General features: G+C 66.5%; 52 protein-coding genes, 9 tRNA genes and 1 riboswitch (1 of these 62 only partly in view). Of the genes, 38 read left to right on the top strand and 23 right to left on the bottom strand.

Annotated elements, in window-relative coordinates:
- Window positions 1–188: 188 nt before the first annotated feature.
- Both ABE473_RS13140 and ABE473_RS13145 read left to right on the top strand, forming a co-directional pair.
- Entirely contained in the window at window positions 189–698 is a 510-nt protein-coding gene (locus ABE473_RS13140) for a DUF1249 domain-containing protein (protein ID WP_346489770.1), read from the top strand.
- Window positions 699–757: 59 nt separating this feature from the next.
- Complete coding sequence (locus tag ABE473_RS13145) at window positions 758–1,246, top strand: 8-oxo-dGTP diphosphatase (protein ID WP_179458667.1); 489 nt, start codon at window positions 758–760, stop codon at window positions 1,244–1,246.
- Window positions 1,247–1,314: 68 nt separating this feature from the next.
- Here ABE473_RS13145 and ABE473_RS13150 read toward each other — a convergent pair whose 3' ends face one another.
- The gene (locus tag ABE473_RS13150) at window positions 1,315–1,965 is read right to left on the bottom strand and encodes a class I SAM-dependent methyltransferase (protein WP_346489771.1); all 651 of its coding nucleotides are present in this window, start codon (window positions 1,963–1,965) and stop codon (window positions 1,315–1,317) included.
- A gap of 376 nt (window positions 1,966–2,341) precedes the next feature.
- Between ABE473_RS13150 and ABE473_RS13155 the strand changes: the two genes are divergently transcribed.
- The 10 genes from ABE473_RS13155 to ABE473_RS13200 all read left to right on the top strand — a co-directional run bounded on the left by ABE473_RS13155 (window position 2,342) and on the right by ABE473_RS13200 (window position 13,772).
- Complete coding sequence (locus ABE473_RS13155) at window positions 2,342–2,956, top strand: CDP-alcohol phosphatidyltransferase family protein (protein WP_070474651.1); 615 nt, start codon at window positions 2,342–2,344, stop codon at window positions 2,954–2,956.
- 52 nt (window positions 2,957–3,008) lie between these two features.
- The gene (gene phaE / locus ABE473_RS13160; protein ID WP_346489772.1) at window positions 3,009–4,172 is read left to right on the top strand and encodes a class III poly(R)-hydroxyalkanoic acid synthase subunit PhaE; all 1,164 of its coding nucleotides are present in this window, start codon (window positions 3,009–3,011) and stop codon (window positions 4,170–4,172) included.
- Window positions 4,169–5,239 (top strand): class III poly(R)-hydroxyalkanoic acid synthase subunit PhaC, encoded by a 1,071-nt coding sequence (locus ABE473_RS13165; protein ID WP_346489773.1) that lies wholly within the window; start codon window positions 4,169–4,171, stop codon window positions 5,237–5,239. Before phaE ends, ABE473_RS13165 begins: the two co-directional genes overlap by 4 nt.
- Complete coding sequence (locus ABE473_RS13170; protein WP_346489774.1) at window positions 5,236–5,607, top strand: YfeK family protein; 372 nt, start codon at window positions 5,236–5,238, stop codon at window positions 5,605–5,607. Before ABE473_RS13165 ends, ABE473_RS13170 begins: the two co-directional genes overlap by 4 nt.
- Window positions 5,608–5,654: 47 nt before the next feature.
- Window positions 5,655–5,858 carry a PspC domain-containing protein gene (locus tag ABE473_RS13175; RefSeq protein ID WP_123729552.1) on the top strand — a complete coding sequence of 68 codons (204 nt, stop codon included), beginning with the start codon at window positions 5,655–5,657 and terminating at the stop codon, window positions 5,856–5,858.
- A complete protein-coding gene (locus ABE473_RS13180) occupies window positions 5,855–6,319 on the top strand; it encodes a hypothetical protein (RefSeq protein WP_346489775.1) in 465 nt (154 codons plus the stop codon). The genes ABE473_RS13175 and ABE473_RS13180 overlap by 4 nt, the downstream gene beginning before the upstream one ends.
- Before the next feature lie 134 nt (window positions 6,320–6,453).
- Entirely contained in the window at window positions 6,454–6,669 is a 216-nt protein-coding gene (locus tag ABE473_RS13185) for a hypothetical protein (protein WP_176988654.1), read from the top strand.
- A gap of 206 nt (window positions 6,670–6,875) precedes the next feature.
- Window positions 6,876–9,251, top strand: coding sequence for a Tex family protein (locus ABE473_RS13190; protein ID WP_346489776.1), 2,376 nt, complete (start codon window positions 6,876–6,878; stop codon window positions 9,249–9,251).
- 229 nt (window positions 9,252–9,480) lie between these two features.
- Complete coding sequence (locus ABE473_RS13195) at window positions 9,481–11,628, top strand: PAS domain S-box protein (RefSeq protein ID WP_346489825.1); 2,148 nt, start codon at window positions 9,481–9,483, stop codon at window positions 11,626–11,628.
- Between the two features lie 281 nt (window positions 11,629–11,909).
- Window positions 11,910–13,772, top strand: a complete 1,863-nt coding sequence (locus ABE473_RS13200) for a methyl-accepting chemotaxis protein (RefSeq protein WP_346489777.1) — start codon at window positions 11,910–11,912, stop codon at window positions 13,770–13,772.
- 62 nt (window positions 13,773–13,834) lie between these two features.
- Here the strand turns inward: ABE473_RS13200 and ABE473_RS13205 are convergent, their stop codons facing one another.
- From ABE473_RS13205 to ABE473_RS13215, 3 genes are all read right to left on the bottom strand, one after another.
- A complete protein-coding gene (locus ABE473_RS13205; RefSeq protein ID WP_346477523.1) occupies window positions 13,835–14,194 on the bottom strand; it encodes a transcriptional regulator in 360 nt (119 codons plus the stop codon).
- Entirely contained in the window at window positions 14,191–14,496 is a 306-nt protein-coding gene (locus ABE473_RS13210; protein ID WP_346489778.1) for a type II toxin-antitoxin system HigB family toxin, read from the bottom strand. Before ABE473_RS13210 ends, ABE473_RS13205 begins: the two co-directional genes overlap by 4 nt.
- A gap of 113 nt (window positions 14,497–14,609) precedes the next feature.
- Window positions 14,610–14,696, bottom strand: a tRNA-Leu gene (locus ABE473_RS13215).
- Between the two features lie 124 nt (window positions 14,697–14,820).
- On the opposite strand from ABE473_RS13215, the gene ABE473_RS13220 reads away from it, so the two are divergent.
- Window positions 14,821–15,201, top strand: coding sequence for a response regulator (locus tag ABE473_RS13220; protein ID WP_346489779.1), 381 nt, complete (start codon window positions 14,821–14,823; stop codon window positions 15,199–15,201).
- Window positions 15,202–15,210: 9 nt separating this feature from the next.
- On the opposite strand, the gene ABE473_RS13225 is transcribed toward ABE473_RS13220, so the two are convergent.
- Window positions 15,211–16,167, bottom strand: coding sequence for an SOS response-associated peptidase family protein (locus ABE473_RS13225; RefSeq protein ID WP_346489780.1), 957 nt, complete (start codon window positions 16,165–16,167; stop codon window positions 15,211–15,213).
- A gap of 105 nt (window positions 16,168–16,272) precedes the next feature.
- Between ABE473_RS13225 and ABE473_RS13230 the strand changes: the two genes are divergently transcribed.
- Window positions 16,273–16,689, top strand: a complete 417-nt coding sequence (locus tag ABE473_RS13230) for a GNAT family N-acetyltransferase (protein WP_346489781.1) — start codon at window positions 16,273–16,275, stop codon at window positions 16,687–16,689.
- A gap of 49 nt (window positions 16,690–16,738) precedes the next feature.
- On the opposite strand, the gene ABE473_RS13235 is transcribed toward ABE473_RS13230, so the two are convergent.
- The 9 genes from ABE473_RS13235 to ABE473_RS13275 form a co-directional block, all read right to left on the bottom strand.
- A tRNA-Glu gene (locus ABE473_RS13235) sits at window positions 16,739–16,814 on the bottom strand.
- A 50-nt stretch (window positions 16,815–16,864) separates the two neighbouring features.
- A tRNA-Ala gene (locus ABE473_RS13240) sits at window positions 16,865–16,940 on the bottom strand.
- Between the two features lie 103 nt (window positions 16,941–17,043).
- Window positions 17,044–17,119 (bottom strand) — tRNA-Glu (locus ABE473_RS13245).
- Between the two features lie 49 nt (window positions 17,120–17,168).
- Window positions 17,169–17,244: transfer RNA gene (locus ABE473_RS13250), tRNA-Ala, on the bottom strand.
- Between the two features lie 135 nt (window positions 17,245–17,379).
- Window positions 17,380–17,455, bottom strand: a tRNA-Glu gene (locus ABE473_RS13255).
- Window positions 17,456–17,507: 52 nt separating this feature from the next.
- Window positions 17,508–17,583 (bottom strand) — tRNA-Ala (locus ABE473_RS13260).
- A gap of 189 nt (window positions 17,584–17,772) precedes the next feature.
- Window positions 17,773–17,848: transfer RNA gene (locus ABE473_RS13265), tRNA-Glu, on the bottom strand.
- Window positions 17,849–17,901: 53 nt separating this feature from the next.
- Window positions 17,902–17,977 (bottom strand) — tRNA-Ala (locus ABE473_RS13270).
- 300 nt (window positions 17,978–18,277) lie between these two features.
- A complete protein-coding gene (locus ABE473_RS13275; protein ID WP_346477520.1) occupies window positions 18,278–18,676 on the bottom strand; it encodes a heavy metal-responsive transcriptional regulator in 399 nt (132 codons plus the stop codon).
- 210 nt (window positions 18,677–18,886) lie between these two features.
- Between ABE473_RS13275 and ABE473_RS13280 the strand changes: the two genes are divergently transcribed.
- From ABE473_RS13280 to map, 9 genes are all read left to right on the top strand, one after another.
- The gene (locus ABE473_RS13280) at window positions 18,887–19,951 is read left to right on the top strand and encodes a helix-turn-helix domain-containing protein (RefSeq protein WP_346489782.1); all 1,065 of its coding nucleotides are present in this window, start codon (window positions 18,887–18,889) and stop codon (window positions 19,949–19,951) included.
- A 113-nt stretch (window positions 19,952–20,064) separates the two neighbouring features.
- A complete protein-coding gene (locus ABE473_RS13285) occupies window positions 20,065–20,865 on the top strand; it encodes a TlpA disulfide reductase family protein (RefSeq protein WP_346489783.1) in 801 nt (266 codons plus the stop codon).
- Window positions 20,866–20,906: 41 nt separating this feature from the next.
- Window positions 20,907–21,728: a thiol:disulfide interchange protein DsbG gene (gene dsbG, locus ABE473_RS13290; protein WP_346489784.1), complete on the top strand. Its 822-nt coding sequence runs from the start codon at window positions 20,907–20,909 to the stop codon at window positions 21,726–21,728.
- A gap of 432 nt (window positions 21,729–22,160) precedes the next feature.
- Window positions 22,161–23,594, top strand: coding sequence for a DcaP family trimeric outer membrane transporter (locus ABE473_RS13295; RefSeq protein WP_346489785.1), 1,434 nt, complete (start codon window positions 22,161–22,163; stop codon window positions 23,592–23,594).
- A 51-nt stretch (window positions 23,595–23,645) separates the two neighbouring features.
- Window positions 23,646–24,995 carry an arginine/agmatine antiporter gene (gene adiC / locus ABE473_RS13300; RefSeq protein ID WP_176988665.1) on the top strand — a complete coding sequence of 450 codons (1,350 nt, stop codon included), beginning with the start codon at window positions 23,646–23,648 and terminating at the stop codon, window positions 24,993–24,995.
- Between the two features lie 21 nt (window positions 24,996–25,016).
- Window positions 25,017–27,305 carry an Orn/Lys/Arg decarboxylase N-terminal domain-containing protein gene (locus ABE473_RS13305; RefSeq protein WP_346489786.1) on the top strand — a complete coding sequence of 763 codons (2,289 nt, stop codon included), beginning with the start codon at window positions 25,017–25,019 and terminating at the stop codon, window positions 27,303–27,305.
- A 28-nt stretch (window positions 27,306–27,333) separates the two neighbouring features.
- Window positions 27,334–28,236 (top strand): cation diffusion facilitator family transporter, encoded by a 903-nt coding sequence (locus tag ABE473_RS13310; protein ID WP_346489787.1) that lies wholly within the window; start codon window positions 27,334–27,336, stop codon window positions 28,234–28,236.
- Between the two features lie 73 nt (window positions 28,237–28,309).
- A complete protein-coding gene (locus ABE473_RS13315) occupies window positions 28,310–28,522 on the top strand; it encodes a ParD-like family protein (RefSeq protein ID WP_019185031.1) in 213 nt (70 codons plus the stop codon).
- Window positions 28,519–29,286, top strand: coding sequence for a type I methionyl aminopeptidase (map, locus tag ABE473_RS13320; protein WP_346489788.1), 768 nt, complete (start codon window positions 28,519–28,521; stop codon window positions 29,284–29,286). The genes ABE473_RS13315 and map overlap by 4 nt, the downstream gene beginning before the upstream one ends.
- A gap of 4 nt (window positions 29,287–29,290) precedes the next feature.
- Here map and ABE473_RS13325 read toward each other — a convergent pair whose 3' ends face one another.
- Together ABE473_RS13325 and ABE473_RS13330 are read right to left on the bottom strand one after the other, a co-directional pair.
- Window positions 29,291–30,067, bottom strand: coding sequence for a LytTR family DNA-binding domain-containing protein (locus ABE473_RS13325; RefSeq protein ID WP_346489789.1), 777 nt, complete (start codon window positions 30,065–30,067; stop codon window positions 29,291–29,293).
- Window positions 30,064–31,200 carry a histidine kinase gene (locus tag ABE473_RS13330; protein WP_346489790.1) on the bottom strand — a complete coding sequence of 379 codons (1,137 nt, stop codon included), beginning with the start codon at window positions 31,198–31,200 and terminating at the stop codon, window positions 30,064–30,066. The genes ABE473_RS13325 and ABE473_RS13330 overlap by 4 nt, the downstream gene beginning before the upstream one ends.
- Window positions 31,201–31,384: 184 nt before the next feature.
- On the opposite strand from ABE473_RS13330, the gene ABE473_RS13335 reads away from it, so the two are divergent.
- Window positions 31,385–31,762, top strand: coding sequence for a hypothetical protein (locus ABE473_RS13335; RefSeq protein ID WP_346489791.1), 378 nt, complete (start codon window positions 31,385–31,387; stop codon window positions 31,760–31,762).
- Window positions 31,763–31,791: 29 nt separating this feature from the next.
- On the opposite strand, the gene ABE473_RS13340 is transcribed toward ABE473_RS13335, so the two are convergent.
- Window positions 31,792–32,709 (bottom strand): LysR family transcriptional regulator, encoded by a 918-nt coding sequence (locus ABE473_RS13340; protein WP_346489792.1) that lies wholly within the window; start codon window positions 32,707–32,709, stop codon window positions 31,792–31,794.
- 139 nt (window positions 32,710–32,848) lie between these two features.
- Here ABE473_RS13340 and ABE473_RS13345 point away from each other — a divergent pair, with 139 nt between their 5' ends.
- The 5 genes from ABE473_RS13345 (at window position 32,849) to pnuC (ending at window position 39,709) form a co-directional block, all read left to right on the top strand.
- A complete protein-coding gene (locus ABE473_RS13345) occupies window positions 32,849–33,238 on the top strand; it encodes a RidA family protein (RefSeq protein WP_176988673.1) in 390 nt (129 codons plus the stop codon).
- Between the two features lie 72 nt (window positions 33,239–33,310).
- Window positions 33,311–35,509 (top strand): hypothetical protein, encoded by a 2,199-nt coding sequence (locus tag ABE473_RS13350; RefSeq protein WP_346489793.1) that lies wholly within the window; start codon window positions 33,311–33,313, stop codon window positions 35,507–35,509.
- A gap of 102 nt (window positions 35,510–35,611) precedes the next feature.
- Window positions 35,612–36,748 (top strand): phosphotransferase, encoded by a 1,137-nt coding sequence (locus ABE473_RS13355; protein ID WP_346489794.1) that lies wholly within the window; start codon window positions 35,612–35,614, stop codon window positions 36,746–36,748.
- A gap of 39 nt (window positions 36,749–36,787) precedes the next feature.
- A riboswitch (TPP riboswitch) is annotated at window positions 36,788–36,883 on the top strand.
- Window positions 36,884–36,950: 67 nt separating this feature from the next.
- Window positions 36,951–39,116, top strand: coding sequence for a TonB-dependent siderophore receptor (locus ABE473_RS13360; RefSeq protein WP_346489795.1), 2,166 nt, complete (start codon window positions 36,951–36,953; stop codon window positions 39,114–39,116).
- A complete protein-coding gene (gene pnuC / locus ABE473_RS13365) occupies window positions 39,113–39,709 on the top strand; it encodes a nicotinamide riboside transporter PnuC (protein WP_346489796.1) in 597 nt (198 codons plus the stop codon). The genes ABE473_RS13360 and pnuC overlap by 4 nt, the downstream gene beginning before the upstream one ends.
- Window positions 39,710–39,757: 48 nt before the next feature.
- Here the strand turns inward: pnuC and ABE473_RS13370 are convergent, their stop codons facing one another.
- From ABE473_RS13370 to ABE473_RS13390, 5 genes are all read right to left on the bottom strand, one after another.
- Entirely contained in the window at window positions 39,758–41,809 is a 2,052-nt protein-coding gene (locus ABE473_RS13370) for a TonB-dependent receptor (protein WP_346489797.1), read from the bottom strand.
- Window positions 41,810–41,951: 142 nt separating this feature from the next.
- The gene (locus ABE473_RS13375; RefSeq protein WP_179458702.1) at window positions 41,952–42,185 is read right to left on the bottom strand and encodes a hypothetical protein; all 234 of its coding nucleotides are present in this window, start codon (window positions 42,183–42,185) and stop codon (window positions 41,952–41,954) included.
- Between the two features lie 73 nt (window positions 42,186–42,258).
- Window positions 42,259–43,188: a hypothetical protein gene (locus ABE473_RS13380; protein ID WP_346489798.1), complete on the bottom strand. Its 930-nt coding sequence runs from the start codon at window positions 43,186–43,188 to the stop codon at window positions 42,259–42,261.
- A 46-nt stretch (window positions 43,189–43,234) separates the two neighbouring features.
- Entirely contained in the window at window positions 43,235–43,591 is a 357-nt protein-coding gene (locus ABE473_RS13385) for a VOC family protein (protein ID WP_179458704.1), read from the bottom strand.
- A gap of 11 nt (window positions 43,592–43,602) precedes the next feature.
- Entirely contained in the window at window positions 43,603–44,130 is a 528-nt protein-coding gene (locus ABE473_RS13390) for an H-NS family nucleoid-associated regulatory protein (protein ID WP_346489799.1), read from the bottom strand.
- Window positions 44,131–44,206: 76 nt separating this feature from the next.
- Between ABE473_RS13390 and ABE473_RS13395 the strand changes: the two genes are divergently transcribed.
- Window positions 44,207–44,581 (top strand): glycine zipper 2TM domain-containing protein, encoded by a 375-nt coding sequence (locus tag ABE473_RS13395; protein WP_176988680.1) that lies wholly within the window; start codon window positions 44,207–44,209, stop codon window positions 44,579–44,581.
- Window positions 44,582–44,633: 52 nt separating this feature from the next.
- Here ABE473_RS13395 and ABE473_RS13400 read toward each other — a convergent pair whose 3' ends face one another.
- Complete coding sequence (locus ABE473_RS13400; protein WP_346489800.1) at window positions 44,634–45,536, bottom strand: LysR family transcriptional regulator; 903 nt, start codon at window positions 45,534–45,536, stop codon at window positions 44,634–44,636.
- Between the two features lie 99 nt (window positions 45,537–45,635).
- Here ABE473_RS13400 and ABE473_RS13405 point away from each other — a divergent pair, with 99 nt between their 5' ends.
- The 8 genes from ABE473_RS13405 to ABE473_RS13440 all read left to right on the top strand — a co-directional run.
- Window positions 45,636–45,965: a nuclear transport factor 2 family protein gene (locus ABE473_RS13405; protein ID WP_346489801.1), complete on the top strand. Its 330-nt coding sequence runs from the start codon at window positions 45,636–45,638 to the stop codon at window positions 45,963–45,965.
- Window positions 45,962–46,744, top strand: coding sequence for an SDR family oxidoreductase (locus ABE473_RS13410; protein ID WP_346489802.1), 783 nt, complete (start codon window positions 45,962–45,964; stop codon window positions 46,742–46,744). Before ABE473_RS13405 ends, ABE473_RS13410 begins: the two co-directional genes overlap by 4 nt.
- A gap of 499 nt (window positions 46,745–47,243) precedes the next feature.
- Window positions 47,244–47,516: a hypothetical protein gene (locus tag ABE473_RS13415; RefSeq protein WP_346489803.1), complete on the top strand. Its 273-nt coding sequence runs from the start codon at window positions 47,244–47,246 to the stop codon at window positions 47,514–47,516.
- Between the two features lie 232 nt (window positions 47,517–47,748).
- A complete protein-coding gene (locus ABE473_RS13420; RefSeq protein ID WP_346489804.1) occupies window positions 47,749–48,090 on the top strand; it encodes a metalloregulator ArsR/SmtB family transcription factor in 342 nt (113 codons plus the stop codon).
- Between the two features lie 209 nt (window positions 48,091–48,299).
- Window positions 48,300–50,960: a heavy metal translocating P-type ATPase gene (locus ABE473_RS13425; protein WP_346489805.1), complete on the top strand. Its 2,661-nt coding sequence runs from the start codon at window positions 48,300–48,302 to the stop codon at window positions 50,958–50,960.
- Between the two features lie 214 nt (window positions 50,961–51,174).
- Entirely contained in the window at window positions 51,175–52,341 is a 1,167-nt protein-coding gene (locus ABE473_RS13430) for an efflux RND transporter periplasmic adaptor subunit (RefSeq protein ID WP_346489806.1), read from the top strand.
- Window positions 52,338–55,514, top strand: coding sequence for an efflux RND transporter permease subunit (locus tag ABE473_RS13435; protein WP_346489807.1), 3,177 nt, complete (start codon window positions 52,338–52,340; stop codon window positions 55,512–55,514). The genes ABE473_RS13430 and ABE473_RS13435 overlap by 4 nt, the downstream gene beginning before the upstream one ends.
- A protein-coding gene (locus ABE473_RS13440) for a TolC family protein (protein WP_346489808.1) crosses the window boundary here: on the top strand, window positions 55,511–56,154 show its beginning. It continues 862 nt past the right edge of the window; the window shows 644 of its 1,506 coding nt (coding positions 1–644); it begins with the start codon at window positions 55,511–55,513; its stop codon lies beyond the right edge, outside the window. The genes ABE473_RS13435 and ABE473_RS13440 overlap by 4 nt, the downstream gene beginning before the upstream one ends.

The raw sequence follows: 56,154 nt of genomic DNA on the forward strand, positions 1-56,154 counted from the left end.
CCTCCAGGTCTCGAACGGAGCGGTTTGTCAGGGCAGCCGGCCAGCGGCCGGCACTACAACAGCGCAGGATGTGCAGTGAGCCGGCCAGCGGCCGGCACTACCCCGCGTCCGTGAACCGGTGGCGGGCCGCCCCTTTGGCCGGGCTGCCGCCGCCCCCACGTTGGGAGATCAACGTGTAGGATCGACCCATGGCCCAGGCATCGCCCCGTATCGAACGCATTCCCCGGCTCAGCCGCCTGAGCTGGCTGATGGGGCTTTACGCCGAGAACTATCAGCACCTGGTGCGTCTGTTCGCGCCGTCCGAGCTGGTGCCCGGCAGCTATGTCTCCTCGATCGGCGATGGGCTGGATGTGCGCCTGGACGTGATCGAGTGCCACCGTTACACGGTCGAGCTGCGGCTGACCTACGACTTCGCCGACCCGGTCACCGGGCAGCCGGATCCGTCGGCCTATGTGCGCCTGTACCGTGACGCCCGCCAGGCCGAGACCACCCATTGCTACGTGGGCCGCCGCTGGCAGGACGTGATGGGCATGTACCCGCCGCCGGCCGAGCTGATCAGCCACCGCATGCGGATGAACACCTTCCTCGGCAAATGGCTGGAATACTTGGCCGAACGCGGCCACGGCGTGGCGACCCTGCGCCGTGATGGCGCGGTGGCGGCACCGGCGGATGCCCGTCGCACCACCCTGGTGCCCTGAGCCGCCCCCTGGCGGATCACGCATAATCGGGGGTCTGTGTTCCCCCGAGCCTGTGCGAAATGCCCTATACCCCCATCGTGGCCACCCTGGGCTACGTGCTGTCCGCCGACGGCAAGCAAGTGCTGATGATCCACCGCAACGCCCGCCCCGGTGACCTGCACCTGGGCAAGTACAACGGGCTGGGCGGCAAGATGGAGCGCGATGAAGACGCCGCCGCCTGCATGCGCCGCGAGATCCGCGAAGAAGCCGGGATCGAGTGCGGGACCATGCGCCTGCGCGGCACGATCAGCTGGCCGGGCTTCGGCAAGAATGGCGAGGACTGGTTCGGTTTCGTGTTCGTCATCGATGACTTCACCGGCACGCCGCTGACCTCCAATCCGGAGGGCACCCTGGAATGGGTGGACGTGGACAGGATCGACAGCCTGCCGCTGTGGGAAGGCGATCGCAGCTTCCTGCCGCTGGTCTTCGACGACGAGCCCCGCGCCTTCCACGGCGTGATGCCGTACCGCGATGGCGCCATGGAATCCTGGAGCTACACCCGGCTGTAGTGCCGGCCGTTGGCCGGCAATCCATGAATGGTGGTGCATGCGCAGGTAATGCCGGCCAGTGGCCGGCATTACCTGCGGGCGAGCAGCAGGTGGAAATGCTTGCTGACCTCGCGCCCGTCGTTGCTGCGCCCGGTTTCGTGATGGGCACGCCAGCCCTGTACGGTCAATCCAGCGCTGCGCAGGGCCTGCTCGACCTCGGCCAGTTCGTGCAGGTGGAAGCCATGCGCGGTGAACGGCAGGGTGCGCATGAAGGCGGCATCGCCGAAGGCCAGGCAGAGCCGGCCACCGGGGCGCAGCACGCGGGCCAGTTCGGCGAACGGGAATTTCAGTTCGTCCCAGAAGTACAGGGTGTTCACTGCCAGCGCCGCATCGATGCAGGCCGCGTCCAGCGGCAGGGTCTGGGCATCGCCGAGCCGGACCTCGGCGCGATCCTGCAGCCCTCGCGCGGCCAGCAGCGTGTTGCCCGCGTCGACCATCGCGGCCGAGACATCCAGCCCCAGGTAGAGGCTGCCCGAGGCACGCAGCAGATCGGGCGCGAAGGCCGCATTGCCCGGGCCGATCTCCAGCACCTGCTCGCCCGCGGTGACCGCCAGCAGGGCGATCGCGGCGCGGTTGAGGTCGCCGTTGCTGCGGTTCATCGATTCGGCCACGACGAGCGCGTGCTCACCGTGCGGGTGGCGCAACTGGGCGGCCAGATGGTCGAGGGAAAGCACGCGCAAGACTCCTGTCGGTGGGCGGCAGGACCTGGCGGCGGCGGAGTCCATCCACCAGCTTAGCCCACCGGCGGCACCGATGGGCGCGCCTGTGTAGATCGATCGGCCAGCCACGATGAAGATCGGTGATCAACAAATCACCAAGGTCGCGTCTATTGAGACTGAGTTGTCCACAGGGGGTGTGGATGACTCGTGGGCAAGTTTGTGGATAAGCGCCTCCGGCCCCCGCTGGCGCTCGCTGTCAAGATGGGTGGTCAAAAATTCACCGCAGGTCGTCCCCGCGTGAACGGCGCGGCAAGGCCGGGTACGGTGGCGTAGGGTGGGGTGTCCGGGTGCGGGCCGCTCGCGGTACTCTCTTGCGATTGCCGCCACCCGATCTTCCATGAAACGTCATTTCTCGATGTTGCGCGAGTTCCACCTGGCCGACTGGTTCACCCTGGCCAACGCGTTCTGCGGCACCGGCGCGGTCTTCGCCGCCATGCGCTACCTGCAGGACGGCGAGCGCAGCTACCTGCTGTTCGGCATGGCGCTGATCCCGCTGGCCTTCATCTTCGACGCACTGGACGGGCGCATCGCCCGCTGGCGCAAATCCAGCTCCACGCTGGGCCGCGAGCTGGATTCGCTGTCGGACATCATTTCCTTCGGCGTGGCCCCGGCGGCGCTGGCCTACGCCTGCGGCATGCAGGGCGGCTGGGACTGGCTGGTGCTGAGCTATTTCGTCTGCTGCGGCGTCAGCCGCCTGGCGCGCTACAACGTGACTGCCGAGGCGCTGGCCGGTGAAGGCGACAAGGTGCCGTACTTCGAGGGCACCCCGATTCCGACCAGCCTGGCGCTGGTGGTGGTGCTGGCCGTAGCGGCGAGCGTGGGCGCGACCGGCGCGGACTTGTGGCTGGGCCAGTGGCAGCTCGGCCCGTGGCAGCTGCACCCGCTGGTGCTGCTGTTCGCGCTGTCCGGCTCGCTGATGATCAGCAAGACCCTGCGCATCCCCAAGCCGTGAGGCGGCGCGGCGCGGCATTGCTATCATCGTTTCCCGAGACGGGAGGGCGGTCATGACCACGGCGGGCAGCGGCAGCGGCGCAGGCGATGTAGAGGCCTTGGCGCGGCAGTATTTCAGTGCGTGGGGCGATGCCCTGCGGCACGCTGCGGCAGCGCCGGGCCATGCGGGTGGGCCCGATGGCCAGGGCAACTGGCAGCAGGCGATCGACGGGTGGGCGCAGATGATGCCCAACGCCGCCAGCGGCCCGGCCGACGAGGCCGTGCATCGCTTCCGTGAGCAGGCCGGTGGCTGGTACGGCACCATGCAGCAGGTGGCCGCGCAGTTCGCCGGCCGCGACACCACCAGCGCCGACGTCGCGCAGGCCTGGCGCACGGCCGTGCTGGGGCAGGGCGACGGACTGCTGCAGTGGATGCTGCAGGGCGCACGCGGACACACGCATGCCGAGGGGCCCGACCTTCTCCAGTTGCTGGAGACCTTGCAGCGCCAGCTTGGCCCGTGGCTGCAGAGCCCGGCGTTCGGTCCCGGTCGCGAGCATCAGGCCCGCTGGCAGGCACTGCTGCGTGCGCAGCAGGAGTATCAGGCGCACTCGCGCGATTACGTGGAGCAGATCAAACAGGCGCTGGACGATGCGTTCACCCTGTTCGAGCAGCGCCTGGCCGAGCACGAACAGCCGGGCAACCAGCTGACCAGTGCGCGGGCGATGTTCGATCTGTGGATCGACGCGGCCGAAGAGGCGTATGCCAAGGTCGCGCTGTCCCAGCCGTTCCAGACGGTCTATGCCTCGCTGGGCAACGCCCAGATGCGGCTGCGCGCGGCCACCCAGCAGGAAATCGAACGGCTGACCGAGAGCTTCGGGCTGCCGACGCGCACGGAGATGGATGCGGCGCATCGCCGGATCGCCGAGCTGGAGCGGTTGGTGCGGCGCATGGCCAGCGGTGCCGGTGCGGCGGGCACTGATGCCGGGTCAGCCACCCAGCCGGGAGACGCGAAGAAGGCAGGCGCGAAGAAGGCCGCGCCCGGCAAAGCAGCACCGAAGCGGGGCAAGGCACCTCCGGCAGCGCGTGCGGCTGCGACACCTGCCAGTAAGGCCAAGGCGAGCAGGCCCGCGGTAAAGCCAGCCGCCGCGAGCAAACGCGCAGGCAACGTTTCCACGCCGGCCAAGGCCACCAGGCCCACCACCAGGCCCACCACCAAGCCCCGGAAGCGCAGCGCATGAAAGGCCCCCTGGGCTTCAACGCCGAAGACCTGCTGCAGGAAACCCTGGCCATGCAGCGCAAGCTGATGGATGGCCTGAAGCTGCTGCCTTCGGTGGACGATGTCGATTACGGCGTGACCACCCGCGAAGAGATCTGGCGCGACGGCAAGGTCACGCTGTACCGCTTCGTCGGCAGCGAGCCGCCGGTGCACCGCACGCCGCTGCTGATCGTCTATGCGCTGGTCAACCGGCCGTACATGGTCGACCTGCAGACTGACCGCTCGCTGGTGCAGAAACTGCTGGCGCTCGGCCACGATGTCTATGTGCTGGACTGGGGCTATCCGGACCGCTCCGAGCGCTACCAGACGCTGGAGGATTACCTGCTGCGCTTCGCGGATGGCGCGGTGGATCACCTGCAGGCGCGCAACGGTGGCGAGCCGATCAATATGCTGGGCATCTGCCAGGGCGGCGTGTTCGCGCTGTGCTATGCCGCGCTGCGCCAGGCCAAGCTGGCAAACCTGATCACCATGGTCACCCCCGTTGATTTCCACACCCCGGACAACATGCTCTCGCACTGGGCGCGGCAGGTGGATGTGGACCTGCTGGTGGACACGCTGGGCAACATCCCGGCCGATCTGATGAATGCCAGTTACCTGATGCTCAAGCCGTTCCGCCTCAACGTCCAGAAGTACGTGGGCCTGCTCGACATCCTCGACGACAAAGACGCGCTGGAAGATTTCCTGCGCATGGAGAAGTGGATTTTCGACTCGCCCGATCTCGCCGGCGAGGCGTTCCGTGACTTCATCAAGCAGTTCTACCAGGGCAATGGCCTGATGCACGACGGCGTGCGCATCGGCGAAGAAACGGTCGACCTCCAGCAGGTCACGTTGCCGGTACTGAACATCTACGCGGAGCAGGACCATCTGGTCCCGCCGGATGCATCGCGCGCGCTGCGCGGCCGGATCGGCAGCACGGACTACACCGAGAGCAGTTTCCGCGGTGGCCATATCGGCATCTACGTTTCCGGGCGCGCGCAGCGCGAGGTTCCGGCGACCATCACTGGCTGGTTGAACGAGCGCGCGCAATGAACATTCATCCCCTTCTCTGGCTGGCCGTGGGTCTGTCGGGTATCGCTACCGCCCAGGCCGCCCCGAACGAGGTCGCCCGCCGCGAGATCGCCGGCCTGATCGGCGCCCTGGATGGCTCCAGCTGCCGCTTCCAGCGCAACGGCAGCTGGCACGACGCGCCCGAGGCGCGCGCCCACCTGCAGCGCAAGTACGACTACCTGCTCAAGAAGGACAAGGTGGACACCGCCGAGCAGTTCATCGAGCGGGCTGCCAGCCAGAGCAGCATGAGCGGCAAGCCGTACCGGATCGCCTGCCCGGGCCAGCCGGAGCAGACCGCCGCGGTCTGGTTCGGGGCGCGACTCAAGGCCCTGCGCCAACGCACCCCGTAGACACGGTTCGCGCTAGAGTCGGCACCTACCGGCTCGAGACCCCGTGCATGAACACACCGCCGCGCCCGCTGTCCCGTTCGCTCAACGACCGCATGATCGCCGGGGTGATGGGTGGCATCGCGCATCGCTACGGCTGGAACGTCACCCTGGTGCGGGTGCTGTTCGTGCTGATCTCGATCGGCTCGGCCGCCTTCCCGGGCATCCTGGTCTACCTGATCCTGTGGCTGTTGATCCCCAACGAGGCCGATTGAGCCTGTCGCCGCTGCTGCTGCGCTCCCTGCAGGGGCTGGGCGCGCTGTGGACGTCACCCAACACTCTGATCGGCCTGGCCGCCGGCACCGCCGGGATGCTGGCCGGTGCGCGGCCATCGTGGAACGCGCGCGACTGCGCGATCGTGTTCCGCGAGTTTCCGTGGGGGCCGGGTGGGGCGATCACCCTTGGCAACGTCATCCTGCATACCGGACCGGTACTGGACGTGCCGTGCCGCACCTACGCGCACCAGGCGGGCTACGCCAGCGAGCCGGTGATCGGCCTGCACGACCACGAGCGTGCGCATGTCTACCAGTATCTGGTGCTGGGGCCGTTGTATCTGCCGGTGTATCTGCTCTGCGGTGGCGTGAGCGCACGCAATCCGTTCGAGCGGGCCGCCGATGTGTACGCGCTGCACGGGCGAGGCTGGTGGCCCCGTTATTTCCGCGTTAAATCCATGTAAGAAAGATGTCGACAACGCGGCGTCATCTGCATGCAAAAAAACGTTATTAGCCTGCATGACGAATCAGTCAGGTTTGCCGGGGTAAACTTGCTTCGCTGTATGAGCAACAACGTTTTTCTGGAGGAATACATCACATGGCAATCGTTCTTTATGTCGGTGGTAGCAAGGATGGCGACAAGGGCCTGGTGCCCCATGGCTTCAGCAAGTCCCAGGCCGATACCGAGCTGGGCCCGGAGATCTACACCGAGCGGTTCATGGAACTGCAGGGTGTGGGCAGGGTGCGGGTGATGGCGTTGGAGTCGATGCGCGACGACATCGTCCATCAGCGTGCTGCAGTGCATTACCGGTAAGCGAGCCACACCGCGGAGGTGCCCGGTTGTCGCGGGCGCCCGCGCCGGCATCCCAGCCCCACGCAGGATGCCGGCGTGAACGCAGGACCCCTCGTGTGGTCATCGCCACGGGGCGACAGGTTCGGCCCGGCCTGTCAACGGCTTTCCCCCGCCGCCCGGCATTGCCAGAATGGGTTCTTTCCGCAAAGCGGCTCCGGCCGGAAGCAATGCCTGACATCAAGCTCGCGCAGCAGATCGCCCAGACCATCGCCGATGAGATCGGTGCCCAGACCGCCCAGGCCCTCGCCGCCATCGCCTTGTTGGACGAAGGCGCCAGCGTTCCGTTCATCGCCCGCTACCGCAAGGAAGTCACCGGCGGCCTGGACGATACCCAGCTGCGCAACCTCGAAACGCGCCTGACCTACCTGCGCGAGCTGGAAGACCGCCGCGCCGCGGTGCTCTCCAGCATCGACGAACAAGGCAAGCTCAGCGACGAGCTGCGCAACGAGATCCTCGGCGCGGACACCAAGTCGCGCCTGGAAGATCTGTACCTGCCCTACAAGCCCAAGCGCCGCACCCGTGCGCAGATCGCGCGCGAAGCCGGCCTGGAGCCGCTGGCCGATGGGCTGCTGGCCGATCCCGGCCTGGACCCGCAGGTGTTCGGCGCGACCTTTGTCGATGGCGACAAGGGCGTGGCCGACGTCAAGGCGGCCCTGGAAGGCGCCCGTGCGATCCTGATGGAGCGCTGGGGCGAAGATGCCGCGCTGGTCGGCGAGCTGCGCACCTGGCTGGGCGAGAACGGCGTGATCCGCGCACGTGTCGCCGAGGGCAAGGAAGAGCAGGGCGCCAAGTACCGCGATTACTTCGAGCATTCGGAGTCGCTGGCAAAGATTCCGTCGCACCGGCTGCTGGCGCTGTTCCGTGCGCGGCGCGAGGAAATCCTGTTCCTGGAGCTGGACCCGGGCAGCGATGCGGAGGCCGGCAATCTGTACGCCGAAGGCCGTGTCGCGCACAACGCCGGCATCCGCGACGCCGGCCGCCCCGGCGACCGCTGGTTGCTGGACGCCTGCCGCCTGACCTGGCGCGCCAAGCTGCACATGCACCTGCTGCTGGACCTGTTCAACCAGGCCCGCGAGAAGGCCGAGGCCGAGGCGATCGCGGTGTTCGGCGACAACCTCAAGGACCTGCTGCTGTCCGCCCCAGCCGGCCCCAAGGCCGTGCTCGGCCTGGACCCGGGCATCCGTACCGGCTGCAAGATCGCCGTGGTCGATGCCACCGGCAAGCTGGTGGCCACCGACACCATCTACCCGCACGAACCGCGCCGCCAGTGGGACCAGTCGCTGCACGCGATCAAGCAGTTGTGCGTGCAGCACAACGTGGACCTGATCGCGATCGGCAACGGCACCGCCAGCCGCGAAACCGACAAGCTGGCCGGTGAGGTGATCAAGGCGCTGGGTGACACCAAGCTGCAGAAGATCGTGGTCAGCGAGGCCGGTGCCTCGGTGTACTCGGCCTCGGAATTCGCGGCCAAGGAATTCCCGAACCTGGACGTGTCCATCCGTGGCGCGGTGTCGATCGCCCGCCGCCTGCAGGACCCGCTGGCCGAACTGGTCAAGATCGATCCGAAGGCGATCGGCGTGGGCCAGTACCAGCACGACGTGGACCAGTACCGGCTGGCGCGCGCGCTGGATGCGCGCGTGGAAGACTGCGTCAACGCGGTCGGCGTGCACGTCAATACCGCCTCGGCCGCGCTGCTCTCGCGCGTGTCGGGGCTGTCGTCCACCGTCGCCGAGAACATCGTGCGCCACCGCGACGACAACGGTCCGTTCAAGCGCCGCAAGGACCTGCTCAAGGTGCCGCGCCTGGGCGAGAAGACCTTCGAGCAGTGCGCCGGCTTCCTGCGCATCGCCGATGGCGACCAGCCGCTGGATGCCTCCTCGGTGCACCCGGAAGCCTACCCGGTGGTGGAGCGCATCGTGGCCGCCACCGCACGCCCGATCAAGGCGCTGATCGGCGACGGCAGCTTCCTGCGTGGGCTCAAAGCCGAGCAGTTCACCGACGAAACCTTCGGTGTGCCGACCGTGCGCGACATCCTCAAGGAACTGGAAAAGCCCGGGCGCGATCCGCGCCCCGAGTTCAAGGCCGCGCGCTTCGCTGACGGTGTCGAAGAACTGAAGGACCTCAAGGTCGGGATGATCCTGGAGGGCGTGGTCAGCAACGTGGCCGCGTTCGGTGCCTTCGTGGACATCGGCGTCCATCAGGACGGCCTGATCCACATCTCCGCCTTGTCGGACACCTACGTCAAGGACCCGCGCGACGTGGTCAAGGCCGGTGACATCGTCAAGGTGAAGGTGCTGGAGGTCGACGTGGCGCGCAAGCGCATCGCGCTGACCCGCCGCCTGGACGACACTCCGGCCCCGGCCAAGGCACCCGGCGAGCGCGATGCGCGCCCGGCCGGTGGGGGTCGCCGGGAGGGTGGGGCAGGCAACGGTCCGCGCAATGGCGGCCGTGGCACCCCCTCCGGGCCGCGTCCGGGCAGTGCCGCGCCGCCGGCCAACAATGCGCTGGCCGACGCCTTCGCCCGGGCCAAGCGCGGCGGCTGAGCGCCTCCCCGCTGCCTGCCAGGGGCCGCCTTCGGGCGGCCCTTGGCGTTTCTGGTCCCTGCCGATGGGCGGGGGCACTTCTGGTTTCGCCCGGCTTTACGCACACTTCGCGTTCAATGCCCGTAGGGTAGGTGGACGGCGGGGAGCCCAGATGACAGACGACCAGGCAGGACCGGGCGACCGGGCGGGCCGCAGCGCCGATCACGGCGCTGGCGCCGCGCTGCGCGAGATGGCCGAACAGCGCCACCGGCTGGAGATGATCATCGAGGGCACCGCGGCGGGCACCTGGGACTGGGACATCCCCGGTAACCAGATGCGGGTCAACGAACGCTGGGCGGAGATCGTGGGCTACACCCGCGAGGAACTGGCGCCGATCACGCCGGAGACCTTCTTCCGGCTGGTGCATCCCGACGACCTGGCCCAGTCCAACGCGTTGCTCGAGGAGCACATGGCGGGGCGCTCGCCGCGCTACGACAGCCTGTGCCGGATGCGGCACAAGCAGGGCCACTGGATCTGGGTGCAGGACCGTGGCCGCGTCTACGAACGCGATGCACAGGGCCGGCCGCTATGGATGGCCGGCGCGCATGCCGACGTCACCGAGCTGCAGGAGGCCCGGCAGGATGCGGCGAACATGCGCCAGCGCCTGCAGGCGGTGGTCGATGCCTCCGACGAGGTGGCGGTGATCGCCACCGACATCGACGGGGTGGTCAATCTGTTCAACACCGGTGCGCAGAAACTGCTCGGCTACCGCCCCGATGAAGTGATCGGACGGGTCAACCCGGGCCTGTTCCATGACCCGGAGGAGATGCGTGCCTACCTGCAGCCCCAGATGGGGGCGGACGGGCGCCTGCCGACCGTGTTCGAGGCGTTGAGCGCGCGGGCGGCGCAGGGCACCTGGTCGCATCAGTGGACGTTCCTGCGCAAGGACGGCGAGCGCCGCCAGGTGCGCCTGTCGATCAGTCCGCTGGACTGCGCCGGCGGCAACCGGATCGGCTACGTGGGCATGGCGGTCGACCTGACCCCGCTGCTGCAGGTCCGCGAGCAGGCGTTCCTGGCCTCGAAGAAATTCGCCGGGGCGTTCTCGTCCGCAGCGCTGGGCATGGCCCTGGTGTCGCTGGAAGGGCGCTGGCTGGACGTCAACGACTCGCTGTGCGGCATCCTCGGCTACACCCGCGCCGAGCTGTTGCTGATCGATTTCCAGACACTGACGCATCCGGACGACCTGCATACCGACCTCGCCCTGCTCGGCGATCTGCTGGCCGGCCGCCGTGAGCATTACCACATGGAGAAGCGCTACCTGGGCAAGGCGGGCAACCTGGTCTGGGGGCGGCTGTCGGTCTCGCTGGTCCGCACGGAAAATGGCGAGCCACTGCATTTCGTCTCCCAGATCCAGGACGTGACCGCGCAACGGCTCAGCGGCCAGCAGCTGCGCGAATCCGAGCAGCGCACCCGGGTCACGCTGGATGCGGTGGCCGACATGGTGCTGACCCTGGACCTGCACGGTGGCATCCAGTACGCCAACGCAGCGGCCACCCGCGCGCTGGCGGGCGAGGGCGCCGAGGCACTGGCCGGGAGCCAGCTGCAGGAGGTGGTGGAACTCACCACCGAGTACGCGCCGCGCTCGCCGTTGGACGTGGCGGTGCTGCTCGACCCGGACAGCAATGCGGTCGACCTGCATTCGGACCTGCTGCTCGCGGTGGGAACCCACCTGCTGCCGGTCGACCTGACCCGTGCCTGGCTGCGCGATGAGGACGGGCTGACCAGCGGCGCGGTCTGGGTGATCCGTGACGTCACCCAGCAGCGCGCGCGCCAGCGCGAGGCCCGGCACCTGGCCGAGATCGACCCGCTGACCGAGCTGAGCAACCGGCGCGGATTCGAGGCGCACCTGCAGCAGGCCATCACCCGCGTGGCCCGGACCGGCCAGTCGGCCTCGTTGATGTACATCGACCTGGACCACTTCAAACCGGTCAACGACACCCATGGCCATCTGGCCGGCGATGCGGTGCTGTGGGCCGTGGCCAGCGTATTGCGGCACGGGGTGCGGGATTCGGACATCGTGGCGCGGCTGGGGGGCGATGAGTTCGCGGTGATCCTGGCCGGCTGTTCGCTCAAGCGTGCCCGCCGCATCGCCAGCGACCTGCTCGAGGCGATGCGCGGGTTGTCCATCCCGTGGGACCAGCGTCGGCTGAGCGTGGGCGCGAGCATCGGTATCGCGCCGCTGTTCGGCGGCATGAGCGTGGATGACGCGGTGGCGGCGGCGGATGCGCAGTGCTACCGGGCCAAGGCGTTGGGGCGCGACAACGTGCAGGTGGAAGCCCAGGCGCTCGGTGCGATCGACCCGCTGGACGCGCTCGATGCCAGCGAAAGCGGCGAGTAGACCCCGGCCCAGCCTGCGCCACGGCGCGACGATGATGGCCCTAAAGCTTTCAGAAGACGCGCCGTTATATGACTCGCAGTTGCTGCCTGTCTGCTCACGTGGATACCTGGCCGTACACCTTCTTTAAATGGTTCATGTTCACCGGCCTGCCCGGTGTTTGCAGTCCATCGAAGCGACGTCATTCCCACTGACGATCTTCGTGAGTCCCAGCCGACGGAATACCGCCACCGGGCCACCGCCCGGCGCTGACCTATTCGCTAACCGGACACCGAGGTCTAAAGATGATTACTTCAGGCTTGCACACGCATGTGCCAGGTCGTGACAGCGACGCCGATGCAGGCTCGTTGTGGCGTTCGCTCACCGCATTGTTCGTTTCCCGTCGCGCCGCCCATGGCGCTGCGGCATCTGCTGCGCTGCAGCGGCAGGCCGAGCTGGAAGACCAAGTCAAGGCGCTGCACCGGGTGCAGGCGGTGATCGAGTTCCATCTCGACGGCACCATCGTGCACGCCAACGACAATTTCCTGCAGACGCTGGGCTATACCCTCGAGGAGATCCAGGGCAAGCACCACGCCATGTTCGTCGATGCCGGGTATGCGCAGAGCAGGGAATACCGGGACTTCTGGGCCAACCTGGGCCGCGGTGAGTTCGAGGCGGGCCAGTATCGGCGGCTCGGAAAGGGCGGCCGCGAAATCTGGATCCAGGCGTCCTACAACCCGGTCTTCGACAGCCACGGGCGGCCCTACAAGGTGGTGAAGTTCGCCACCGACATCACCGCGCAGAAATTCCAGGCCGCCGATTTCGCCGGCCAGCTGGCGGCGATCAACAAATCGCAGGCCGTGATCGAGTTCGACCTGGAGGGCCGCATCCTGGCCGCCAACGAGAATTTCCTCGCCGCGATGGGATATGCACTGGACGAGGTGCGCGGGCAGCATCATGCGATGTTCGCCGAGCCCGACTATCGGCAGAGTGCGGAGTACCGTGCGTTCTGGGCCAAGCTCGGCCGCGGCGAGTACGATGCCGGCCAGTACAAGCGGCTGGGCAAAGGCGGGCGTGAGGTCTGGATCCAGGCCTCGTACAACCCGATCTACGATATGAACGGACGCCCGTTCAAGGTCGTCAAGTACGCCACCGACATCACCGCGCAGGTGCGTGACACCCTGGCGCTGCAGCAGGCCGTCGCCCAGACGCGCGAGGTCGTCGCCGCGGCGCAGGCCGGCGACCTGACCGGCCATATCGCCACCGAGGACAAGTCCGGCCCGATCGCCGAGCTGTGCCAGGGCATCAATGCGCTGGTGGAGGCGATGGCCGGGATCATCGCCCAGATCAAGCTGGCCGCCGACACCATCGCGGTGGGTGCCAGCGAGATCGCCGAAGGCAACAGCGACCTGTCCGTGCGAACCGAACAGCAGGCCGCCTCGCTGGAGGAAACCGCGGTCTCGATGAAAGGCCTGACCGCCACGGTGCGTCGCACCGCCGACAATGCCCGCCAGGCCAATCAACTGGCCGGCGGCGCGGTGGAGGTGGCCGCGCAGGGTGGGCAGGTGGTGCACGAGGTGGTCTCGACCATGTCGCTGATCAACGATTCCTCGCGCCGCATCGTCGACATCATCGGGGTGATCGACGGCATCGCGTTCCAGACCAATATCCTGGCGCTAAACGCGGCGGTGGAGGCCGCCCGCGCGGGCGAGCATGGACGCGGTTTTGCCGTGGTCGCCTCGGAGATCCGCTCGCTGTCGCAGCGTTCGGCCGAGGCCGCCAAGGAGATAAAGCAGCTGATCGGCGACTCGGTCGAGAAGGTCGGGGCAGGCACGCGCCAGGTCGAGAGCGCGGGGCGCACCATGGACGAGATCGTGGTCAGCGTGAAGCGCGTGAGCGATCTCATGGCCGACATCAGCGCCGCGGCCCAGCAGCAGAGCGAAGGCATCGAGCAGATCAACCAGGTGGTCGAGCATATCGACGAGAGCACCCAGCAGAATGCCGCGCTGGTCGAAGAGGCCTCGGCGGCCGCGCGCAGCATGGAAGAGCAGTCGACCCAGCTGCTGCAGACGGTGGCGGCGTTCCGGGTGACGGGGGCGGTGGGTGCGGCGCGGCCGGCTGCGGCGAATGCGCTCAACGGCGCACATCCGACGCTTCGGCTGGTCTGAGCGGGTCTTACTGCACCCGATATGAGAAGGCCGGACCGGAGCGGTCCGGCCTTCTTGGCCGCTTAGAGCCCGACCAGGCTTTCCACCGGAATACCCAGATTCCGGTGCAGGTTGCGGATCATGTTCAACGTCAACGCACGCTTGCCGTTGAGCACCTCGTAAACACGATTGGGCTGGCCGATGCTGGGCACCAGATCCTTGGCGGTCAATCCGGATTGCTCCATGCGGAACTTGATCGCCTCGATCGGGTCGGGAGGGGCAATCGCGTGGTGCTTGCTCTCGTAGGACTCGATCAGGGTGATCAGGACGTCGAACTCATCGCCTTCGGGGGTGCCGACCTCGGGAGGGTGGTCGAAGTAGTGCGACACAGCCTTGAGAGCGAGCTGATAGTCGTCTTCATTGCGGATGGGACGGATGTTCATGGGGTGCACTCCACCGTAGTCACATCGATTGCATCGTATTGGGCATGCGTTCCGATGAATTTGATGTAGACCGCCTGGTATTGATAGGCGATTGCCACCACGAGGCGGTAGTCATTGCCTTTGATGTTGAAGACGACGCGATTGTTCGCCACGAAACTGGCCGTCGCATAGTGATTCCGGATGTCCTGCGGCGTACGCCACTCAGCGTTCTTCGCCTCGTCGTACCAGGCTCTGAGAGATTGCTCCGCTGCAGGGTGCTTGGCCCAGAATCGCTCAAGTACAGGCTTTGCTAGGATTCGCATCTGCGCAGCTTAGTCCCATGTTGGGACTTGGGCAAGGAGGCCAGCAGGCAGGCGAACCCGCCGCGCACAAAAAAACGCCCCGGATCCGTCGATCGGGGCGTTCTGGTTTTCCATGGTGCCGAAGGTGGGACTCGAACCCACACGCTTTTAAGGGCGGCGGATTTTGAGTCCGCTGCGTCTACCGATTCCGCCACTTCGGCTGGCTGGCCGCGTAGTGTATACAAGATGTCGACATTTGTGCAGACCTGAATGCTTAAGTTCCTGTCAGGGTTTCACCTACACAGGACGCTATACTCATCGCGCTGAACCATACAGGGAGTCGTCATGAGCGCGCTGCAGGATTTTCGGGTGCTGGTGGTCGAGAACGACGAAATGAGTGCGGCCCTGCTGCAGATGCAGCTGGCGCAGTCCGGCGCCGTGGTGGTGGGACTGGCGGCCTCGGTCGCCGAGGCGCTGCGCCTGCTCGCCGAAACCGAGCCACAGGTGGTGCTGCTGGATTACCGCTTGGCCAACAACGAGACCAGCGAAGCGGTGGCCGCTGCCCTGGTGGCGCGCCAGATCCCCTTCGTGCTGGCGACCGGCATGGCGACCGAGCATCTGCCCGAGGCATTCCGGCCGGGTGTCATCCTGACCAAGCCGTACCTGACGGCCGACCTGAACACCGCGCTGGGGCGTGCCCGGGTGGGCGACTCCGTCGCCGGCTGAGCGGCGACCTCAGGCTGCTTCGGCGTGTGCCAGGGCGACCGGTTCGCGGTCGTCCAGGATCCGGTACAGCGCGGCCAGATCCTGCGGGTCCGGATTCAGCCACGCATCCAGATGTTCGCGCCGGATCGGGACGATGCAGCGGTCATGGCCGGTCCGCGCTACATCAGCAGGCGGATCATCGGTGATCGCGGCGAACGACAGCAGGCGACCTTCCGGTCCTTCCCATTCCGACCACAGGCACGCGATCAGCAGATCGCGCAGTGGCTGCGGGCTGAACTCCAGGACGACGTTCTCGGCTTTCTCGCCGGGCGAGAGCGGGCGCTGCTCCAACGCGTGCTGTGGAACGTGCTCGTAGAACGACTGCACCACCACCACGCCGTGCCGATGGCCGAACGCGGATGTCCAGTACGCCTCCAGGCTGTCCCGGCGTGCGTTGTACGTGCCGGGATAGAGCACGTCGTTGCGCGCGGGCTTGTCCGGCAGCCGGCACTGGTATCGCATCGGCTTGATCACGCGCTGCCCGTGCTCGGACACGATCACCGGCGCGTAGACCCCCGGGAAAATGCGGCTGTCGCGCGGCACCAGGCCCGCGCGCTGCAGATCGGACAGGCGCGTCTGCGCGCGCTCGATGCGGTTGCCGGCCACGCGCACTTCGGTGCGCGCCTTCTGCGTGGGGCGCGTAGCCAGTTGTTCCTCGGCCGCTTTCAAGCGCGCGCCCTGCAGGCGCACTTCCTCCTCCAGTGCCTGCATTTCCTCGGCATGCCATTGCTGGATCCGCGCCACGATCTCCTGGCCCTGCGCGGTGCGCGCGCCGGCAAAGCCGTCGTCCATCGCCCTGGGGGTCTTCGGGCGCTGCTTGCCGGCATCGTGGGCATAGAGCTGGGCGAACTCGTCCAGCGACATCATGGCGCCGTACTCACGGACCAGCTTGGTGTAGTCGGCGCGGATCTGGGCGGAATAGCACATGGCGGGAGAGCAGGGTGGGCAGGGGGACAGGATAGGCCCATGGGTCGCACATCCTGCGAATCCGTTCGGGCACGCTGAGCGTCCATTCAGTGCTGGATCCGCGTCATGTCGCTGCCCGTCGGTGTTCACTGCATTCCGTTACCGCCCAGCGTGGAGGAGTACCGCGCGCTGCGGGTGCTGGCCGGCCTGAGCCCGAAATCGGCCGAGGCGGCGGCGCGTGGCCTGCCCAATACGGTGTTCGGCGTGAGCCTGCGCGAAGGCGACCGGCTGCTGGCCATGGGTCGGATCATCGGCGACGGTGGCTGCTTCCTGCAGGTGGTGGATATCGCGGTGGTGCCGGACCGCCAGGGGCAGGGCCTGGGCAAGGCCGTGATGCAGCAGCTGGATGGCTGGCTGCGCGCGAATGCCGTCGGTGCCTACGTGAGCCTGATCGCCGATGGGGAGGCGCATCGGCTGTATGCGCAGTTCGGCTTCGCCTTGACCGCGCCGCGTTCGGTGGGCATGGCGAAGGTGGTGGTGTAGGCCCATAAACAAACAGCCCCGACCGAAGTCAGGGCTGTTTGTTTGAAGCTGGCGTCCCCACGGGGATTCGAACCCCGGTCGCCACCGTGAAAGGGTGATGTCCTAGGCCTCTAGACGATGGGGACGCGTTAAACCGAATTTTTGGCTTCCATCGGACGGCCTGTGTCCGGAGAAGTGGTGGAGCCAGGCGGGATCGAACCGCCGACCTCCTGCATGCCATGCAGGCGCTCTCCCAGCTGAGCTATGGCCCCACAGTTGGGCTGCGAGCCGCCTATCATAGCGGCGGTTTTGCCGGATGGGAAGGGGGTGTCAAACAAAAAGCCCCGACCGAAGTCAGGGCTGCTTGTTTGAAGCTGGCGTCCCCACGGGGATTCGAACCCCGGTCGCCACCGTGAAAGGGTGATGTCCTAGGCCTCTAGACGATGGGGACGCGTTAAACCGAATTTTGGCTTCTGTCGGACGGCCAGTGTCCGGAGAAGTGGTGGAGCCAGGCGGGATCGAACCGCCGACCTCCTGCATGCCATGCAGGCGCTCTCCCAGCTGAGCTATGGCCCCACGTTGTACCGCGAGCCGCCTAGTATATCTGCCTGTTCACGTTTGTGGAAGCCTTTCGGGACATCCGCAACGCAACCGCAGTAAGCGGTGAACAAAAAGACCCGGCATGCCGGGCCTCGGTGTTCTTCTGATGAGTGGCGTCCCCACGGGGATTCGAACCCCGGTCGCCACCGTGAAAGGGTGATGTCCTAGGCCTCTAGACGATGGGGACGCATGAATCTCATCAAATTGTTCAGCACACCCGGACGGCCTAATGTCCGGAGTGGTGGAGCCAGGCGGGATCGAACCGCCGACCTCCTGCATGCCATGCAGGCGCTCTCCCAGCTGAGCTATGGCCCCACGATGCTGGAGGCGGAATTCTACGCGGCCGTGAAGCGTTCGCCAAGTCTTTTTTCTGAAACACCGAAGAAAGAATGTACGCAGCCACTCGACCATCGATGCCGGAAAACAGATCGCACGTGCCGTGCCATTGAACGGCACGCCACAAACAAAAAGCCCCGACCGAGGTCAGGGCTGTCTGCTTGAAACTGGCGTCCCCACGGGGATTCGAACCCCGGTCGCCACCGTGAAAGGGTGATGTCCTAGGCCTCTAGACGATGGGGACGCACGAAAACTTCAAATTTTGTCACTGCAATCTGATCGGCCTAATGATCGGATTGGTGGAGCCAGGCGGGATCGAACCGCCGACCTCCTGCATGCCATGCAGGCGCTCTCCCAGCTGAGCTATGGCCCCACGTCGTGAGGAGCGAAATCATAGCGACGACGTTTTGGATTGGCAAGGAAAATGTGAAGAAATTTCGTCAGGCACGCGTGCTTGTTCGCCAGGCAGTCGTTGATGGCGCAGTCGCAGTGCATTGCCGATCACCGACCCGAACTCAGGCTCATCGCCATCGACGCCAAGAGCGGCGACATCACGATGCCCAGTGGATACAGCACGCCGGCGGCAACCGTCGTATCCATCGCGGAGCTTCACACCGTGTGCGTGGCGTCACCATCGTCGCGGCACATGCGCTGCACTGGAGCGTGAGTGGTTTCATAGGCGTGTGTCGGTCAACGCCGTCAGGATCGGGCACCGTTCCTGATCCCCGTGACCGGGGCAGGCATCGACCAGTTGCTTGAGCGCACCGTGCATGCGTTGCAGCTCGCCGATGCGCTGCTCGATATCGGTGAGTTTGTTCACCGCGCTGTCGCGGATCTGCGCCATGTCCCGACCGCGCTGATCGCTGAAGCCAAGCAGGTTGGCGATCTCGTCCAGGCTGAAGCCGAGTGTCTTGGCGCGGCGGATGAACTGCAGCCGGGTCAGGTCGGACTCGCTGAAGACGCGGTAGCCGCCGGCGCTGCGTCGGGCGGTCGGCAGCAGCTGTTGCCGCTCGTAGTAACGCACCGTGTCGATGGGCACGCCGGCCAGGCGCGCGAGCTGTCCAATGTTCATGAGCACCTCGTGGATGACGAGCCCATTCTGAAGCTTGGAGTGCTCTCCAGGGTCAAGCTTGCTCAAACCCCACTGGAAGTTCAGCCGATGTGAAATTTGCAACTAGTTGCATGGTCCTCCTCCCCGGACGTCCGTAGCCTCAGGCCATCTTATGTATCGACCCGTTCTGCCCGGCCCTGCGCCGGCAGGCACTGTTCCAGGAGAATGGCCATGGACGCACCCCGCAACACGCTGCAGCCGGACCGCCGGCCGGACAAGCCGGCCCTGATGGAAGTCGCGGTGGTGGAATTCCCCGGCAGCCTGCGCGCTGCCGCGCCGGTCCTCTCCGAGCTGGCGCAGCGCTGCAACCGGACGGTTGCCGCCGGCCGCCGCACCGGCGCACGCATGCTGGTGACGCGGTGGACGCTGTCCGCACGCGGTATGCAGCGCGTTGCCGGAACGGAGTTGTTCGGCGATGCGCTGCCGGCCATCATCGTCGTGCCCGGTAGCGAATCGAGCTGGACCATGCCGCCGCCCGACGAACGCCTGCTGGCCTGGCTGCGGGAATGCCACGATAGCTGCAGCCTGCTGGCCGGCTGCGACGAGGGCGGGCTGCTGCTGGCAGCGTCGGGTGTGCTGGCCGGGCGCTCGGTCAGCGTGCCCGATCCCGCGCGGTGCCCGCCGCTGCGCATGATGGTGCCCAGCTGGTTGCCCAGCGAGCGCACCCTGGTTGATGACGGCGATCTGCTGACCGCCGCCGGCCAGGACGCCTGGAAGTACCTGAGCCTGCGGCTGCTGGCGCGCATCTATGGGCAGAGCGTGATGAACACCGTGATCCAACAGCTGCAACTGGTGATCCCGCGTACCGAACTGGACGACCTGGAGCGCTTCAGCCCGAACTTCGCGCACGGTGACCGATGCATCCTCAAGGCGCAGCGTTGGCTGCACGGCATCGCCGCCCGCGGGGTCGGGCTGGAGGACATCTGCATGCAGGCGGGCCTGGAGCCGCGCACGTTGCAGCGCCGTTTCCTGAAAGCCACCGGGATGCGGCCGATCGAGTATTGCCAGCGCCTGCGCATCGCCAAGGCACAGTTGCTGCTGCAGGCCGGTGGCGTGGTCGACCAGGTGGCCTCGTTGGTGGGGTATTCGGACCAGAGCGCGTTCCGACGGTTGTTCCTGCGCATCGTCGGGCTGACCCCGGCACGCTATCGGCGTCAGGTGGCCGCGCAACTGCGTGAGCGGGTGGCCCCGCGAGCGGTCGGTCGGATGGTCGAGTCGGTGCACTCGGTGGCCTGAATCGCGCACCACCGGCACGCTTGCTCCATTGACGCCTTGCTGGGACCATGCCGGCGGGCCCGAAGCAACAGCCGTCGCAGCGAGGCAGACCCGAGCGATGGCGGAGAGAATCAATGATCAGCAGTGTAGGCCCGGTACCGCTTGCGGTCGTGTGGGTGTTGGTGGCCGTCGGCATTGCGATGCTCGTGGCCAGCGTGGTGCGTACACCGGCGATCGAGGGCGCACCGCGGCCGCGATCGGTGGTGGTGGACATGCTGCTGCTGGGGCTGCTGGCCGGTCGCGCCGCCTTCGTGCTCTGGCATGTGCGCGATTATGCGCAGGATCCCTGGGGCGTCCTGCGCATCGGCGATGGCGGCTTCCTGCTGTGGCCGGCCCTGGTGGCTGGGCTGGGGTGGGGCGCTTGGCGCCTGCGCCGATGGCCTTCGTTGCGTCGGCCGGTATGGGCCGGTGCCCTGGCTGGAGTGCTCGGTTGGGCGCTGCTGTCCAGCGGCGCTGGCTGGCTGCAGCAATCGCGGGTGACGCTGCCGGCCATCACCCTGACCTCGCTGGAGGGCGCGCCAACCGCGTTGTCCGACACGCAGGGCAAGCCGGTGGTGGTCAATCTCTGGGCGAGCTGGTGCGGCCCCTGTCGTCGCGAGATGCCGGTGCTGGCCCGCGCGCAGCAGCGCCATCCGGATATCCGCTTCCTGTTCGTCAATCAGGGCGAAACCCGTGATGAGGTCGAGGGTTTCCTGGCCGCCGAGCGGTTGACGCTGGCCAATGTGCTGCTCGACGAGGACGCACTCACCGCCGAGCGGCTGCAGGTGCACGCCTATCCGACTACCCTGTTCTTCGATGCGCAGGGCCGGCTGCGGGAAATACACCTGGGTGAACTCAGTGCCGCTGGCCTGCAATCCAAGCTCGACAGCCTGTAACCGGGGTCGCGTTGTCATGTTTATTGAATCCAGGAGTCACCATGAAATTGAAGTCCTCGCGCCCGCTGGGCACCGTGCTTGCCGTGTCGCTGCTGATGGCCCTGGCCGGGTGCAGCCAGGCGCAGACGCCGAAGGCCGGTGAGGCCGCCCCGGCCAAGTCCGGTGGAGATCGTCCGGCGGTACTGAAGGGCATCGAGAAGCATGGTTTCGAAGTGATCGGCGAGTTTGATGCGCCCGGTGGCCTGCGCGGTTTCGCCGGCGTGGTCGGCGGGCAGCAACCCGCGGCGGCGTACGTCACTGCGGATGGAAAGCACGTGGTCGTCGGCAGTCTGTTCGATGCCAATGGCGAAGACGTGGGTGCAGGGCCGCTGGAGAAGCTGGTGGCCAAGCCGATGTCCGAGCGCAGCTGGAAGAAGCTCGACGAGAGCGCCTGGGTGCGCGATGGCCGTGCCGATGCGCCGCGCGTGGTCTACACCTTCAGCGATGCGAACTGCCCGTACTGCCATCGCTTCTGGGAAGCAGCACGACCGTGGGTGGATGCCGGCAAAGTCCAGTTGCGCCACGTGATGGTCGGCGTCATCCGCGAAGACAGCCCGGCCAAGGCGGCCGCGATTCTCACCGCGCCCAATCCCAGTGCCGCGCTGCTGGAGAACGAACGACTGTTCGATCGCGGCGGTATCAAGCCGGCGGCATCGCTGACCGCGGAGGTCGCCAACAAGCTGGATGCGAACCAGGTGCTGATGATCGAGCTTGGCTTCCAGGGCACGCCGGGCATTCTGTTCAAGGATGCACAGGGCATGGTGCAACGCCGCTCCGGCATGCCGCAGGGCGACGACATGACCGTGGTGCTCGGCCCGCGCTGAGCCAACGCGCCCCGTTACACGCCACACCTCGCGCCGGGCCATGCCCGGCGCGTTTCGTTTCGGCTTCGCGCTGCAGCGGTGCACCTCCGTCTGGGCCGATGCGTCCGGCTTGATTTCGATCAAGGCCGGAATCGCCTGGATCGCTACGCTGGGCTCCATGCGCTCTCCCATGGATTTCCCCGCACGCATCGGATGCGTGGCCCCCCGGTCAGAAAACGGCCTGACAACGTTCACGACATTCTCACTTTGCGATTGTTACTCAAGGTGTTGGTCGGCACGCGTGAGCGCGTTGGTCATCAGGGATGAGGGGATCCCGTGCGGGCGCGGTGGTCGCGCGCCGTGCAGTGCCGGGCTGTGCGCCCGTGGCCTGCGGCGTCCTGGACGTCTGCCGCTGCGGACGCGCGGGACTGTGTGCGTTTCAAGGAGGATGTGATGCGCTTGGCTGTGTTGACGGTCGCATGCGTGGCAGCGATGGCTGCGGCGCCGGTGTACGCGCAGGATTCGGCCGCGGCGTTGCGGCAGGACATCCAGACGCTGCGGCAGACCCTGGAACAGATGGAGAAACGCCTGGAAGCGATCGAGTCCGGGAGGCCTCCTCCCGCCTCGCCAGTGGCCACGGCGATTCCTTCGCCGGGCACGACGGCCGCGCCCTTGCCGTCACCGGCCCCGCTGACCGCCCAGGCCCAGGTGCCGGGCATGGGCCAGGCCATCCTCCCGCAACGTGATTCCGTTTCCGATCCGTCCACCGCCGCGTCCCGCCCGGACAGCGCCGCCGGCCCGACCGATCCCGAGCTGAAAGGCTTCTTCGCGATTCCCAACACCGACACCCTGATCCGTATCGGCGGCTACGCCAAGCTCGATGCGATCGCCGATTCCCGTGCGGCCGGTGACCAGGAGCAGTTCATCACCTCGTCCATTCCGGTCGGCAGTGCGCACCGGGATGTGTCCAACTTCACGCTGCATGCCAAGCAGACCCGCTTCAGCTTCGAAGCGCGGCGCCCGACCACGCACGGCAACCTGCGCTTCTACCTGGAGAACGACTTCTTCGGCAGCAGCGACAGCTATCAGTTCCGCCTGCGCCACGCGTACGGCCAGCTCGGCAACACCTATGCCGGCTACGGCTATTCCAGCTTCATGGATGCCGACAGCCTGCCCGACACCCTGGATTTCGCCGGTCCGGGCGGCGCGGGCTACCTGCTGGTGGCCGGCATCCACCACAGCTTCGCGATGGGCAAGGGCAACACGCTCACCGTGGCGGCCGAGGATCCGGATACCCAGTTGAGCAACCCCGCCGAGGGGATCATGTCGGTCGACCAGCTCCCCGATGTCACCGTCACCGCCCGCATGGAGCGCGACTGGGGCCATCTGCAGCTGGGCGGTGTCGCGCGCAGCCTGGGCTACGACGGCGATGCCGGCGATGGCCGGCGATTTGCCGGTGGCCTGCAGCTCAGCGGCTCTGCGGCCGTAGGCGACCAGGACCTGCTGTTGTTCGGCATGCTCGGTGGCAAAGGGCTGGCGCGCTATACGGCCGACCTGACCGGGTCGGGCATGGATGCGGTGGTGACCGCCGATGGTCGCCTGCAGGCGCTGTCGCTGTATGGCGGCTTCGTCGGGTACACGCATTACTGGTCGCCGCTGTGGCGCTCGAACCTGATCTACGGACAACTCACCAGCGCGCGCAACGATGCGCTGGCCGCCGACGCCTTCCGCCAGAGCCGCTACGGCGTCTTCAACCTGCTGTGGAGCCCGGCCCCGTCCTGGACGATGGGCATGGAACTGCTCTATGGGCAGCTGGAGCAGCAGGGCGGACAGCGCGGCGACACCGTGCGGCTGCAGGGCAGCCTGCAATACAGCTTCATCAAGTAACTCCCAACGCCCGGCATGACCGGGTCCCTGCCTGGCAAAGGAGCAAGCGTCATGGCACAAGCAAAGAAAATCGGGGTCGTCGGGGCCACCTTCCTGGTGGCCGGCAACATGATGGGGTCGGGGGTGTTCCTGCTGCCCTCCAGCCTGGCCAAGATCGGCACCGCCTCGATCTGGGGCTGGCTGATCACCACGGCCGGCGCGCTGCTGCTGGCGTTCGTCTTCGCCAAGCTCGGCAAGCTGGCGCCCAAGGCGGGTGGTCCGTATGCCCATGCGCGTGACTGGTTCGGGCCTTACATGGGCTTCCAGACCAACGCCGTCTACTGGTTCGCCAACTGGATCGGCAACGTCGCCATCCCGATCGCGGCGGTGGGCTACTTCAGTTACTTCTTCCCGATCCTGTCCGAGCCGGTGCCGCGCTGCATCGCGGTGCTGGCGCTGGTGTGGGCGCTGAGCTTCGCCAACGTCATCGGTCCGTCGTTCGTCAGCAAGCTGCAGACGGTGACCACCAGTTTCGCGCTGGTGCCGATCCTGGGCATCGCGATCTTCGGGTGGTTCTTCTTCGACCCGACGATCTTCAAGGGCGCCTACAACGTGTCCGGGGAGTCCAACTTCGGCGCGATCTCCAGCGCCGCGGCGTTGACCCTGTGGGCCTTCATCGGCGTGGAATCGGCCTCGGTGACCGCCGGTGTGGTCGAGAATCCGGAGAAGAACGTGGCGCGTGCCACGCTCGCCGGCGTGTTCCTGGCGGCAATCGCCTACATTGCCAGCTCCTCGGTGATCATGGGCATGGTGCCCAATGGCGACCTGCAGGTGTCCGATGCGCCGTTCGCGCTGGCCGCGGCCAATGCCGTGGGCGGGTGGGGCGGGGCGCTGGTCAGCCTGTGCGCCTTCGTCGGCGCGGCCGGCTCGCTCGGTGGCTGGATCCTGCTGACCGCGCAGAGCGCCAAGGCCGCGTCGGACGATGGCCTGTTCCCGAGCATCTTCAGCAAGACCAACAAGGATGACGTGCCGGTCAAGGGCGTGCTGATCGTGGCCGTGCTGATGACCCTGGCGGTGCTGGTCACCTCGACCTCCAAGACCGCCTCGGCCCAGTTCGACGTGATCACCTCGGCCGCGGTGGTGCTGACCCTGCTGCCCTACATCTACTCCTGCGTGGCCTGCTATTTCGTGGTCGAGCGCTCGCACACGCTGGTGCACACCGGCGCGTTCTGGCTGCTGACCAGCGTCACCGTCGTGTACTGCCTGTGGGCGATCTTCGGCTCGGCCGGCAACATCGTGCAGTACGCCTTCCTGTTCGTGTTGTTCATCACGGTGTTCTATCCGTTCTTCAGCGAGGAGCGTCGCCGCCAGCGCGGCCAGCTGCCCGCGCTCGACGCCGCCGTCCGCACCACGCTTTCGTGAGCTTCCCCCAGGAGAATCCCTGTGTACTTCAAGTCCCTTGATTACCCGATCATCGTCATCGACGACGACTACGAATCCCCGCGCATCGGCGGCATCCTGATCCGTGCGCTGGTGGACGAGCTGCGCAAGAGCGACCAGCGCGTGCTGTGCGGTCTGACCCTGGCCGACGCCCAGGCGGGTGCACGCACCTATGTGGCGGCTTCGGCGGTGCTGATCTCCATCGACGGCACCGAGGAGAACCCGGAGCAGTTCCAGCGCCTGCTCGGGTTCCTGCGTGAGCAGACCGCCCGCCGCGCGAACCTGCCGGTCTTCCTGTACGGCGAGCGGCGCACGATCGAGAAGGTGCCGAGCAAGCTGCTCAAGTTCGTGCACGGCTACATCTTCCTGTTCGAAGATACCAAGAGCTTCATTTCGCGCCAGGTGATGCGCGCGGCCGAAGACTACATGGCCAACCTGCTGCCGCCGTTCTTCAAGGCCCTGATCCACCATACGGCCGAGTCGAACTATTCCTGGCACACGCCCGGTCATGCCGGCGGCGTGGCGTTCACCAAATCACCGGTAGGGCGCGCGTTCCACCAGTTCTACGGTGAGAACACCCTGCGCAGCGACCTGTCGATCTCGGTGCCGGAGCTGGGTTCGCTGCTCGACCACAGTGGTCCGATCAAGGAAGCCGAGAACGAGGCGGCGCGCAACTTCGGTGCCGACCATACCTTCTTCGTCACCAACGGCACCTCCACCGCCAACAAGATCGTCTGGCACGGCACCGTGGGGCGCGGCGATGTGGTGTTCGTCGACCGCAACTGCCACAAGTCGCTGCTGCACTCGCTGATCATGACCGGGGGCATCCCGGTGTATTTCACCCCGAGCCGCAACGCGCACGGCATCATCGGCCCGATCAGCCTGGATCAGTTCACCCCCGAATCGCTGCAGCAGGCCATTGCCGCCAACCCGCTGGCCAGCAAGGCCTACAAGGCCGGCTCCAAGCCGCGCATCGCGGTGGTGACCAACTCGACCTACGACGGGCTGTGCTACAACGCCGAGAAGATCGCCGAGGAAATCGGCAGCGCGGTCGACTTCCTGCATTTTGACGAAGCCTGGTACGCCTACGCGGCCTTCCATCCGTTCTACGAGAACCACTACGGCATGGCCAAGGGCAAGCCGCGCGAGCAGGATGCGATCATCTTCACCACGCACTCCACGCACAAGCTGCTGGCTGCGTTCTCGCAGGCCTCGATGATCCACGTGCGCAATGCGGCCTCCCGCGAGCTGGATGCCGAGCGCTTCAACGAAGCCTTCATGATGCACACCACGACCAGCCCGCATTACGGGGTGATCGCGGCCTGCGATGTGGCCTCCAAGATGATGGAGGGCGCGGCCGGTGAATCGCTGGTTCAGGAAATGCACGACGAAGCGATCGCCTTCCGCCGCGCGATGCTGCATGTGCGTGAGGACCTCGGCCGGGACGACTGGTGGTTCAGCGTATGGCAGCCGGACAAGCTGGAGCGCTCGCTGGCCAAGGGCGACGCACCGGCCCCGATGGTGGCCAAGCGCAGCGAGTGGTACCTGCAGCCGGACGCGCACTGGCACGGTTTCGAGGGCCTGGTCGACGACTACGTGCTGATCGATCCGATCAAGGTGACTCTGCTGACCCCCGGGCTGTCGATGGATGGCGAGATGGGCAAGCGGGGTATTCCGGCTGCGGTCCTGAGCAAATTCCTGTGGACCCGCGGCATTACCGTGGAAAAGACCAACCTGTACTCGGTGCTGTTCCTGTTCTCGATGGGCATCACCAAGGGCAAGTGGAGCACCCTGGTGACCGAGCTGATGGCGTTCAAGGAGCTGTACGACAGCAACGCGCCGTTGACCCGTGCACTGCCGCAGCTCGCGGCCGAGTTCCCGATCGCCTACGCCGGCTGGGGTCTGCGCGACCTGTGCGATGCACTGCACGCCTTCAACGCCGAGTTCGGCGTGGCCCAGGTGATGCGCGCGATGTACGTGGACCTGCCCGAGCCGGTGATGACCCCGGCCGAGGCCTACGACCACCTGGTGCGCGGCCAGATCGAGCGGGTCGACATCGAGCAGATCAGTGGCCGCATCGCCGGCACCATGCTGGTGCCATACCCGCCGGGCATCCCGACCATCATGCCGGGCGAGCGCTTCGGTGCCAGCGATGAGCCGATCATCCAGTCGCTGCGGATCGCCCGTGAGCAGAACGCGCGCTTCCCGGGCTTCGAGTCGGATGTACACGGGCTTATCATCGACACCGACGGCGATGCGCCGCGCTACAAGGTGGAGGTGCTGAAGGTCTGACGCCCGCGCGGAGGACCCTCGGCCAGCGATGGATACAGCACGCGAGCAGCGGGTCCTCACGTTTTCCATCGGGGTGACGATGGCGGTCAGCGCCGTCGGCTTCATCGGGGGCCTGCTGGTGGGATCGCAGGCCATCCTGTTCGACGGCGTCTACAGCCTGGTGGACGTGGCGCTGACCCTGGTGGCGTTGTCGGTGCTGCGGCTGGTGGCGCGGGAAGAAAGCCCGCGCTTCCAGTATGGGTACTGGCATCTGGAGCCGATGGTGGAGGCCCTCGGTGGGGCGATCCTGTCGCTGGCCTGCATCTATGCATTGGCCAACTCGGTGATCGGGCTGACCACCGGCGGGCACGAGGTCAAGGCCGGGCCTGCGCTGCTGTGGGCCGCTGTGCTGTGCGTGAGCAACCTGGCCATGGCGGCGTTTGTGCGTATCCGGGCGATGCAGCTGCATTCGGCCCTGCTGTGGCTGGATGTGCGCGCCTGGCTGCTCAGCGGGCTGATGAGCCTGGCCGTGGTGCTGGCGTTCGCGATCGCCTTGCTGCTGCGCGGCGGCGAGCACGCCCACTGGATTCCCTATCTGGATCCGCTGGTGCTGGCCGCGATCAGCGTCGCGGTACTGCCGGTACCGCTTCGCAGCGCCTGGAAGGCCATGCGCGAAGTGCTGCAGGTGGCGCCGGATACGCTGGATGCGCGCGTGCAGGCGGTGATGAAGGACTTCGTTGCCGAGCACGGCTATGTGGATTTCACCAGTCACGTCGCCAAGATGGGCCGCATGCGGTTCGTGGAAATCCACATCCTGACCCATCCGGACACCGTGATCGGCACCATCGGCAACGTGGACGCGATGCGCGACGAGATCGCCGAGCGCTTGGATGCGCGCGGCAGCGAGTTCTGGCTGACCATCGATTTCACGGCCGATCCGGCCTGGACCTGAGGCCAGGGGGGGCGCTGGCCCCTGATATACGAAACATATATGATGCGTATATCAATCTTCAGAGGGCTCGCCCATGGGCATCGTCAACATCGATGACGAACTGCACGACAACCTGCGCCGCGCCAGCGGCGTCTCGGGCCGCTCGATCAATGCCCAGGCGGGGTTCTGGATCAAGATCGGCATGCTGTGCGAAATGAATCCCGGCTCGACCTACCAGGAGATCGTCAACCGTGAACTGCGTGCCGCCGGGGTCGAACCGGGCGCGTTGCGGGTGGCCGAAGCATGATCAAGACCGCTGAAGAACAGGCGCTGATGCGCGCATCGGGCCGCCTGCTGGCACAGGTGTTCGAAGCGCTGGACGCGCTGTCGCTGGAGGGCATGAGCACGCTGCAGGTGAACGACTGGGTCGAGCGCTTCATCGTCGATCAGCTGCACGCCCGTCCGGCGAGCAAGGGCCAGTATGGCTTTGCTTACGTACTCAATAGTTCGATCGACAACGTGGTCTGCCACGGGGTGCCCTCAGCGGATGTGATCCTGCGCAGCGGCAGCATCGTCAACCTGGACATCACCCTGGAGAAGGGCGGTTACATCGCCGATTCCAGCAAGACCTACCTGATCGGCGAGGTGGACTACGCCGCCAAGCGGCTGGTACGGGTCACCCGCGAGGCGATGTGGAAGGGGATCGGCGTGGTGCGCCCGGGCGCGACGCTGGGCGACATCGGGTTTGCGATCCAGCAGCATGCCAAGGCGCATGGCTACAGCGTGGTCCGCGAATTCTGCGGCCATGGCATCGGCCAGGAGATGCACGAGGAACCGCAGGTGCTGCATTACGGGCGCCGCGGCGACGGGCTGGAGCTGGAAGAGGGCATGACCTTCACCATCGAGCCGATGATCAACCAGGGCCGCGCGGCCATCGACATGAGTGACGACGGCTGGACCGTGACGACCCGTGACGGGAAGCTGTCGGCGCAGGCCGAGCACACGGTGCTGGTCACCGCCGAGGGCGTAGAGGTGCTGACGCTGCGCGCGGGCGAGCGGATGCCGGATTGACCCGTCATTCGCTGCGCGTGGAGACCAGTTTGAGGAATGCCTCGTTCTGATACCGGCTCATGCGCAGCTGCTGGCCGGTGTCCATGGTCACCACGTGGTGGCCGTTGAACCACGGATGGATCGCCTTGACCCGCCGCACGTTGACGATCGCCGAGCGATGCACGCGCGCGAAGTGCCGCGGGTCCAGCCGCGCGGCGAGGGTGGTCATGGTCTCGCGCAGTTCGTGCATGCGGTCGACCAGGTGGATCTCGACCGTGTTGCGTGCCGCCTTGATCCAGACGATGTCCTCCACCGCCACCAGCACCACATGCTCATCGACGCGCACCGGGATGCGCTGCAGGTAGTCGTCCCGCTGACGCAGTGCATCCAGCGCCTGCAGGATCTGCGCCGAGGCCTGCGTGCCCATCGCGCTTGACGCCGTCACCCGGGCTTTGGCCCGCTCAAGCGTGGTGGCAAAGCGCTCGCGGCTGAACGGCTTGACCAGATAGTCCACGGCATTGGCCTCGAAGGCCTTCACTGCGTACTGCTCGTACGCGGTGACGAATACGGTGGCCGGCATCCGCGCCGCACCGATGGTGGCGACCACGTCCATGCCGTTGATCGCCGGCATCTGGATGTCCAGGAACACCAGGTCCGGTGAGTAGCTGCGGATCGCGGCGACCGCCGAGATGCCATCGCCGCATTCGCCGACGATCTCGATCCCGGGATCATCGCGCAGCAACCGCACGATCGCGTGCCGGGCGATGGGCTCATCATCGACCACCAGCACGGTCAGGCTCATGCCGGTGCGATCCCCGGCGTTGTCCCCGGGATGAATTCGGGTGCCTCGTCGGCACTGTCCAGGTCACGGAACGGCACGCGGATGCGGCAGGCCACGCCTTCTGGCCAGAGCATGTCCAGGCGGACGTCGGCGGCATCGCCGTACAGCTCCTTCAGGCGCAGGCGTGTGTTGTTCATGCCGATGCCGTGCCCGGCCGATGCGGCCGGTTCGGCCGAGAGGGTGCTGTTGCGGTTGCGGACTTCGATGCACAGCGTGTCGCCATCGCGGCGGGCCTCGATCTCGAGGGTGTCGCTGCCCACGCGCTGGCCGATGCCATGGCGCAGCGCGTTCTCCACCAGCGGCTGCAGGATCAGGCTGGGCACCGCGCAGTCCAGCGTGTCCGGCGCGATGTACGTGCGGGTGGTCAGCCGATCCTTGAAGCGGGTGCGCTGGATGCCCAGGTACAGCTCGATCAGGTCGAGCTCCTGGCGCAGGCGGATTTCCTGGCCGTCGTAGTCTTCCAGGAACGCGCGCAGCAGTTCGCTCAGGCGCAGCAGCATGTCTTCGGCCGAGACCTTGTCCTCGTCGAGCAGGGTAATGATCGCGTGCAGGGTGTTGAACAGGAAGTGCGGCTGCAGCTGGGATTTCAGCGAAAGCAGGCGCGACTGCGCCAGTTCGGTGGCCAGCTGGCTTGCCTCCAGTTCACGGCGGGCTTTCTCGGCGTGGAAGTGGATGGCCTGCTGGATCGCGAAGAGGGTCCAGTAGGTCAGCAGCCCGATGGCGAAGTGCTGCTCCAGGAAGTAGCCCAACTGCTCGAAGAAACCGCTGGGCTCGAACAGGGTGGAGACGATCGCGCCCACCACCATGGCGATGAATGTCATGCAGAGGCTGGCCACCACCTGCGTGCCGAGCCCGTGGAGGCGCCCGCTGCCGCGCACCGGAAAGCGCTCGGCGAGGCGGAACACCATGGGTGCCAGGGCCGCCCAGGTGTACCACTGGATCAGCGACCACCGCAGGAGATCCCAGAGGGGTTGTTGGCTGTTCGGCAGGCCGGCGTTGATCGAGGTCTGCAGGGCGAACACCACCGCCACCGCCGTCCACAGGGCGAGGTAGCGGGACAGGCGGATCCGGGTGCTGCCGAGGCGAATGTACATGGTCGATTCCGGGCCAGGCATCTCTGGCGAAGCTCATCTTAGGCAGGCGGCGGGAGGGCGGGAAGCGCCATGACGGCCCATTACGATTGGCCTGGTCGTGGCGACGATTCGTCCCGGATCGGTTGGCGGCGAGGGCGCGCGGGCGCGTGATGCAGGGGTTCATCACCCGCCTGGAGACGCTGCCATGACCTTGATCCGCCCCTTCCTGATCGTTTCGCTGATGCTCGCCGGTACCGCGCACGGTGCGGAGGCCCGCTACCTCGGCCTGCTCAACCGGGCCCATGACAGTGTCGTGGCCCTGGACGTCGCGCCTGCCGGGACCGAGGCCTTCACTCCGCGGTCGATCGATGCCCTGCCGGGTGGTGGTGCCGGCACTACGGTCCGGTTGGCCGACGAAGGGTGCCGGTTCGACCTTCGCGTGGCGTTCCGCAATGGCCGGCGCGTGATCTACCGGGATGTGGATGTGTGCAGGGGCGATACGCTGGTCATCGCGCCGCTGAAGAAAACACCCGATGATCGCGCGGTTGCGCTGGAGCCACAGCGTGCATCCCGTAGCCGATAACCGTGGCGTGCAGCCAGTGCGTCCCGCGCTTACGGACGCGCACGTGGCATGCGCTGCTCCCCCAGGGCCGTGATCCAGTCGATGAAGACGCGCAGCTTGGCGCTGACATGCCGGTTCGGGGGGAACGCAAGGTGCAGCGGCATCGCATCGATGCGCCACTCCGGGAACAGCCGGACCAGCTCGCCGGCGGCCACATGCGGGGCGGCCATGTAGTCGGGGAGCCACAGCGCCCCCAGGCCCGCCACGCCCGCGGCGAGATACGCATTGCCATCATCGACCGCGAGCAGGTGGTGCCCCTTCACGGTGACCTGTTCGTCGCCGCGCTGGAGGGTGTAGGGCAGCACCGTGCCACTGCGCGAGCGCAGGTAGCCGACCACGCGATGCGGGGGCTGCTCCAGGTCCTGCGGATGCGCGGGGATGCCCGCCTGCTGCAGGTAGGCGGGCGAGGCGTGGATGCCGGCCTGCAGATCGCCGATATGGCGCGCGACCAGCGATTGATCCGTGATCTGTCCGCCGCGGATCACGCAGTCCACGTTCTCGTCGATCAGGTCCACGTGGCGATCGCTGACGCCCAGATCGAGCTGGATCTCCGGATAGCGGGCAAGGAAGTCGGGCAGGGCGGGCACCAGCACCAGCCGCGCGAAGGGGGCGGGCACGTCCACCCGCAGACGCCCGCGCGGCGCCGCCGCCGCTGTGGACAGGCTGGTTTCAGCGTCGTCGATGTCGGCCAGCAGCCGGATCACCCGCGCGTAGTAGGCCGCGCCATCGGCGGTGACGTTCACCTGCCGGGTGGTGCGGTTCAACAGCCGTACCCGCAGCCGGGCCTCCAGGTGCTGCACCAGCTGCGTGACCGTGGTTCGGCTCATGCGCAGCGTGTCGGCGGCCTTGGTGAAGCTGCCGGTTTCCACCACCCGGGCGAAGGCCTGCATTGCGTCGAACCGGTCCATCTGCATTCCACGGGGGCTGATTGTTTGGATTCTACAAACAATCCTGACGGGCAGGCCGCGTTTATCCCGCGCTCCTGCGGGTCTACCGTGGCGTTTCATTCTTGACGGGCCGTTCGTCGGCCCAAGGCAGAGGTTGATCATGGCAACACGTGACGTCGTTTTCCCGCCGGGCCGCCAGGCCCTGTACGAGCGCAACCGCTATTCGCCGGCCGTGCGCTCCAACGGCTTCCTGTTCGTGTCCGGCCAGGTCGGCAGCCGCGAGGATGGCTCGCCCGAACCCGACCTCGAGGCGCAGGTGCGGCGTGCGTTCGAGAACCTCAACGCCGTGCTCGGCGCGGCGGGCTGTACGTTCGAGGACGTGGTCGACGTCACCGTGTTCCTGGTCAACCCCGAGCAGATCTTCGAGCGCGTGTGGGCCATCGTGCCGGACTACTGGGGCGAGGCGCCGTATCCGACGCTGACCGGGATCGGTGTGACCTGGCTGTACGGATTCGACGTGGAGATCAAGGTGATTGCGAAGCTGCCGTAGCACGCCTTCACGCGGTGACGGCCGCACGTTGTCGATAGTGGGCCGTCATCCTGCTTCCTGTTGCGGATCCACATGCCCCTGATTCCCGAGCGCGTCCAGCGCTGGCCCCGGCCGTGGCGCGTGGCGTTGCTCTCCTTGCTGGCGCTGTACGTGCTGTACCTGCTGGCAGGCAACGTATTCCTCAATACGCCGTTGTTCGATGCGGTCACCAACCGCAAACCTGAAAAATTCACGATGCAGACCGGGCCGGCGCTGACCCTGATGCCGGGCCAGGCCGTGGTCTGGAACATCCGCATGCGTGGCCAGGCCAACCGCACGCAGTATGTGTTCCGCGCCGATCGGGCCAGTGCGTGGATCGACCTGCCGGCGCTGTTCCGCAAGGAAGTGCGCATTCCGCGGATTGACGCGACCGGGGTGGAAGCCGAGGTCGAGCGGGTCGACAAGGCCATCCCGCCACCGCCGCGCGGCGACCGCGGCTGGACCCTGCGCTTCGATGCCATCCACAGCGACACCATCCGCAGCGGCCGTTTCGGCACGCTGCTCGTGGTCGGCCAGGGCCACGGCACGGTCGGTTTCCTCAAGCAGCTCAAGGGCGGCCCTTCGGAGCTGTTCGATTCCACGGCAGGCTTCGACGATGCCCAGGTCAGCTTCGACGGGGTCAACGTGCTGGACGATGCGCATATCGCCGCGCGCTTCCACTTCCCGCGCCACTACCGTGACGACGCGCCGGGGCTGCAGAAACTCGGCATCACCTGGGCACAGCTGCAGATCGACGCCCGCAGCCAGGGCCTGCGCATCGACACCGGCGGCCCGCACGTCAAGGTGGGCAGCGCGGTCTCCAACGCGCGGCTGAAGGCGGATGTGACCCTGGAAGACGGCGCGCTGCGACCCGGCAGCCGTCTGGTCTGGCGTCTGCCGCTGCATGCCGGCGTGCACGCCGACGACCGTGGCCTGCTGTCCCTGCAGTTGGACGTGGCGCAGGACATGCGGGTGCAGGCGCGGCTGCCGCGCGACCCGGAGACGGGCAGCGAGGTCAACGCCGATGTCCGCGTGACCGGCCGGAAGATTCCGTTCCAGGCGCCGGCCGAGCTGCTGCCGCGACTGTCCGGCAGAGTGCAGGGCGCGTGGCAGTTCCAGTCGCTGAACTGGATCAGCGACCTGTTCGTGAAAAAGCCCTGGTTCCATCTGGACGGCGGTGGCCTGCTGAAGGCCGACGTGCTCCTGGCCGAGGGTGAGTTGGCACCGGGCAGCAAGGTGCATATTCCGCAGGTGGCGGCCGTGGCCGAAGTGGCCGGGGTCCGCATGCGTGGCGATGCGCAGGCACAGGGCCGGATCGTCGAAGGCACGCCGGCGCAGGCCGAGCTGAAGGTGCAGATTCCGCGGTTCCAGGCCGCGCCGACCAACGCGCCCAAGGCGCTGTTGTTCGATGGGCGCGAGCTCGCGCTCACTCTGCAGGGCGATGCGCGCCTGAAGCAGTTGAGTGACGGCATGCGCGCCCAGTTGCGTTTCACCGATGCACGCGTGCCGGACCTGACCGCGTACAACCGGTATCTCGGCAACGACAACGTGCGCCTGCTCGGCGGCACCGGACTGCTCAGCGGTGATGCGTCGCTGGATGCGTCCGGCCGGGTCGGCAAGGGCAGGGCCGATCTGCGCGGGACCGGTGCCCGCCTGAGCGTGGCCGGCATCGCGATGCGCGGCGACGCGCAACTGCAGGCGCGCCTGCAGCGTGCTGATTTCGACAGCCGCCAGTTCGACCTCGGCGGCACCACGATGGACCTGCGCAACATCCACGTGGGCGATGAGAAGAGCGATGGACGCTGGTGGGGCAAGGTCGCGATCCGCAGCGGCCACATCGATGCGGCCGCGCCGTTCCAGGTCGATGGGCTGGCCGACCTGCGCCTGCGCGATGCCGGGCCCTTGCTCGGCGTGTTCGCCCAGCGCAGTGAATACCCGCGCTGGGTGCTCGGCATGCTGGACTCGGGCGAAGTGCAGGCCAGTGGCCAGCTGCGCTGGCGCAGTGGCGAGCTGATCGTGGAGGACCTGCAGGCCGAGAACGAGCGGTTGTCCCTGCAGGCGCGGTTGGATCTGAGTCACGCCAAACGCCGGGGTGATCTGTATCTGCGCTGGGGCGTGCTCGGGGCCGGCATCGAGCTGCAGGGCGAGCAGCGCAAGTGGCACCTGGCGGGGGCCCGCGACTGGTATGCGGAGCAGCCGCGGTTGTTGCCGGGCAAGCCGGCGGCATCCAAGCAGGGCGGCGGCACGCCCTGACGGGCGGCGTCTGCTCCCCCTTGCCGGGCCCGGCTTGGTATCCTCGCCGCGCCCACTGTCTGGTGACAGCGTGCCTTCTCGCCGTCATCGACCCGTTATCCCATGAGCAACAGCATCCACCGCGTCCAAGGCCTCAACAACGATGAGGTGGCGGCCGATTGGCCCGCCATCACCGATCGCGAGATCGCCTGGCTGCGCGGGCGCTTCGCCCAGCTGGGCGGGGAGTGCCAGCTGATCTGGCACAGCCCGCGGCCGTTGTCCGCCGCCGCCATCGTCGAGAGCCGGGGCGGAAGGGTGTTCGTCAAGCGCCACCACGGCAGCGTCCGCACGACCGTGGGACTGGCCGAGGAGCATCGGTTCCTGCAGCACCTGGCCGCCCAAGGCGTGCCCGTCGTCGAGGTGCTGCGTGACCGCGACGGTGCAACCGCGGTCGAGCACGAGGGGTGGACCTATGAGCTGCATAGCGTGGGCCGTGGCCACGACCTCTACCGCGACGCGCCGTCCTGGACGTTGCTGACCGATGCCGCGCAGGCACGCGAGGCGGGACGGATGTTGGCGACGCTGCATCGCGCGTCGGCCAGCTACCGCGGACCCCAGCGCAGCACGCACCTGCTGGTCGCGCGCGACGATCTGATCCGCGCCGCCGATCCCGTCGCCGCCCTCCAGGCCGGTCTCGCTGATCGCCCCGGCCTGGCGGCCTATCTGGCACGGCAGGACTGGCAGGCCGATCTGCAGCGTTCGGTGCTGCCGTGGCATGCGGGGCTGGCCGCCCGGCTGCAGGCCGAACCGCGCCTGTGGGCGCACAACGACTGGCATGTGTCCAACCTGCTGTGGCGCCCGCACGGCGATACGTCCGTGGTCGCGACCGTGCTCGATGTCGGCCTGGCCTCACCGACCAGTGCCTTGTTCGATCTGGCCACGGCCATCGAACGCAATGCCATCGCCTGGCTGGCGCTGGAGCACGGGGAGGAGGCCGTGCGCGTGGATATCGCACTGGCGCTGCTCGCGGGCTATCGCGAGATCGTGCCGCTGTCGGCCGAGCGCGTGCACCTGCTGGCCGATCTGCTGCCGGTCGTGCAGTTGGATTTCGCGCTCTCGGAGGTGGAGTACTTCGAAGGCGTGACCCACTCGCCGGCCAATGCGGACGTGGCGTACCACACCTTCCTGCTGGGGCATGCTGACTGGTTCAGCAGCGCCGCAGGCCAGGGCCTGCTGCAGGCGCTGCACGCCGCCGCCTGAGGGCAGGCTCGCAAATCCGTACGGTTTGTAGTGAAATGGTCGCAGAAGCGGGGGTGCCTGGCGAAACCAGGCTGAGAGAGTCCCTTGGAACCTGATCCGGTTTGCACCGGCGTAGGGAGCTTTGAGCAGCAGGCATACCGCCGTGATGGGTCGGTGCGCGTGCGCGCCTTCGCTTCGTCTCCCCTTGCTGATGACGAATCGAATGAACCGCTGCTTCCGCCCCACGCTGTTGTCCGCCGCCCTCTGCGCCGCGCTGCCTCTCCATGCCAACGAACCCGCGGATGCGCCCGAGCGCTCGCCGACTGAACTGGCTGCCGTGCGCGTGCAGGCACATCAGCCGGCGGCCACCGCCACGCAGACCAGCAGCTTCGGCGCCGGTGACTGGAAGAGCACGCCGGCCTCGGTGAACGTGCTGGACCGCGACCTGCTCGACAGCCGCCAGGTCCGTACGCTGTCCGAGCTGGCCAGCAATGATGCCTCGCTGGGCGACAGCTACGCCCCGGTCGGCTACTACCAGAACATCGCGATCCGCGGCTTCCCGCTGGATACCGGCACCGGCTACCGCTTCAACGGGCTGGCCATCACCGGCGAGCAGCGCCTGGCACTGGAGAACATCCAGTCAGTGGAGATCCTCAAGGGCGAGGCGGGTCTCGCCGCGGGCGTCATGGCGCCCGGCGGCATCATCAATTACGTGGGCAAGCGTCCGGCCGAGGTCCGCAACGTCACCCTCGGCACCGATTCGGAAGGCTCGCGCTACACCGCGGTGGATCTCGGCCATTGGCTGTCGCCACGTTTCGGCGTGCGCTTCAATGCGGCCTGGGAAGACAGCGATTCCTATATCGACCACGCCGATGGCCGCCGCAATTTCTACTCGCTGGCCACCGACTGGCTGATCGGCGAACGCGGCAAGCTGGAAGTGGATGCCAACTACCAGACCAGCGCGCAGCGCTCGGCCTCGGGCTATCAGCTGCTGGGCGCCACCGCGCTGCCGCGCGGCGTGGACCGCAAGCACATGCTGGGTTATCAAGCCTGGCAGCGACCGGTCGGCATCGACAGCACCAACCTGACCGCGCTGCATACCTACGATTTCAGCCCACGCTGGCAGTCGCGCGTGTCGGCCAGCTACAGCCGCTCGGTGATCGACGACAACGTCGCCTTCGCGTACGGCTGCTACTACGCCGCCGGATGTGCCGATGGCAGCGTGCCGGGCAACTACTTCGCGCCCAACGGCGACTACGACATCTACGATTACCGCAGTCCGGACGACACCCGCCGCAACCTGGAGTTCCGTGGCGAGCTGCGGGGTGCGTTCGACACGGGTGCCGTCAGTCACGCACTGAGCATTGGCGCGGATCGTTTCGAGCGTACCGTGGACAAGCGCCGCAACGTCAACGAGTACGTGGGCACCGCCAACATCCATGACGCACAGGTGCCGCAGTTCGTCCCGTCGCCGTTGATGCCCGGTGCGTCCGCGCGGCGCCTGGACAGCGCGCAGACGGCGGTCTTCGCGCTGGACCGGATGAGCTTCGGCGATTGGCAGTGGCTGGCCGGGGGCCGTTTCGTGCGCCTGGACGAGCGGGCCTACGACAAGCGCGGCACGCCCGAGCGCCACAGCCGCCTGTCACGCTTCCTGCCGCAGACCGCGCTGGTCTGGAAGGCCACCGATGAGGTCAACGCCTACGTCAGCTACGTGCGCGGCATCTCGCTCGGCCAGGAGGCCCCGTTCTGGACGTCCAACGAAGGCACGTTCCTGCCCGCGGTGCTGTCGCGCCAGGTCGAAGTGGGCGTCAAGTTCGTCCCCGGCGACGCGCTGACCCTCGGCGCGGCACTGTTCCGCACCTCGCAGCCGTTCCAGTACGCCAAGCCGGACGGCAGCGATGCGGGCTACACCTTCGTCGAAGAAGGGCAGCAGACCCACACCGGGCTGGAGCTCACCGCGCAGGGGCAGCTCAGCGAGCGCCTGTCGCTGACCGCCAGTGCCAGTTTCCTGCGCGCCCGTGCACGCGATGCCGGCACGCTGGACTATGAGGGTCACCAGCTGATCAACGTGCCAAAGACGCGCGCGACGGTGCACGCGGAGTACCAGCTGCCGTTTGTGAGCGGACTCGGGGTGACCGGTGGCTGGCGCTACGCCGCCTCCAACGTGGCCACTGCCGATGGCGACGTGAGCGCGCCGGCCTACAGCGTGTTCGACGCCGGCCTGCGCTTCAAGCATCAGGTGGGCGAGCATCCGGTGACCTGGAACCTTTCGGTGGACAACCTGTTCAACCGCTTCTACTGGCGCGATACCGGCAGCAGCTCGGGTGACTACTACCTGTTCCCGGGCGCGCCGCGCCAGGCCCGGTTGTCGGTGACCTTCGCGCTATGAACCCGGCGATCCTGGAATGGTCGGCGGCCGCTGTCAGCATGCTCGGGGTGTGGCTGATGACGCGCCGGGTGCCGTTGGCCTGGCCGGTCGGACTGGTGTCGGTCGCGCTGTACGCGCTGGTGTTCGTGGAGGCCAGGCTGTATTCGGATACGCTGCTGCAGATCGTGTTCGGCGGCTTCCTGGTGTACGGCTGGGTGCGCTGGCGCGGCCAGGTCGAGGACGATGGCAGGGTTGCGATCCTGCCGCTGGCGCGGCGCGCGTTGTGGCGCGAGCTGGGCATCGGCGTGGCCTTCGGTATCGCGCTTGGCGCGGCGATGCACTTCTACACCGATGCGGCGCTGCCGTGGCTGGATGCGATGCTGGCCGCACTGAGCCTGGTCGCCCAGTGGTGGCAGGCGCGCCGGCACACGGCGGCGTGGTGGCTGTGGATCCTGGTGGACGTCGTCTACGTCGGCATGTACATGGTCAAGTCACTGCACGTGACCGCCGTGCTGTATCTGGTGTTCGTCGGCCTGGCCGTGATGGGGTTGCGCGCATGGACGGTGGCGCGCAACGACGCGGTGCTTCACAACGTAGAAGGGCTGCGCGGATAAGTCCGCGCCGCCCTTCGTCACCTCAGGTCTGCACTCGACCCGGCGCGGTCAGAACCGCGCCGTGGCACCCACGAAGAAGGTGCGGGCACCGCCGTCGTAGTTGTTGCCTTCTTCGATGGTGGAGACATCGCCCAGGTTGAGCACGCCTGCACGGACGGTCAGGTGCTCGTTGACGTCGTAGCCGGTGACCAGGTCCCAGGTGGTGTACGCCTTGGCGAACGTGGCACTGGTGGAGGACACCAGCTGCTCGCCGATGTGCTGCGCGCTCAGGTTGAGCGACCAGGCATCGGTGACCTGCCAGTCCAGCGAAGTATTTGCGGTCAGCTTGGGCACCACCAGCAGGCTGGCGCCGGTGGTGCGGTTCTTCGATTCCAGCATGCGCGTGGCATTGGTGATCCAGTTGAGTCGCTCATGCAGGGGCACGGTGACGCTGGCTTCGACGCCGCGGGTGCGGGCCTTCTGGATGTTCTGCGCGACCGTCCACCAGAATCCGTTGACGAAGCTGGTCGTCTGGCCGGGGATGTCACGCAGCGGAACCTGCTGGATCTTGTCATCGAAATCGGTCAGGAAGTAGGTGGCCGACGCCGACCAGCCGTTCTTGTCGAAGCCGACGCCCAGCTCGTAGTTGGTGCTGGTTTCCGGTTCCAGGTTCGGATTTCCGGCCATGTAGCAACCGGTGGTGCCATCGGCGCTGACCGAGCGGTTGGTCCAGCCTTCGGCGGTCAGGGCGGTGCAGCCGTTACCACCGGACTGCGTCGCCGCACCGGCCGTGCCCTGCTTCAGCGTGGGCGCACGGAAGCCCTGCGAGACACCGCCGCGCACGGTCCAGTCATCGGACGGGTGCCACACGCCGTAGACGCGCGGGCTCAGGTTGTCGTCGTAGTTGTCGGTGTTGTCCCAGCGCAGGCCCACGGTGAGGATGAAACGCTCGTGCAGGGTGATGTGATCTTCGGCGAACAGCGCCCAGGAATCGGCTTCGCTGACCGGACTGATGCGGCCGGTGCCGGTCCAGGTCACCGGCACGGTGCCGATGGTGTCGCTGTTCTTCAGCTCTTCGCGCTTCCACTGCCCGCCCACGTTCAGGCTCTGCTCGAAGCCCCAATGGAAGCTGCGGGTGAACGCGGTATCGAACACCGTCTCCTTGGAGTGGTTGCCGACGGCGCTGCCCTTGTCTTCGTAATCGTTCTGCACCAGCGTTGTCTTGGACGTGGCGGCATCGCCGTAGCGACCATCGTGCATGACCACGTAGCCGGTCTGCACCAGCTTGGACAGGCCCCAGGCACCGACGTCACCGGCGCCACTGTTGCGCTGTTCGCCGCGCGATGCCTCGAAACCCACGGTGTGGTCGTTATTGATGCGCCAGTTGAGCAGCGCGTTGGCGTTCTCGGCCTTGTTGCCAGGCGTCTGCCGGCGGCCGGTATCCGATTCGCGGTTGGTGACATTGGCACCGACGCGCAGGCCCAGGTTCTCGGTCAGCGGGCCACTGAACAACGCGCCCATCTGGGTGGTATCACCGCGGGTGGGGGAATCGGGCTTGCTGTAGTTGAAGGTGACCGAGCCACCCCATTCGTCGGCGATCTTGCGGGTGATGATGTTGATCACGCCGCCCATGGCGTCGGAACCGTACAGCGAGGACATCGGCCCGCGCACCACTTCGATGCGCTCGATCATGTCCGGCGAGAGCCAGTTCAGATCCTGCGGGCCCAGGTCATCGCGGTAATTCACGCCGGAGGAATTGCCTTGGCGGCGACCGTCGATGAGGATCAGCGTGTATTGCTCGGGCAGGCCGCGCAGGCGGATCTTGGACTGCGCGCCGGACAGTGCATAACCACCGGTCACGCCGGGAACCGTGCTCAGCAGCTGGCCGATGCTGCTGACCGGCTTGCGTTCAATCTCCTCGCGGGTGATCACGCTGATGCTGGCCGGGGCGTCCTTGATCCACTGCTGGGCGCCGGTGGCGGTGACCACGACGGTGTCCATCTGGCGGGGCGAGGCGGCGTCTGCCGCTACATCCGCATGTGCCTGACTCGCCAGGGCAAGACCAATGGCCACAGTCAGCGTGGCAACGGACCGACGGGAACGGGGGGACGGGTGCAACATCGACGCAGTACTCCTGGAAAAGAGGGGTCCGCTGGCGATGGCTTGGGGACGTCCGTGTGGGAAATTTCAACAACTCTTAACAATCGTATCACGACCCATTCGCATTTGAAATATTAGGATACGTTTGCATTCCCGCGTATTGTCAGCGCCAGCTGGGCGGTTCCCCTTTCTTCCAACAGATCAGCACCAGCGCTATAACGACAGTCCAGGTGCACACTTGGAACGCAACGGGTTCCTTGAATGGCGAGAACACGAATGGGCTGGCCATCAGCAACGCGAACGCGACGGTGTAGACGACCCATCCCTGCCAGGCGCAGGGAAGTCCCCATCCCCAGCCATTGGAACGCGCGACAAACCAGTACTGTGTGTCCTTCATCTGCGGCTATCTCCTTATAGCGGGGTCAAACATCGCGTAGGTCTGGCCGCCATGCAGGCACCCACAGACCGCGTCATTCCACCAAGGCCAATTGTCCGGCAACAACCGGCCGCAGTGCCAGCTTGTGGGTGACGCTGGTGATCGTGCGGCGCGGATCGGTCGGATGCGGCCGGGAGGTGGTGCTGCTCCTGCCTTGGCGCCAAAGCCCGACCATCACGATCTCCGCGCCCACCGGGAAGGACTTCAGCCACGCGGCCTCGGGGTGCCCGACGCTGACTTCGTAGAAATCCCGGCGGTCGGTCACGCCGGTGTGCTGATACTTCGGGGCACAGTTGAGGAAGGTGACGCCATGGGGGTCACCGGGCTGCGGCGTGCGATGTGACCGCACGGTCCCTAGCAGCGCCATCGGCAGCTCGCTGGATGCTGAGCCAAGCCGTTCCCATGCCGCGTCGTAGCGGTCTTGCCAGTAGACGAAATTCGTCCAATCCACCCGCTTCTTGCCCAGGCGCAGGGTCAGCTGCGCGGCCAGCAGCGTGTCGTCCTCGCACATCGCCTGCAGCGTGAGCAGGTCGGTGAGGGTGCGCAGGTAACCGTCGAGCGGTGCGTCTGCCGGGAGAAGCGTCGGCCCCGCGCTGCCGCGTTTCAGGGCCTGCTGGAGGACCAACAAGCGAAGCTCATGCTTCCCATCATCCAGTGTGGGCAGGAACTCGGGATCGGCTCCGCTGGCAAGGAGGGCCTGCAGGTGCCCGGGGGCGTTGTAGCGGCAGCCGGGAAGATGTTCGGTGCCTTTCTGCAGCGCGATGTAGGCGGCGACCAGGAGGGGCGGGGCACGATCCACGCCGGGCCTGCTGTGCTCGGGGACGAACCGCACCGGCACGTTGCAGCCATCGCACAACAGGGTCGGCAGGGTCTGCTGCGCGTCATGGCGCTTCTGCAGGTCGCCCACCCGGTGCAGGGTGCCGTGCGTGCCCACCGCCTTGCGCATCTTGATTCCGCGACTCATCTGCAACCACTGCTTCGTTCAATGGCGACCATCATAGTCGCTTCGATCAGTCGCCCTGCGTCGCAAACCGCAGCCGGTTGTGGTCCGGATCGATCACCATCATCTCGCGCCCGCCCCAGGGCACGTCCGCCGGCGGTCGGAACACCGGCGCTCCGGCCGCGACAAACGCAGCGTGCAGTGCATCCACGTCCGGGACGTGGAAATAGACGGCGCCGCCAGGCTCGCAGTCGCCGGCATGCTCGCTCAGGAACAACGATTGGCCCTCACGGCTGATCTGCACGAACAGCGGCATGTCCGGGGCGAACCGGTGTTCCCAGTCGATTGCAAACCCCAGGCGCTGGTAGAAGGGCACGCTGACCGTGGCATCGGTCATGCGCAGCTGGGGGATGACGGTCTGCTGCATCAATGATCGCCTCAGCCCGGATAGGCAGGGAAACGCTGATCCGGGTGGGTTTTCTTCCATTCGGTATGCGCCACCGTGCCTTCCCAGGACAGGAAGGCATTGGGCACCCGGCCGCGGCCCGACCAGGTGGCGCCGCTGTGCGGCAACCAGAAACGTGGTGGCAGATCTTCTTTGGCGGCCTTGGCGGGCTTCTCACGCCTGGCCGGGCCTTCGGTTCCGACCAGTGCCTGGATCCTGCGCTGCTGCTCCGGAGTGAAGTCAGCGAAGCTGGTGCTCAGCAGCACAGTGACGCGTTCGTAGGCCTCCCGGGTAGCGGCCTTCAGCAGTGCCTGCTCATCCATGCCCGATCGCGCGACCTGCGCTGCGAGGCCGGCGTTGATCTTGGATGCGGAGCGGGCAGGGGAGGGCGTTCGGGGCATGGGATTCCAGGGTAGGTGGGACTGACGGAGGGCACGATAGCAAATGCCGGCGTGAAGCCATCGCAGATCGGCGCGAGGGGAAAGCTGTACTTTCGCCAAACTGAACAGGGGGAGGTTCATCTGCGGGTGCGCAATGTTCCGGCAATCTTCGGCCACCAGATTCGATTCAACACCGTTCCACTCAAAGGATCCAACGATGCTTACCTCGACCGCTTTCAGCTTCCGTGGCCTGGCCCTGGCGTTGGCCCTGACCGCTGGCGTGACCGCCGCAGGCAATGCCGATGCGATGTCGCGCAAGGACAAGAACACGCTGGTGGGTGCCGTAGTGGGTGGCGTCGCCGGGCACGTGTTGTCCAACGGCGATCCGCTGATGACCGCAGGTGGCGCAGTGGCGGGCGGTGCGATCGGCAACGTGACCACCAAGGATCGCCGCGACCGTGACTATCGCTACGACCGTGATCGCCGCTATGACCGCGACCACCGTTACGAGCGCAGCAGCCGCCACGACCGCCGTCATGACCAGCGCCGCTGGAACCAGGACCGTCGCCACCACAACCGCGGCTGGCGCTGACGGCTGGCCAGCAGGCAGCAACCGTGCGTTGAGGCATCCGCTTGGCGGTGCCTCAACGATCCCGATCCAGCAGGCAATCAATGAAGGCGCGCAATGCGGGCAGCAGGTGGCGCCGGCTGGAGTAGTAGAGGTACAGGCCAGGCACGGTAGGCGACCAATCGGCGAGGACGCGTTTGAGCCGCCCCTCCGCCAGGGCGTCTGCGATTCCTTCGTCGTCGTACGCGTAGAAAATGCCAAGGCCTTGCAGCGCCGCAGGGACCACGATGTCCTGGTGATTGGCGATCACGACGCCTTCGCCAAAAAACTCGACAGCCTGCGTGCCGTTCCTGAAGTCCCAGCCAGCCACTTTGCCGCTGCCCGGAAATCGCCAGTTGATGCAGGCATGACGATCCAGGTCTGCGGGCGATCGGGGTTCGCCATGTCGGGCCAGATAGTCGGGCGATGCCACCGCCAACAGCTGCACGTCCGGTGTGAGCCGGACGGCGACCATGTCCTTCTGCAGGCGGCCCCCCACGCGGATGCCCGCATCGAACCCTTCGCCGGCGATGTCGGTCAGCCCATCGTCGATCACGATATCGAGCACGACGTCCGGATGCGCTGCCGCAAATCGTCCGAGCCGGGGGGCAATCACCTTGTTGCGTGCGCCCATGCTGAGCGTGTTGATCCTCAGTGTGCCCGCAGGACGTGCGTGGGCGGCGACCGCCTGCGCGACCGCGTCCTCCATGTCGCGGAACATCGGGGCGATCCGTTCATGCAGGCTTCGCCCCGTCTCCGTCGCCGAGACGCTGCGCGTGGTCCGGTTCAACAGCCGAACGCCCAGCCGTGACTCCAGCTGGCGAATGATCTGGCTTAGGGCGGATCGCGACAGCCCGAGGTGATCGGCCGCCCGGGCGAAGCTGCCCCGGTCCACGACCGCCACAAAGGCCTTGAGCTCCGCAAATTCGGCACCGCGCATTGTGTACTGATTCCTGCATAGCCTGGTTCGATAATAGGTGATTCTCTTTATGATTGGCGCGGCTCAACCTAGGTTCCTGATCCCCAACGGAGCCTTTCGATGCAAGATCTGACCCTGCCCGAGCCGATTAAGGCGTACTTTGCTGCCGACCTCACGGACGCCCACGCGGTCGCACGCTGCTTCACCCCCGACGGACGCGTGCTGGACGAGGGGCAGCCCCACGTGGGACGCGCCGCGATCGAGGCCTGGAAGGCGGCTGCCTCGACCCGTTACCGCTACACCACCACGCCCCGCAGGCTGGAACAGCACGGGGGTGCCTATGTCGTGACCAGTCACGTCTCGGGCGACTTCCCCGGCAGCCCGGTGGATCTGCGCTACACCTTCACCCTGAAGCAGGGCAGGATCGCCACGCTGGAGATTGCGCCGTGAGCTTCGATCTCCAGTTGGCCGGCACGCGGGTAGTGGTTACCGGTGGAACGCGCGGCGTCGGTGCCGCCGTCGTCGACCTCCTGGCCCGGCTTGATGCCCGGATCGTGGCGACGGCGCGATCGCTGCCGCCGAGCGGGAACAAGGCCGTCCACTACGTCGCCGCAGACCTTTCCACGGCCGAGGGTGCCCGTCATGCAGCGGCTGCGGCACTACGCCACCTCGGCGGAATCGATGTCCTGATCAACGTGGCGGGCGGCTCGTCTGCCCCCGCGGGCGGATTTGCCGTGCTGGACGACGTCGAATGGATGAAGGAACTCGATCTCAACCTGATGTCCGCGGTACGCCTCGACCGCGCACTGCTGCCGGCGATGATCGCCCAGGGGGCCGGGGTGATCCTGCACGTGACGTCGATCCAGCATGAATTACCACTGCCCGATGCCACGACGGCATACGCCGCTGCCAAGGCCGCGCTGTCGACGTACAGCAAGGCGTTGTCAAAGGAAGTCACGCCCAAGGGCGTGCGCGTGGTGCGCGTATCGCCAGGGTGGATCGAGACGGAGGCTGCCATCGCACTGGTCGAGCGTGTCGCCGCACAGGCGGGCACCGACCAGGAAGGCGGCAAGCAGTTGGTCATGCAGCAACTGGGCGGCATCCCGCTCGGACGCCCCGCCAGACCGGAGGAAGTAGCCGATCTCATCGCCTTCCTCATCTCGCCACGGGCCGGCGCGATCTCCGGGACGGAACACACCATCGATGGTGGAACCGTGCCGACGGCGTGACCGTGGTGGATGCGGCTCTATCCCTGCCCGGAGAGCATCCACGCGCAGGAGACAACAATCACGAGGACGCAGACGGCCAGGCATATCCAGGCCCTTCGGCTGCCAGCCTGGCCAAGCGAGTCGATCAGCGCGCTGAAGATGTGGCCAATGAAGTCCATGATTCGTTTCCCTTGGAATCGGCGGTGCAATCAGAGTTTCGCGGATGCCATTTAGATCGCGACACGCCAACTGAGTGAGGCCGTCACGACGCATGACGGATGCCGCACAAGCACCATAGAATGGGAATTCGGCCGTCGCCAATGAATTCTGGAAGGTGCCATGGGAACTGGGATGCGCCTCACATCCAATCGATCACGCGGCACATCAGCGACGAATTATTCCGTTGATGCAGCTCGCAGGATGGGACGCAACGTGGATATCCTCAAGAAGACCAGGCCGGGCGCTACGCTGGGCGAGACCGTGGGTAGGCTATTGCATGCTGGGTATCACGGAGTCGGATGTGAGTGACGCATCGCATCGCATAAGGACGCACATCCAGTCCGGCGACCATGCGCAGGCCTATGCCGTTGGCAAGGCGGCCTTGCGTGATATGCCTGACAACCAGGCCGTGCTGTCTGCACTTTTCGAGCTGACAGCAACGCTCCGTTCCGAGTGCATGGACATGGCGAGCCGAAGAATGGACGCGAGCACCACGTACGCAGCCACCGAAGGGCTTCTGCGTGAGGTCAATGAACTCACCGGGCAGGACATGTACGGTCGGCCCCAGGGCTAGTTGGCCAGCGATCTGTGTCGCACTGCGGGCGATGGTTCCCTTGGCACCCTGCCAGGAAGCTGCCACCCACCATGGTAATGTTGTCCCATCGATCCGGGACGCGCGCACGGCGGCGCGTTCCTTTTGGCACTGCGGTGATTGGACTACCCATGGCGATGAACCCCCTCAACAAGACCTGCCGAGCGCCGGGCGCCGGCCAGGCCACTGTCTGCTGCGTGGCAGGGATCTCGCCATGAGCGACAGCGCACCCCATGCGGACATTTCAGTCCTGGAGGAACTGAGCCAGGGCGATACAGCGACGCTGGCGGAAACGTTCCGGCTGCTCGGTGACCCCTCGCGTCTACGGATACTGATGTGCTGCATGAAGGGATCGGCGTCCGTTGGCGAAATCGCCGAGTGCCTGGACTTGTCGCAATCGCTGGTCAGCCATCACCTTCGATTGCTTCGGGGTGCCCGGCTGGTCAAGGGCGTCCGGCAGGCCAAGCAGGTCATCTACGAGATCGCTGATAGCCATGTGAGCCAGGTGTTGTTGGATATGGCCAACCATATCGCCGAGGATCACGGCGACGACTGAGCCGTTTGCCGGCGTCGTGCAACCCTGACCCAGCGCCAGGGTTGAACAGGAGCTGTCCCACCTCTCCAACCCGGCAGATACGGGCGCCCCAAATCACCGCATACATATGAACACATGTACATATGTGGTAATGTGCGCGCACTGGTTTTCCTCAGTCATCCGTTCTTGCTGGCCGCCGTCGAGGTGTTTGCCGGCCCAGGAGAAGCACCGTGTCCACCGTCATTTCGCAACAGTGTGGCAACATCGAGCAGCTGGAGTTCCGCGTCGAAGGAATGGACTGCGCCAGTTGTGTGGCCAAGATCGAGACAGCGCTGGTACGCATGGGGGGGCTGTCGGATGTGACAGTGAACTTTTCCGCTGAGACGCTCGCGCTTCATCGGCAGCTCAGCGGCCGCACGACCGAGGCCCAGATCGTGAAGAAGATCCGGTCGCTTGGGTTTGAGGTGTCCCGTCTGACGCCTTCCCGCTCAGCCGGCCAAGGAACTGACCTGCGCGCCAGTCCCGGGTCAAGCACGCGGGGTACCTGCGACGGACAGCATCACGACCACCCACATGAAGATCACCGGCATGCGCACGCTTCCGGTCCGGGTGATGACCAAGAACGCTCCAATGAGCATGGACACTGCTCGCATACGCCGGAATCGCACGACCACGCGCCTCAGTCGGCCCCCGGCAACGGGAGCGATGATGTGCATGGGAATCCTGATCTGGTCATGCGCGTTGAGGGAATGGACTGTGCAAGCTGCGTAGGCAAGATCGAAACCGCCTTGCATCGCATGCCTGGGGTGCTCGCCGCCCGCGTGAACTTTGCCGCGGAATCCCTTGAAGTCACCCTGGCTGAGAATGCCGTCAGCGCCGCCGATATCGTCAAGACCATCAAGACCCTGGGGTTTGAGGTCTTCGACGTCCGTCTGAAATCCGACGCCGCCATCGATGACAGGTCAGCGCATCATCCCGCGCGACCGCAGCGGTGGTGGCAGACCAGGAAGGGCCGGTATGTGGTCGGCCTGGGATCGCTCATGGGCGTTGCCTACGTTGTCGCCCATCTGATTCCGAGCCTGGAGGCGTGGATCTTTGGCGCCGCCGTGGTGGCTGGCGTCATTCCCTTTGCACGCAAGGCATTTGCACTGGCGGTCTCCGGGTCGCCGTTCTCCATTGAAACCTTGATGGTGACCGCCGCCGTAGGGGCGTTGGTGATCGGCGAGGCCGAGGAAGCCGCAGCGGTGGTATTCCTGTTCGCCATTGGCGAGCTTCTTGAAAGCGTTGCCGCTGGACGTGCGCGCGCCGGCATCAAGGCCCTGGCATCGCTGGTGCCCAAGACGGCCGTGCTGCTGCCGGCAAGCGGCGGACAGCGCACTGTGTCGGCCTCGTCGCTACGGATCGGCGACAGGGTCCTGGTCCGCCCGGGTGATCGGGTACCGGCAGATGGAAAAATCCTGGACGGACATTCGAGCCTGGACGAATCGCCTATCACCGGCGAGTCCATGCCGCGCACCAAGACCATCGACGAACCGGTTTTTGCCGGGTCCATCAACACTGACGGGGTGCTGGACGTCCTGGTTGAAAAGGTCGCGTCGGACAACACGATCTCCCGGATCATCCATCTGGTCGAGCAGGCCCAGTCGGCGAAAGCGCCGACGGCTCGGTTCATCGAGAATTTCAGTCGCTACTACACGCCGATCGTCATGGCCGTCGCCCTGCTGGTGGTGGTGGTACCGCCGACGTTGCTGGGTGGCGAGTGGGGTACCTGGCTCTATCGCGGCCTGGCCCTGCTGCTGATCGCCTGCCCGTGCGCGCTGGTCCTGTCGACCCCCGCCGCGATCGCATCCGGGTTGGCGGTCGCCACGCGTCGCGGGCTGTTGATCAAGGGTGGCAACGTGCTGGAGATGATCGGCCGCGTGGACACAATCGCCTTCGACAAGACCGGGACACTCACCGAAGGCAAGCCGAAGGTGACCAAGGTGGTGGCCTTCGACGGCTATGGCGAGGCGCAGGTGCTGAGCATGGCGGCAGCGGTGGAAAGCGCCTCCAGCCACCCATTGGGCAAGGCCATCATCGCGCATGCGCAGTCAAGGAAGCTGGCCATCGACCGCGCCGTTGATGCATCGTCGACCCCGGGCCGGGCAGTACATGCGACGGTCAACGGTCGCCGTCTTGCGGTGGGCTCACCCGCTTACGCCACCGAAGCAGGTGGGGTGGACGCGACGCTGCGCAACACCATTGCGTTGCTCGAAGCCAGCGGCAATACCGTCGTTGCCTTGATCGATGAACAGAAGGCCGCCGTACTGGGACTGGTCGCCCTGCGCGATGAGCCACGTGCCGATGCACGACAGGGCGTAGCGGATCTCAAGGCGCTGGGTGTGCGTTCGATCATGCTCACCGGCGATAACCGGCGCACCGCCGATGCCATTGCGGCCGGCCTCGGGGTGGAATGTGAGTCCGAACTGCTCCCCCAGGACAAGCTCCGTCTGGTCAACCAGATGAAGCAATCGTCCCGGGTTGCGATGGTGGGGGACGGAATCAACGATGCACCTGCGCTGGCGGCTGCCGATGTGGGCATCGCGATGGGAGGGGGTACCGATGTTGCCCTCGAGACCGCCGATGCCGCGCTGCTCAAGAGCCGGGTAACCGACGTGGCCCACCTGATCGCGCTGTCGCGGGCGACCATGGCGAACATCCACCAGAACGTGGTGTTCGCACTGGGGCTGAAGGGGCTGTTCCTGGTCACCAGCGTCATGGGCGTCACCGGCCTGTGGGTGGCGGTGCTGGCCGATACCGGGGCGACCGCGCTGGTCACACTCAACGCACTCAGGCTGCTCCGGTTCAAGGGAGCGGGCACCGCGCCATCATCCGGCAGCGATAGGCCCTAGCCCCCGACGTTCTTCGCAGTACTCCCTGCGCCCGGCCTGCCTCAGTGCACCGGGCGGCCTTGCTGCGCCCGCGTATCGGCCATCGCATCGGCACTCCCGGCCACCCGCACAGAAACTGCTTGACCTTCCCAGCGTGTCATGCCGGACAACGGTCGCCGGAGCCGTTCCGGTTCAGCAATCCAGACAACCAACCGCAGTCGCGAAAGGCACAACGATGACACTCACGCGCACCACCTTGATGACCCTGGCGATCGGCGCCGCACTCGCCCTCGCTGGATGCGGGGAGACCGCGCCCGGCGCGGGCTCCACCCAGCCGCCCGGTGTGCCGGTCGCCGAGGTCATCGTCCGTCCGGTAACGCCCTTCGCCGAATTCACCGGCTCGCTGACGGCGGTCAAGCAGGTGGAACTGCGCCCGCGCGTTGCCGGTTACATCCAGCAGGTCAGCGTGCCGGAGGGAAGCTTCGTGGAGAAGGGCAAGGCGCTCTTCCACATCGACCCGCGACCGTTCCAGGCCGCACGCGATGCGGCTGCCGCGCGTCTGCGCGAAGCGCAAGCGGCCTCGGCGCTCGCCCAGGCCGACCACGCACGCGCCGAGCAGCTGTTCGCGCAGAAGATCGTGGCCCGCAACCGGCTGGACTCGGCCACGGCGGCGTTGAATGCTGGCAAGGCACAGGTGGACGCGGCCAAGGCGGCGCTGGATGCCGCGCAGCTGGACCTGGGCTTCACCCACGTCACGTCCCCGATCAGCGGTCGGGTAGGGCAGGTACTGGTCACTGAAGGCAACTTCGTTGCCGCCGGGGTGACGCCGCTCACCACGATCGTGTCGATCAACCCCCTCCACGTCTACTTCGACGTGGACGAGCGCACCTATCTGCGCTCACTGGCTGCGGGCCGCACGCAGGACGCCGCCGCCGGCCCGGAAGCGGCCAAGGTTGCGGTGGCGCTGGTCACCGACAAGGACTACAGCCGCGAAGGGCGACTCGATTTCCTCTCCAACGCGGCGGATCGCGGGACGGGGACGGTGCGCGTGCGCGCGGTGATCGACAACCCCGATGGTCAGCTCACCCCCGGCCTGTTCGCCAAGGTAAGACTGGAGGCGGGTCCGTCGAAGGACCGGGTACTTGTGTCGGATCAGTCGATCAGCACCGATCAGGGCCACCGGTATGTGTTGGTGGTGGGGAAGGGGGATACGACCGAATACCGCCCGGTCGAACTCGGCCCCGTCGTGGATGGACTGCGGGTCATCGAGCAGGGCCTGCAACGTGGCGACCGCATCGTCGTCAAGGGCCTGGTGCGCCCCGGCATGAAGGTGACGCCGCAGGCGAGTGCCATTGACGGTACGCCGCTGAAGGCGCCGGCGAAGAAAGGAGCGGCGCAGTGAATTTCCCGCGTTTCTTCATTGATCGGCCGATCTTCGCCATCGTGCTGTCGGTGCTGATGGTGATCGCCGGCATCGTCGCCTTCTTCCAGCTGCCGCTGAGCGAGTATCCGGCGGTGACGCCGCCTACTGTCCAGGTCACGGCGTCCTATCCGGGTGCCAATCCCAAGGTGATCGCCGAGACGGTGGCTGCACCCCTGGAGCAGGCCATCACCGGTGTCGAAGGCATGATGTACATGTCTTCGCAGTCCGCGACCGACGGCCGGATGATCCTCACCGTCACCTTTGCCGACGGGACCAATCCGGACATGGCACAGGTCCAGGTGCAGAACCGGGTCTCGCGTGCGTTGCCGCGCCTGCCTGCGGAAGTGCAGCGCCAGGGCGTGGTGACCCAGAAGACGTCTCCCGACATCCTGATGGTGGTCCACCTGCTGTCGCCGGACAAGCGGTACGACCCGCTCTACATCTCCAACTATGCCTATCTGCAGGTACGCGATGAGCTGTCCCGCATTCCCGGCATCAGCGATGTGCTGGTCTGGGGAGCGGGCGAGTACAGCATGCGGCTCTGGCTGGATCCCAGCCTCATCGCCGCCCGTGGCTTGACCGCCGGCGATGTCATTGCCGCGGTGCGCGAGCAGAATGTGCAGGTCGCCGCCGGTTCGGTCGGGCAGTCGCCGGATTCCACCGCCGCCTTCCAGGTGACCGTGAACACGCTGGGCCGCCTGACCGACGAAGAACAGTTCGGCGACATCATCATCCGCACCGGCGCTGACGGCCAGGTCACCCGCCTGCGCGACGTCGCACGGATCGAGATGGGCGCCGATGCCTATGCGCTGCGCAGCCTGCTCGATGGTGAGCCGGCGGTGGCCCTGCAGATCATCCAGAGCCCGGGTGCGAATGCACTCGATGTGTCGGCTGCCGTGCGCGAGACCATGGGCAGGCTGGAGAAGAACTTCCCGGAAGGCCTGTCGTCGCGCATCGCGTATGACCCGACGGTCTTCGTGAGGGCCTCGCTGGAATCTGTCGCGACCACGCTGCTGGAAGCGATCATCCTGGTGGTCATCGTCGTGGTGCTGTTCCTGCGCAACTGGCGGGCCTCGCTGATCCCGTTGCTGGCCGTCCCGGTCTCCCTGATCGGCACCTTCGCCGTGATGCATCTGATGGGGTTCTCGCTCAACACGCTGTCCCTGTTCGGCCTGGTGCTGTCCATCGGCATCGTCGTCGATGATGCGATCGTGGTGGTGGAGAACGTCGAACGGCATATCGAGGACGGCGAGGAGCCGCTGGAGGCGGCGCGGCGTGCCATGCGCGAGGTGACCGGGCCGATCATCGCGATCACCTCGGTGCTGGCTGCGGTATTCATTCCCACGGCCTTCCTGACCGGCCTGCAGGGCGAGTTCTATCGCCAGTTCGCCCTGACGATCGCGATCTCCACGATTCTGTCCGCGGTCAACTCGCTCACGCTCAGCCCGGCGCTGGCCGGGATGCTGCTGCGACCGCGCACGATCGCACCTCCACGCGATCCGCGCAGCCTGCGTGGCCGTGCCGGGCGGGTGTTCGAGCGACTCAGCCGTCCCTTCGAGCGTGCACCGGATGCGTATGGCAATGGCGTGCGCAAACTCGTGCGGGTCAGTGGGGTAGCGCTGTTTGTTTACGGTGGATTGCTCGCGCTGACCTTGTTCGGATTCAAGGTGGTGCCGCCCGGGTTCGTGCCGATGCAGGACAAGTATTACCTGGTGGGCATCGCGCAGTTGCCCAACTCGGCCTCGTTGGACCGCACCGACGACGTCGTCAGGCAGATGTCGAAGCTCGCGCTTGCCGAGCCGGGCGTCGAGAGCGTGGTCGCCTTCCCGGGGCTGTCCATCAATGGTTTCGTCAACGTGCCCAACGCAGCGGTCATGTTCGTCATGCTCGATCCGTTCAAGGACCGTACGTCACCTGATCTCGCGGCGACGGCGATCGCAGGGCGTCTGCAGGCGAAGTTTGCCGGCATCCAGGATGGCTTCCTTGGTGTGTTCCCGCCGCCGCCCGTCCCCGGGCTGGGCGCCACGGGCGGCTTCAAGATGCAGATCGAGGATCGCGGCGGAGTGGGGCTGGACGCCCTGGTCCAGCAGACCCAGATCCTGATGATGAAGGCCACCGAATCCGGCCAGGTCGCCGGGTTGATGACCAGCCTGGATGTCAACGCGCCGCAGCTTGACGTGGTGATCGACCGGACCAAGGCCAAGAGCCAGGGCGTGCCCTTGGCCGATGTCTTCGAGTCACTCCAGGTTTACCTCGGCTCGCTGTACATCAACGACTTCAACCGCTTCGGTCGCACCTACAAGGTCACCGCCCAGGGCGACGCGGAGCATCGCATGCAGGCCGAAGCGATCGGCCAACTGCAGGTGCGCAATGCCGCCGGTCAGATGCTGCCGCTGTCGTCATTCGTGACGGTCACGCCGAGCTCGGGTCCGGACCGTGTCATCCACTACAACGGCTATCCCTCCGCCGACATCTCCGGCGGCGCGCCCCCCGGGGTCAGCTCTGGGCAGGTCGTGGCGGTGATGGAACGCTTGGCCAAGGAAGTGCTGCCCGAGGGCGTGAGCTTTGAGTGGACCGAACTGACCTACCAGCAGAAGCTGGCCGGTGACGCGGCGCTGTACATCTTCCCGCTGTGTGTGCTGCTCGCCTACCTGATCCTCGCCGCGCAGTACAACAGCTGGTTGCTGCCGTTGTCGGTGCTGCTGATCGTGCCGATGTGTCTGCTCAGCGCGATCGGCGGGGTCTGGCTGATGGGGGGCGACAACAACGTGTTCGTGCAGATCGGCCTGATCGTCCTGGTCGGGCTGGCGGCAAAGAACGCGATTCTGATCGTCGAGTTCGCCCGGACACTCGAGGCAGAGGGATGGGCCACCGTCGATGCGGTGGTGGAAGCATGTCGACTGCGGCTGCGTCCCATTGTGATGACGTCGTTGGCCTTCATCGCCGGTGTGGTGCCGCTGGTACTGGCGACCGGCGCGGGCGCCGAGATGCGCCAGGCGATGGGCGTCGCGGTCTTTGCCGGCATGTTGGGGGTGACCGTGTTCGGCCTGTTCCTGACGCCGGTGTTCTATGTGGTGATCCGCCGCATTTCGTCCCGCTTCGAGAGGCGCAAGCGTGGCGCCAGCCATCCTGCACAGGAGAGTGCGTCGTGAACGATCGTCGCCGCAGGCTGTTCCTGCTTCCTCTTGCCGCAGGCGTGATGCTGTCCGCGTGCGCGTCGGTGGGGCCCAACGTCGCCTCGCCGTCGCTGCCCAATCTGCCGTCGGCGCCGTTCCCCACCGAATTCCGCGTGGGGTCGGCCGGGCTTTCACCCGGTGCAGTGGACGCGGCGTGGTGGCAGTCCTTTGATGATCCGGTGCTGACCTCGCTCATCCAGCGCGCATGGGCGGCCAACCATGACATCGGGCTTGCAGCCGCACGCCTGGACGAAGCCAAGGCGATGCTTCGCGAGAGTCGGCAGGGCTACCTGCCACGCGGCAGCGTCGGCGTCGGGCATGAGAACCGTCGGCTCGGCGAAGTGGAACGCGGACCGGGCCAGGCGCGCCGGACCGAGACCTATCGGGCTGCAGTCGATGCGTCCTGGGAGATCGATCTGTTCGGCCGTGTCCGCCGCTCGGCGGAAGCAGCACGGGCCGACGCCGGTTCGCGCGAAGCGCTGCTGCGCGATGTGCAGGCCAGCGTGGCGGCGGCGGTGGCGGCCACCTGGTTCGAGCTGGGCGGGCTGGAGGCGGAGCTCGGCGTGGTTGCCGAGATCACCCGGAGCCAGCGCGACAGTCTGCGGCTGGTCGAGGG

Source organism: Stenotrophomonas sp. TWI700 (assembly GCF_039673645.1).
Taxonomy (GTDB): Bacteria; Pseudomonadota; Gammaproteobacteria; order Xanthomonadales; family Xanthomonadaceae; genus Stenotrophomonas; species Stenotrophomonas maltophilia_AA.

Coding starts and splice junctions, on each gene's coding strand:
- ABE473_RS13140 (WP_346489770.1), top strand. CDS start 189: ATGGCCCAGGCATCGCCCCGTATCGAACGCATTCCCCGGCTCAGCCGC.
- ABE473_RS13145 (WP_179458667.1), top strand. CDS start 758: ATGCCCTATACCCCCATCGTGGCCACCCTGGGCTACGTGCTGTCCGCC.
- ABE473_RS13155 (WP_070474651.1), top strand. CDS start 2,342: ATGAAACGTCATTTCTCGATGTTGCGCGAGTTCCACCTGGCCGACTGG.
- phaE (WP_346489772.1), top strand. CDS start 3,009: ATGACCACGGCGGGCAGCGGCAGCGGCGCAGGCGATGTAGAGGCCTTG.
- ABE473_RS13165 (WP_346489773.1), top strand. CDS start 4,169: ATGAAAGGCCCCCTGGGCTTCAACGCCGAAGACCTGCTGCAGGAAACC.
- ABE473_RS13170 (WP_346489774.1), top strand. CDS start 5,236: ATGAACATTCATCCCCTTCTCTGGCTGGCCGTGGGTCTGTCGGGTATC.
- ABE473_RS13175 (WP_123729552.1), top strand. CDS start 5,655: ATGAACACACCGCCGCGCCCGCTGTCCCGTTCGCTCAACGACCGCATG.
- ABE473_RS13185 (WP_176988654.1), top strand. CDS start 6,454: ATGGCAATCGTTCTTTATGTCGGTGGTAGCAAGGATGGCGACAAGGGC.
- ABE473_RS13190 (WP_346489776.1), top strand. CDS start 6,876: ATGCCTGACATCAAGCTCGCGCAGCAGATCGCCCAGACCATCGCCGAT.
- ABE473_RS13195 (WP_346489825.1), top strand. CDS start 9,481: ATGGCCGAACAGCGCCACCGGCTGGAGATGATCATCGAGGGCACCGCG.
- ABE473_RS13200 (WP_346489777.1), top strand. CDS start 11,910: ATGATTACTTCAGGCTTGCACACGCATGTGCCAGGTCGTGACAGCGAC.
- ABE473_RS13205 (WP_346477523.1), bottom strand. CDS start 14,194: ATGAACATCCGTCCCATCCGCAATGAAGACGACTATCAGCTCGCTCTC.
- ABE473_RS13210 (WP_346489778.1), bottom strand. CDS start 14,496: ATGCGAATCCTAGCAAAGCCTGTACTTGAGCGATTCTGGGCCAAGCAC.
- ABE473_RS13220 (WP_346489779.1), top strand. CDS start 14,821: ATGAGCGCGCTGCAGGATTTTCGGGTGCTGGTGGTCGAGAACGACGAA.
- ABE473_RS13225 (WP_346489780.1), bottom strand. CDS start 16,167: ATGTGCTATTCCGCCCAGATCCGCGCCGACTACACCAAGCTGGTCCGT.
- ABE473_RS13230 (WP_346489781.1), top strand. CDS start 16,273: ATGTCGCTGCCCGTCGGTGTTCACTGCATTCCGTTACCGCCCAGCGTG.
- ABE473_RS13275 (WP_346477520.1), bottom strand. CDS start 18,676: ATGAACATTGGACAGCTCGCGCGCCTGGCCGGCGTGCCCATCGACACG.
- ABE473_RS13280 (WP_346489782.1), top strand. CDS start 18,887: ATGGACGCACCCCGCAACACGCTGCAGCCGGACCGCCGGCCGGACAAG.
- ABE473_RS13285 (WP_346489783.1), top strand. CDS start 20,065: ATGATCAGCAGTGTAGGCCCGGTACCGCTTGCGGTCGTGTGGGTGTTG.
- dsbG (WP_346489784.1), top strand. CDS start 20,907: ATGAAATTGAAGTCCTCGCGCCCGCTGGGCACCGTGCTTGCCGTGTCG.
- ABE473_RS13295 (WP_346489785.1), top strand. CDS start 22,161: ATGCGCTTGGCTGTGTTGACGGTCGCATGCGTGGCAGCGATGGCTGCG.
- adiC (WP_176988665.1), top strand. CDS start 23,646: ATGGCACAAGCAAAGAAAATCGGGGTCGTCGGGGCCACCTTCCTGGTG.
- ABE473_RS13310 (WP_346489787.1), top strand. CDS start 27,334: ATGGATACAGCACGCGAGCAGCGGGTCCTCACGTTTTCCATCGGGGTG.
- ABE473_RS13315 (WP_019185031.1), top strand. CDS start 28,310: ATGGGCATCGTCAACATCGATGACGAACTGCACGACAACCTGCGCCGC.
- map (WP_346489788.1), top strand. CDS start 28,519: ATGATCAAGACCGCTGAAGAACAGGCGCTGATGCGCGCATCGGGCCGC.
- ABE473_RS13325 (WP_346489789.1), bottom strand. CDS start 30,067: ATGAGCCTGACCGTGCTGGTGGTCGATGATGAGCCCATCGCCCGGCAC.
- ABE473_RS13330 (WP_346489790.1), bottom strand. CDS start 31,200: ATGTACATTCGCCTCGGCAGCACCCGGATCCGCCTGTCCCGCTACCTC.
- ABE473_RS13335 (WP_346489791.1), top strand. CDS start 31,385: ATGACCTTGATCCGCCCCTTCCTGATCGTTTCGCTGATGCTCGCCGGT.
- ABE473_RS13340 (WP_346489792.1), bottom strand. CDS start 32,709: ATGGACCGGTTCGACGCAATGCAGGCCTTCGCCCGGGTGGTGGAAACC.
- ABE473_RS13345 (WP_176988673.1), top strand. CDS start 32,849: ATGGCAACACGTGACGTCGTTTTCCCGCCGGGCCGCCAGGCCCTGTAC.
- ABE473_RS13350 (WP_346489793.1), top strand. CDS start 33,311: ATGCCCCTGATTCCCGAGCGCGTCCAGCGCTGGCCCCGGCCGTGGCGC.
- ABE473_RS13355 (WP_346489794.1), top strand. CDS start 35,612: ATGAGCAACAGCATCCACCGCGTCCAAGGCCTCAACAACGATGAGGTG.
- ABE473_RS13360 (WP_346489795.1), top strand. CDS start 36,951: ATGAACCGCTGCTTCCGCCCCACGCTGTTGTCCGCCGCCCTCTGCGCC.
- pnuC (WP_346489796.1), top strand. CDS start 39,113: ATGAACCCGGCGATCCTGGAATGGTCGGCGGCCGCTGTCAGCATGCTC.
- ABE473_RS13370 (WP_346489797.1), bottom strand. CDS start 41,809: ATGTTGCACCCGTCCCCCCGTTCCCGTCGGTCCGTTGCCACGCTGACT.
- ABE473_RS13375 (WP_179458702.1), bottom strand. CDS start 42,185: ATGAAGGACACACAGTACTGGTTTGTCGCGCGTTCCAATGGCTGGGGA.
- ABE473_RS13380 (WP_346489798.1), bottom strand. CDS start 43,188: ATGAGTCGCGGAATCAAGATGCGCAAGGCGGTGGGCACGCACGGCACC.
- ABE473_RS13385 (WP_179458704.1), bottom strand. CDS start 43,591: ATGCAGCAGACCGTCATCCCCCAGCTGCGCATGACCGATGCCACGGTC.
- ABE473_RS13390 (WP_346489799.1), bottom strand. CDS start 44,130: ATGAACCTCCCCCTGTTCAGTTTGGCGAAAGTACAGCTTTCCCCTCGC.
- ABE473_RS13395 (WP_176988680.1), top strand. CDS start 44,207: ATGCTTACCTCGACCGCTTTCAGCTTCCGTGGCCTGGCCCTGGCGTTG.
- ABE473_RS13400 (WP_346489800.1), bottom strand. CDS start 45,536: ATGCGCGGTGCCGAATTTGCGGAGCTCAAGGCCTTTGTGGCGGTCGTG.
- ABE473_RS13405 (WP_346489801.1), top strand. CDS start 45,636: ATGCAAGATCTGACCCTGCCCGAGCCGATTAAGGCGTACTTTGCTGCC.
- ABE473_RS13420 (WP_346489804.1), top strand. CDS start 47,749: ATGAGCGACAGCGCACCCCATGCGGACATTTCAGTCCTGGAGGAACTG.
- ABE473_RS13430 (WP_346489806.1), top strand. CDS start 51,175: ATGACACTCACGCGCACCACCTTGATGACCCTGGCGATCGGCGCCGCA.